Below are 49,921 nucleotides of genomic sequence, written 5' to 3' on the forward strand. Positions count from 1 at the left end.
GTCGGGGACATGCGTCGAGCGTACCGCGAAAAGCTTGAAGCTCCCAACCTTTGACATCCACCAGCTCTTATTGTTTGATGTCCTCAAGCATCGAGTACCTCAATGGTCTCCCCCCTCGACCATCGATGCATCCATCCTTCGGGCACCCCCTTCCACCGGAAAGAAGACCGTGAAGTCCTCCCTTGCCACCGCTCCGGAGCGCCGCACCGGCAGCCTCAGCCTCGTCCTGGTACTGGGCCTCGCCGCCATGGTCGTGTCGATGATGCAGACCCTGGTCATCCCGATCCTCGGCATCATCCAGAACGACCTCGGCGCCACCACGGCTCAGGTCAGCTGGGTCACCACCGCCACGCTGCTGTCGGCCGCGGTCTTCACACCGCTCCTCGGGCGCCTCGGTGACCAGCACGGCACCAAGCCGACGCTGCTCGGAGTGCTGGTGGTGATGGTCGCCGGATCCGTGCTCGCCGCGACCACGAGTTCGATGCTGTGGCTCATCGTGGCCCGCGTGATGCAGGGCGCCGCCACCGCGATCTTCCCGCTCGCGCTGTCCGTACTGCGCGCAGAGGTCCAGCCCGCGCGGCTGCCCGGCGCCATGGCCCTGGTCAGCGGAACCCTCGGGTTCGGCAGCGGCCTCGCCCTGGTGAGCGCCGGACTCCTCTCCCAGGGTGCCAACCCCGACTACCACCAGGTCTTCTGGCTGGCCGCCGCACTGGCCACCGCCGCCCTCATCGCGGTCGCGGTCGCCGTGCCCGCGCCTCGCACCCGGACCGGCGGGCGCACCGACTGGCTCGGCGCCGCCGGCCTCGCCCTCGTGCTCGTCCTGCTCCTGCTGCCCATCTCGCAGGGCCACACCTGGGGCTGGACCTCGGCCCGCACACTCGGCCTCTTCGCCGGCGCTGCCGTCATGACAGTCATCTGGGTCGTGATCGAGCGCAAGGTCCGCGAGCCCCTGGTGGACATGAAGATGTTCGTCCACCGGCCGGTGCTGTTCACCAACGTCGCCGGGCTGCTCGTCGGGTTCGCCATGTTCGCGCAGTTCATCGGCGTCTCCTACCTGGTCCAGACACCCTCCGAGATAGCCGGTTACGGCTTCGGCGCCTCCGTCCTGCGCGCCTCCGTCGTCTACCTGCTGCCCTCCGCCCTCGTCTCGCTGGTCGCCGCCCAGTTCGGAGGCGTGCTGGTCCGCCGCATCGGCGCGCGTCTCACCCTCGCCGTCGGTGCCGCCTTCGGGGTCATCGGTTTCGCCTGGCTGACCCTCGCCCACGACACCACCGCGTCGGTGATCCTGGCCGGCATGGTCGTCGGTATCGCCATCAGCTTCGGCTACGCCGCGATGCCCGCCCTGATCGTGGCCGGCGTGCCGCACCACCAGACCGGCATCGCCAACGGCATCAACTCCATCTCCCGTTCAGCCGGCAGCGCGATCGGCAGCGCGGTCGTCACCTCGCTTCTCGCCTCCAAGACGCTCGACAACCTGCCCGCCGGAGTCCCCGCACTGCCCGCCGAGAGCCAGTACACCTTGACCTTCGCCCTCGCCGGTATGGCGTTCCTGCTGGTCATCGGCGTGGCCATGGTCGGCCTGGCGGTCCGCCGCAGGTCCCTCTCGCCGGCCATCGACACGCTCGCCGCGTCGAGCGATGACGAGACCACTCCCCCCGCGTCGAGCGACGCCGAGACCGCGCCGGCCCGCACGGCCGTCACTGCCTGACCGAGCCACCTGCACGGCGGCGATTCTCCTTCGCCCGGATACCGACCGGCTTTCCCCCTCACCGAACAGGACACGACTGTGACTGACACCAAGGCAGCCTTCACGCTCGACGACACTTTCACCGCCGTCGAAGCCACCGCGCTGGTGGACCGGCTGCGCGCCACCTTCCGCACCGGCCGGACCAAGCCCCTGACCTGGCGTCGGCAGCAGCTGACCCGCCTGCGCGACCTGCTCAACGACAACCGCGCGGCGATAGCCGACGCCCTCTACGCCGACCTGCGCAAGAACCGCGCCGAGGCCGACGCCATGGAGATCGATCTCACGATCGCCGAGATCGACGACTACCTGGAGCGCCTGGAGGAGTGGACCGCCCCTCAGCCCGCCCCCGTGACAATGCCCGGGTTCCCCGGCAGCACCGCCCGCACGGTCTTCGACCCCCTGGGTGTCGCCCTGGTGATCTCGGCGTGGAACTACCCGGTCAACCTGCTGCTCGTGCCCGTCGCGGGCGCGCTCGCCGCCGGCAACGCGGTCGTCATCAAGCCCGCCGACTACGCCGCCCGCACCTCGGCGCTGCTGGCCGAGCTGCTGCCCGCGTACCTCGACACCGACGCGATCGCGGTCGTCGAGGGCGGCGCCCCGGAGACAGGCGCACTGCTGGAGCAGCACTTCGACCACATCTTCTACACCGGCAACGGCACCGTCGGCCGCATCGTGATGACCGCCGCCGCGAAGAACCTCACCCCCGTCGTCCTCGAACTCGGCGGCAAATCACCGGTGTTCGTGGACCAGGACGCCGACATCACCACGGTCGCGCAGCGCCTGGCGCAGACGAAGTTCGCCAACGCCGGACAGACCTGCGTCGCCCCCGACTACGTCCTGACCGACCCGGACACCGCGACCGAACTCCAGGCCGCCCTCGCCGTCACGCTCAAGGGGCTGTTCGGCGAGGACCCGCAAACCTCCGACGCCTACGGACGGGTCATCAACGAGCGGCACTTCGACCGGCTGTCCGCGCTGCTGGGCTCCGGCCGTACCGTCACGGGCGGGCAGACCGACCGCGCGGACAGGTACATCGCCCCGACCGTGCTGGCCGATGTCCGGCCCGACGAGCCCGTGATGCAGGAGGAGATCTTCGGCCCCGTCCTGCCGATCCTGACCGTGGCGGACCTGGACGAGGCGATCGCGTTCATCAACGAGCGCGACAAGCCGCTCGCCCTGTACGCCTTCACCGAGAACAACACCACCAAGCGCCGCCTCGCCGCCGAGACCTCCTCCGGCGGCCTCAACTTCGGCCTGCCGATGCGCCACCTCGCCGTGCCGACCCTCCCCTTCGGCGGCGTCGGCCAGAGCGGCATGGGCAACTACCACGGCCGCTACTCCATCGAGACCTTCAGCCACCGCAAGGCCGTCCTCGACGTCCCGCTGAGCTGAACCGTCCCGGCCCCGGGCGGGCGGTACGCAATCCGGCCCCCCCAACCTCGAACGCAAGAGCAAGGAGCACGAACGCATCATGGACGACACGCTGGAGCAGCTCGGCGCCGGCAAGTACATGCTCGTCACCAGCTACCGCAAGAACGGCACCCCGGTCGCCAGCCCCGTGTGGGTGGTACGCGACGGCGACACGCTGGGCATACGGACCCCAGCCGACTCCTGGAAGGTCAAGAGGATCCGGGCACGCGACGACATCCTCGTCGGCCCGTGCGACCTGCGCGGCAATCCGACGGGTGACCAGGTCCCCGCCACCGCCGAGATCACCGACGAGGCGACCGGGGCCCGCTACCGCAAACTCATCGCCCGCAAGTACGGCATCCTCGGCCGACTCATGATCCTCCAGAGCCGGCTCCAGGGAAGGGACAGCACGCTGGGCATCCGTGTGCGGCTCACTCCCGTTGCGGGATGACGCACCGTCAACTTCCGTATCAGGGGCGTCTTGTCGGACGGCCTCGGTGACTGCCATCAGACCATCACGGCACACAAGAGCGAGCGATCAAGGGGGTCGGATCATGGAGTCAGCGGAGAGTCAGCAGCAGGCGGCACCCGGCACCTTCACCGCCTTCGCCCGCTTCGTACTCTTCGGCGGCGGAGTGGGGCTCGCCTCCAGCTTCGCCGTGGCGGCCCTCGCCTCCTGGATGTACTGGGGCCTGGCCAACGCCCTGATCACCGTGGTTTCCACGCTCCTCGCCACCGAGTTGCATGCCCGCTTCACCTTCGGCGCAGGCGGGCGCGCGACCCGGCGCCAGCATGCGCAGTCGGCCGGGTCCGCGGCGGCCGCGTATGCGGTCACCTCCGTGGCGATGCTCGTCCTTCAGCAACTGGCGGCGGCACCCGGTGTGATGCTTGAACAGGCCGTCTACCTGTCCGCCTCCGCACTCGCCGGAATCGCGCGGTTCGCGGTGCTGCGCCTCGTCGTCTTCACGCGAAGCCGCTCGCAGGTCGCGGCCACAGTCCGCACCGCCCGTCCCGTGCACGCGATCGTGGGCCGCACCGCGGTACCCGCCGGCCCTGTGATGCTGAGCCACGCCGCCTGACCCTTCCGCCGGCGGCCCGCCACACGGAACGGGCGGCCTCGCCGTGGACCGGCGTCCACATCACGCCCCAGCGCGGGACCAGTTCGCCTAGTAGTCGATGTTGAGAGCAGAGATGAGTCCGCTCGGGCCCACGGCACTTCCGGCGCCGGCGTTGCGGGAAGTGGGGTGGGTGAGGGCTGCCTTGTGCCCGGGGCTGTTGAACCAGGCCTCCATCATCTGCTCCGGTGTGGCGGGGGTACTAGGGGACCAGTAGAGGACTTCGTAACCGCAGTGCTCGCTGGGGCCGGGCTGCCGGGCGGCGTTCTTGTCCGCGCACGCCTGGGCGGCTTGCACCTGTTGGGCACTCTCCTTGACGTCGGGCAGTCCCAGCGCACGGCGACGTTCATTGAGCTAGGCGATCAGCTGGGAGGTCAGTGACGGAGCGGTCGGAGTCGTCTTGATGGTCGGTTTCGGGGCTGCGGCACGCGTGGGCGGCGTCGCCTGCCTCGTGGGTTTCACACCGGTCGGCGGCGGACTGGTAGCCGGCGGGGACGACGGCGAGGCCGTGGATTCGGCCGTGGCTGACCTCGTGGGGGATGCGGTCGGCGACGGCGTCGAGGATCGGGAGGCGGACTTGGGCTCCCCCTCGGGGGTGGTGATCGCCCACACCGGCTGGTGCCCGGTGTCCGGTGTCGGTGTCCGGCGACAGGATGGCCATGGCCGCGCCGGCGCCTCCGGCGGTGATCAGTGTGACAGCGGCGGCCACGGCGGCACGACGCCGCTTCGGTATGCGGCGTTGTATGCGCAGGCTCCGGCGCCCGGGCGGATTACCGCTCCCCGCCGCGCCAAGGACGATGGTGTCCGCCCCGACGGCGGGGTACCGGCCGTCGACACCCGGGGCGGCCTCCCCGCTGAGCTGCGCCACCTCGGTAGGGCTGCCCTGATCTGTGTGCACGGCCGGGTCCAAGGGACCGCCTGTACCCGTTCGCATGCCGGTCTCGAAGGCCGCGTTCTGGGTTGGCGAAACCGTCGTCCCCGACGGGCGCGAGCCCCGCGAGGCCGGACAGCGTCCCGGCCGATGCCACCAGCCCCAGACCCACCGGCAACTTCTCGGCGGGCAGCAGGTCGGCCTGCAGGCGCGAGCAAAGCGGACAGTCGCGGGCGTGCCGCGCGATCCGCTTGAGCCACAGCGCCGACGGGACGCCGTCCCAGAGCCCGGTGCCGTCCTCGAGCACCACACAGCGGGGCACCGCGGCCAGCGCCCGCACCACCAGGCGGGCCGTCTCCAACGGGGCCTTCATCCGCTGCACCCGCACCGCGGTGTGCTGCGGCGACAACTGAAGCGCCGTGGCCACCTCGCCCCGGGTCAGCTCGCCCGCGGCCTCCAGCCACCACAGCGCCAGAAGCTCCCGGTCGGCTTCATCCAACCAACGGGTGGCTTCGGCCACCTCCCGCCGCTGTCCCTGAAGCCCCAGCTGGACGATCGTCAGGTTCACGAAGTCCGCGCCGGGGTCGGCCACGTCGTGGAGGTCCTGCAGCCCGGCAACGGCCGGCGCCGCCTGGCTGGTCTGCCAGTGGCTGCGGATCCGGTTCATCGTGATGGCCACCAGCCAGGACCGGAACTGTTCTGGATCGCGCAACGAGCCGAGCCCGCCGAGCGCACGGAGCATGGTCTCCTGCACCACGTCGTCGACGTCGGCGTCCCCGTTCAGTGCCCGGCCCACGATGTTGTACACCAACGGCAGATACGCGGCGACCAGCTCATCCTGTGCCCACAGGGCCCCCTGTCGGGCCGCCTCGACCAACGCGGCGTCGCGTTCCCCACTCGCCACCACGGCTGACCACTTCCTTTCCCGATGCTCGAAGTGCCTTGCCCGTCATAGGGGAGACCTCGGCCCGAGGAGTGGGACAACAACAACGCGCCGCAATCCTGATCCCCGGGCTTGAAGCAGCGGACCGGCCGCTACCCGGGCCGTGCTGTGAACTGCTGGGCATGGCCACTCAGCCAACTTGTATCGAGCTATTGACACAAGATTCCGCCACGGGCATCTTGTACTTACTGCTCGATACAAGTTGGCCCTGCGGCAGGCGGCGTCCGCTGCCACCGATACAGGCCGCGCAGCCGCCACCACCCACTGGGGTCTTCACATGCTCGACACCCACCAGCCCGAATCCCGCCCCCGAGCCCACGCCGACCGCTACGCCCGCTGGGCCGGTCTGGCTGTCGGCGTCGTGGCCGCACCGCTATGGGCCACCGTAGACATCACCAAGTACCCGCTCAGCGCCTTCGATGCCGGCGTGCCCCTGGTGAGCTTCGCGACCGCTTTCGGCCTGTGCGCGGTGGGCGGCGTCCTGCTCGGCGACGCCCTCACCCCCCTCCCTCGGGAGGCGGTACGCACCGCCAGTCTGACCCCACGCCGGATCCGAGACCACGTGCCGCCCCGGATCACTCTCCTGCTTCTCCTCCAGGCGGTCATCCTTGTCGCGGTGGTGGGTGCGGGGGACGCCTTGGGCACCCAAGACGCCATGCACCGGGCGATCGGGGCCAGGGGCGACGGCTGTGACGGGACCGAACCACCCGTCATCCTCTGGCCCGGCATTCTCGACGGCCGCCAGATCCTCGGCTCTCTCGCCATCGGCACGGTCGCCTGCGCCTTGGCCCTGCGCCGTGTCGCCCGCCGTGCGGGCGACGACCAGCAGCGCCGCGACCGCTCCTCGGCCATCATCGCAGCCTGGGGGGTGCTGGTCTCGATCCAGCTGTCGCTCGTCGTTCTGACGATCCACACGGATCTGATGGGCAGTAACTGCGCCGACATGATGGGCATCTCATCCTTGGCGATCTATCCCCTGGGCCTGCTGTCCCTGATCACCCTGGCATGGTCCCTGTTCGCCGTGGTGGCGCCCCGGGCTGCCCGACGATGACCGCATTCACCGTCCGCGTCGACACCACCAGCCCGGTGCCGCCGTACGACCAGATCCGCGCCCAGCTCGCCGCCCTGATCGTCACCGGCCGACTGACCGAGGACGAGCGTCTGCCGACGGTACGTCAGCTCGCCACCGACCTCGGTCTGGCACCGAGCACCGTGGCCCGCGCCTACCGTGAGCTGGAAGCCGCGAAACTGATCCGTACCCGCCGTGGGGCAGGCACCCGGGTCGCGACACCCCCCTCCAAACCAACCCGCCCCGGTCCGGACCAACTCGCCACATTGGCCCGGGACTTCACCTCAGCCGCCCGCGCGCTCGGCGCCGACACCGAGGCCGTCCTGACCGCCGTCCGCGAGGCCCTGAACTGACGACGGCCGGCCCGCCACCCGCGGCGGCACCACCAGCCCGATCCTCTCCAGCCGGAGAAGCCGTCCGCCCACCGACAGCGCCCCCGGCCCGATGATGTGCTCACCGCACACCGTCATACCGGGGGCCGCCGAGGTCCGAGCACTCAGACGTTCACCAGTCCCTGCTCCTCACCCGGACCCGCACCCTTCACATCGCCCGAGCCGGGCGAGCCCGACGAGCGGGCCCAGTCAGCCTGCGTCCGCAGCGCCTCCCCCTCGACATCCACGTTCGGCAGCACCCGGTCCAGCCACTTCGGCAGCCACCACGCCTTCTTGCCGAGCAGAGCCAGCACGGCCGGGACGATCGCCATCCGCACGATGAACGCGTCGAAGAAGACCGCGATCGCCAGTCCGAAGCCGATCATCTTGACCATCGCCTCGCTGGAGCCGACGAATCCCGCGAACACCGCGATCATGATCACCGCCGCGGCCGTCACGACCCGTGCCCCGTGGTTGAAGCCGGTCACCACGGCCTGGCTCGGCTTCTCGCCATGGATGTACGCCTCTCGCATCCGGGTCACGAGGAACACCTCGTAATCCATCGCGAGGCCGAAGACCACACCGATCAGGAAGATCGGCATGATCGCCACGATGGGGCGGGTCTCGTCGACGCCCACGAGGTCGGCCATCCAGCCCCACTGGAAGACCGCGACCACGGCACCGAGGGCCGCCATCACGCTCAGCAGGAAGCCGAGGGCTGCCTTCAGCGGGACGAGGATCGAGCGGAAGACCACGATCAGCAGCAGGAACGCCAGGCCCACGACCAGGGCCAGGTACGGCATCAGCGCGTCGTTCAGCTTCTGCGCGACGTCGATGTTCATGGCTGTGGTACCGGTGACCAGTACCTCCGCGTCCGTGTCGGCCTTGATGTCCGTGCCCGCGTCCCGGATCGCGTACACCAGGTCCTCGGTGGTGATCGCCGACGGCTCGGAGTCCGGGATCACCGTGATCGTGGCCGTGTCGCCCGCCTTGTTGGGGGCGGCCGGCGTCACGGTCGCGACGTTCTCAAGGCCCTTGATGTCGTCGCCGACCTGCTTGAAGGCCGCGTCCGGGTCGTCGCTGGCCTTCGCGTCGACGACGACCACCAGGGGGCCGTTGAAGCCCGGGCCGAAGCCGTCGGACAGCAGGTCGTACGCCCGGCGCTGCGTCGTCGAGGTCGGCAGCGAGCTGTCGTCCCCGATGCCCAGATCCATGGAGGTGGTGGGGATGGCGGCGGCGCCGAGGCCGACGATGCCGAGGAGCAGTACGGCGATCGGACGGCGTACGACGAACCTCGCCCAGCGCGTGCCCATGTTGGGCTTGGGCTCGGCCTTGGACGAAGCGGCCTTGCGCGCGGCTCGGGCGCCGCCCAGGAACCTGCTCTTCTCGCCCGCCGGCCTGACCCTCCGACCCGCGTAACCGAGCAGCGCGGGGATCATCGTCAGTGCGATGAGGACGGCGATGGCGACCGTGCCCGCGGCCGCGACACCCATCTTCGTCAGCATCGGCATGTTGACGACGGACAGGCCCACCAGCGCGATCACGACCGTGAGACCGGCGAACACCACCGCCGAGCCCGCGGTGCCGACGGCCCGGCCGGCCGCCTCCTCGCGCTCGCGGCCCTCGGCCAGTTCGGTCCGATAGCGGGAGAGGACGAACAGGGCGTAGTCGACGCCGACCGCCAAGCCGATCATCGAGGCCAGCGTCGACGTCGTCGAACCCAGGTCGAGGGCGCTGGCGAGGGCGGTGATCGCCGAGACTCCGATGCCGACGCCGATGAGGGCCGTCAGCAGTGGCAGGCCGGCCGCGAGCAGTGAGCCGAAGGTGATGACCAGGACCACAGCGGCGACCGCGATACCGATGATCTCGCCGGCGCCGGTCTCCGGCTGCGCCTGGAGTGCGTCTCCGCCGACCTCCACGGTCAGCCCGGCGTCCCGCGCGTGCTGCGCGGCATCCTCCAGGGCTTCCCGGGTGCCGTCCTGCAGTTCCATGCCGGGGACCTTGTACTTGACCGACGCGTAGGCGATCATGCCGTCCTTGCTGACGGCGTCGGCCTTGTACGGGTCGGCGACGGAGGCGACCTCGGAGCCTTCGCCCAACTCGTCGACGGTCTTCTGCGCGGCGTCCCTGTTGGCGGCGTCCGTCATCTTCTCGCCGGCGGGTGCCTTGAAGACGACGCGGGCGTTGCCGCCGTCGGCGCTCATCCCGGGGAAGCGCTGTTCCAGCAGGTCGAAGGCCTTCTGGGCCTCGGTGCCGGGGACGGAGAAGGACGTGTTGCTCGCCGCGGGGGCGCTGGCCGCGGCGAAGCCCGCGAGCGTCAGCAGTGCCACCCATATGAGGGCGACGAAATGCCGTCGCCTGAAGGCGAGTCGGCCGAGTCTGTAGAGAAACGTGGCCACGAGGGCGTACTCCCGGTCATGTCGTGGGTCGTGGGTTCTTCGGGGCAGCGGTGATCAGCCCGGCGGGGAGGCAGGGTTGATCGGCCCTACGACGTGGGCGGTTCACGTCAGGGCTGAGTGCGGGCCTTGTCAGGCGGTGGTTGAGCCGAGGGTTCGGGGAGGACCACGGCGTCGATATGCGTAGGGAGGAAGTCCTGCGTCGGCGGCTGTTCGTCGATCAGCGTGCGGGCGGCGATCGCAGAGGGAGGCGCGCAGCCCACAAGACTCTGTCTGAGGTGATCAGGCTGATCCGGTCAGGCAGCCGGCTTCGACGGAGGCTCGTGTGAGACCTGCCACCACGACGACGGGTAAGTCTGCCCTGGAGCGGATTGGTGTCATGGAAGTTCTTCATCCCTGTTCGACGTGCACCGGCGCTTCGCGAGAGTCCTACAGCTGGAGGCGGACCCGCCCGGACAGCCCAGAGGGCCATCCCTGCAGAAAGACCGGTCGTTCTACTATGTGACCATAGCCTCCCTGGGATCCTCGCGCCACACACATCGACCCAATTGAGGCGTTCCTCACCCCCCACCACTGACACAGAGAGGTAGCCTCACCGCATGCTCCACGGGCGGCAAAAGGAACTCCACGCACTGAGCCGGCTTGTCGCGGAGGCCAGTGCTGGCCAGGGCGGAGCGCTGATCGTGGAGGGGGACGCCGGGGTCGGCAAGACCGCGTTGCTACGGCGCACTGTTGCCGCCGCCGGCAGCGGCACGCACGTACTGACCTGCTCGGGCGTCCAGGCCGAAGTCGCCCTGGCCTTCGGCGGATTACAGCGGCTGGTGACACCGCTGCTCGACCGGCTGCCGGAGCTGCCGGACGATCAAGTCGCCGCGCTGCGCAGCGCGTTGGGCCTGTCCACCGCGCCCGCCACGGATCTGATGGTCCGTACGGCCGTGCTGTCCCTGTTGGACCGGGCCGCGGCGCGCACCCCCCTGCTGCTTGTCGCGGACGATCTGCACTGGCTCGACCCGGCCACCGCCGGTGTGCTGCTCTACGCCGCCCGCCGCCTCGAAGGCCGCCCCATCGCCTTCCTCGCCGCCGTCCGCGAAGCCGGAGAGGCCATTCGGGACCTGCCGCGGCTCACGCTCCGCGGGCTCACCCCGGACGCCGCGTCCGCCCTCCTCGACGAGCACGGCTGGGGGACTCCGGGTCCGGCCAGGCGCGCCGTCGCCGACGCCGTGGGAGGCAACCCGCTGGCGTTGCAGGAACTGGTACGGCTCGGCAGTCCGGCGGAGGTCGCGGAGAAGGTCGTACTCACCGGAACTGCCCCGCTCAGCCTGCGTCTTCGCGAGGTCTTCGCCGAACGCACCCGCGAACTGCCCGAATCGGCCCGCACCCTCCTGCTGGTGGCGGCAGCGGAGGACAGCGGCCGCACCGGCATCGTGCTCGCCGCAGCCCGGCGGCTGGCGGTCGACGAGCAGGCACTGGACGTCGTGGAGGCCGCGGGGCACCTGGAGGAAGTGTCGGGCGGCCGACTGAGGTTCCCGCATCCGCTCGTACGGGCCGCGGTGTATGCCGACGCCTCTGCTCGCCGGCGTGCGCTCGCGCATCGCGCCCTCGCCGACGAGTTGGCGACGCGACACCCGGAGGGCGGGCAGCACGAACGGGCCGTGTGGCATCGCGCGCTGGCGGCCACCGGCCCCGACGAGCAACTGGCCGAAGCACTGGAAGCCGGCGCGGCCACCGTGCGCCGCAGGGGCGGACTCGCCGCGGCCGCGGCCGTACTGCACCGGGCCGCGCTGCTGAGCCCCACGGAACAACAGCACACCAGGCGACTCGCCGCCGCGGCCGAAGCAGCCTGGAAGTCGGGCAACCCTCAGCTGGCCCACCCGCTGCTGAGGGAGGCGCTGTCCCAGCCCGCCGATGCCGGAACTCAGCTGGAACTGGACCGGCTGCGGGGCATGATGGAGCTCTGGGGTGGCGATCAGCAGGCGGCGACGGCCCGGCTGCTGGACAGTGCGGCCGCGCTCATCAACCACTCCCCCGGGCAGGCGGTGACCCTGGCTTTCATGGCGGTGGACGGGGCGCTGCGCGCCGACCGGACGGACGAGGCCCTGCGGGCCGCGCGGCTCATCGAGGCCGCCGGCGGCGAGGACCCCGGGTATGCCCGGTACGGGAGTTGGCTGGCGGACGCGGTCGTCGGCCGTCCCCGGGACGGGCTGACTCCCTGGCAGATCCTCCAGGCCCCGCCGGAGGGCCTCAGCCGCAACGACGCCCACCGCCACGTGTGGCCTGCCGCGCTGAGCAACCTCGGGCCCTCCCCTCGGACGGCCAGGTCCTTCATCCTCGAAGCCTGCGACCGTTTCGCGACGTCCGGGATGCTCGCGGTCCGCGGCCTGCTTCTGTCGTGGCTTGCGGATCTGGAGTACCGGATCGGGCTGTGGCCCGAGTGCGAGGCGCACGCGCAGGAGGGGTTGCGGATGGCCCGGGACGTCGGGCAGCCCGTCCTGGAGGCGGATCTGCTCGCGGTGCTGGCCCTGCTGTCCGCCGGGCGCGGCGAGGCGGCGGATTGCCGCGCGTACGCCGAACGCGCCCAAGCTCTGGCGGTGCCGCAGGGCAACAGGTCGGCGGCGGGCACCGCGCAGTGGGCGCTGGGGCGGCTGTCCCTGGGCGCCGGCGACTACGCGGAAGCCTGTGAACAGCTCGCGGCGCTCGGCGAGTTGGGCTCACCGTTCGCCCACCGCCAGGTGGCCCGGCAGGCCGTCCTCGACGTGGTGGAGGCGCAGGTGCGCGCGGACCGCGGGGAAGCCGCCGAGCAGCCGGCGCGGGCGTTCGAGGAGTGGTCGGAGCGGACCACTCTGGCCTGGCCCGAGCTGTCCCGGCACGCTATCCGCGCCCTGCTCGCGGAGGGCGACGCGGCCGACAAGCACTTCCAGTCGGCCCTTTCGGCTCCGGGCGCGGCGGACGCTCCGCTCGCCCGGGGGCATACGGCACTGCTGTACGGGGAGTGGCTGCGTCGGAACCGGCGTGAGGGCGAGGCCAGAACACAGCTGCGCTCGGCACTGGAGACGCTGGCGGGCCTCGGGGCGCGGGACGAGGCGGACCGCGCCCGCGCCCAGCTGCGCGCTGCGGGAGGTGCGCCACGTCGGCGGGGCGGCGATCCGTCGGCTCGGCTGACGGTCCAGGAACTGCAGGTCGCCCGGCTGGCGGCGGAGGGGCTGAGCAACCGGGAGATCGGCGCGCGGCTCTCCTTGAGCCCGCGCACCGTCGGCTACCACCTGTACAAGGTGTTCCCCAAGCTGGGCATCAGCAGCCGCTCCCAACTGCGCGACGCGGACCTGGATGCCGTTGGCTGACCCGTACGGCGACGAGCTGGGCCGCGATCGCCGTGGCGACCTCGGCCGGGGAGCGGCCGCCGAGGGGCAGGCCGATCGGCGAGTGGATCGCCGCGAGTCCCGCCTCGTCGAGTCCGGCGTCGCGCAACCGTCCGCTCCGGTCCCGGACCGTCGCCGCCGAACCGGTCGCGCCCAGGTATCCGACGCCCGCCTCGGCGGCTTCCAGCAGCGCCGGCACGTCGACCCGCGCGTCGTGCGTGAGCACCACGACGGCGGAGCGGCCGTCGAGCCTGCCTTCGCCGCGCAGGGTGCGCAGTCCCGTCTGCGGCAGCCCGGGCAGCACCTCCACACCGGCGTGCCGTGCCTGCGCCGCGAACACCGGGCGGTGCTCCAGAACGACCGGCCGGTAGCCGAGCTCGGCGCCGATCCGGGCCAGGGGCCCGGCCACCGGCGTCCAGGTGACGATCGCCAGCAGCGGCGGCGCGGGGTGTGCGGCGACGAAGACGTCCGGATGTGGACCGGTGCTGAGAACCGCGGTACCGCCTTCCGGTAGCAGAAGCCGCGCCGTCGCCTCGGCATCGCGGTCCGCCTCGCCCGTGCCGAGGCTGCCCTCCCAGCCGCCGTCGGGCAGCACGACCAGGTGCGAGGAGCCGGTGTCGTACAGCCGTACGGCGTGCGCGACGGGGCGCCCGGCCCGGACGGCTTCGGCCAGGGCGGGCAGCCACCGAGCGCCGTCCGCCGGCACCGGCTCGGTCCAGACCGTGACCGTGCCCCCGCAGGTCAGGCCGACGTCGAACGGTCCGCTGTCGGGGCCGGCGGGACCGTAGCGGCGCAGCACCGGGCGGCCGTCGCCCAGCACTTCCTGCGCGGTCGCGGCGACATCGGAGTCGACGCAGCCGCCGCTGATCGCGCCGAGGACCGTGCCTTCGCCGTCGACGGCCATCGCCGTGCCGACCGGGAACGGTGTGCTGCCGGCCGCGTCGACGAGGGTGGCCAGGGCGAACGGCCGGGACTCGCGCCACCACCCCGCCAGCTGCGGCAGTATGTCGAGCACTACGTCACCCCACCAGCTTGTCGGGGGTGATGGGCAGGTCGGTGATCCGTTTGCCGGTGGCGTGGTGAACGGCGTTGGCGATGGCCGCGGCGACGCCCACCGAGACCACCTCGCCCATGCCCTTGCTACCGTGCGGGTGCGCGATGGTGTCGGGCTCGTCGATGAACAGCACCTCGATGTCGGGGACATCGGCGTTGACCGGGATGTGGTAGTCGGTGAGCGCGGAGTCGATGTACCGGCCGGAGACCGGATCGGGCGTCAGCTTCTCCATCAGCGCCCAGCCCATGCCGAACACGATGCCGCCCTGGGCCTGGTTCCTGGCCGCCTTGTGGTTGGTGATCCGGCCGACGTCGAAGACCGCCACGTGCCGGGTGACACGGACCCTCGGCAGGTCCGGCTCGATCCGCACCTCGGTGAAGTGCGCGCCGAAGGTGGCCACGGAGTGGGTGGTCCGGGGGGTGTAGCTGGCTTCGGCCACCACCGGCTTGCCGCCGTGGCGGGCCAGCAGGGCACGGTAAGTCTCCCCGCGCCTGGTGTCGTCCCGGTGGAACAGCCTCCCGTCGGCCGCCTCGACCTCGCCGTCCGCCAGCCCGTGCAGGGGCGAGTCCGGGTCGGTGACGGCCATCCGTACCGCGTCCTTGCGGGCCTTCCCGGCGGCGAGGTGGACGGCGGAGCCGGTGTAGCCCGTGGTGCGCGAGCCTGCGTTGCCCGCGGTCCTGGGCAGGTTGGTGTCGCCCGCGCGGACCGACACCCTGCCCAGGGGCACGCCGGTGCCCGCCGCCGTGATCTGGGCGACGAGGGTGAGGGCACCGGTGCCGATCTCCTGCGTGGCGGTGCGCACTTGAGCCGTTCCGTCGGCGCGGATCTCCACCTCGGCCCGCGCCTGGTCGGGGATTTCGCCGCGTACGGCGGTGGCCATGCCGTAGCCCACCAGTTCGCCGCCGTCGCGCATCGAGCGGGGTTCGGTCGTGCGCCGGGACCATCCGAAGCGCTCGGCTCCCAACTCGTAGGCCTGGAGGAGGTGTTTGGCGCTCCACGGCTTGCCGGTCAGCGGATCCGAGGTGAGGTGGTTGCGGCGGCGCAGCTCCAGTGGATCCATGCCGAGGCGGTAGGACAGTTCGTCCATGGCGCTCTCCAGGGCGAAGGAGCCGGGGGCGTCGCCCGGGGAGCGGAGGCTGATGGAGGGGCCGATGTTCACCTTGGCGATCTTCGCGTCCATGGCCAGGACCGGCGCGGCGTACGAGCCCGCGGTGGAGACGATGGCGGGCTCGGGCCGGTCGCCGCGCACCTCGGTAGCGTTCACCGTGTCGTGGAGGATCACGGCGAGTTTGCCCTCGCTGCTGGCTCCGAGCCGGATGCGCTGAACGATCGGCGGCTGGTGGCCCGACGAAGTGAACACCTGCTTGCGGCTGAGCACGAGTTTGACGGGGCGTCGGACCACGTTGGCCGCGTGCGCCGCGAGCAGGGAGTGCCCCCACACGTCGGTCTTGTTGCCGAACGCCCCGCCGACCAGCGGGGACAGCACCCGGACGCGTTCCGGCGGCAGCCCGAACACGGCGGCCACGACCTCCCGGTGGCCGTGCACGTCCTGGCTGCAGTCGTTCAGCGTGAGCGTGCCACCCGACCACTCGGCGACCACGGCGCCCGGCTCCAGCGGCACGTGGCTGAAGTGCGGCACCCGATAGGTGGCGTCGGTACGCACATCCGCACCGGCCAGTGCCGCCTGCGGGTCGGCGCCCGGCGGGAGCACCAGGTGCTGTGGCCACGGCGGGCGGACGAGGCGCCCGCTCGCGGTGTAGGCGTCGGGCAACGCCTCGTCGATCGTGGGCACGGGCTTGTGCTCTTCGTAGTCGATGTCCACGAGTGACGCCGCGTGCTGGGCCTGCTCCAGGCTCTTGGCGACGACGATCGCGAGGTGCTGCCCGTAGTAGGTGATCTTGTCGTCGGCGAGCGGGAAGCGATTTTCGAGATAGCCACTATCGGCGGGGGTGCCCCGCCAGGGCATCCGGTCGCGGTGGGTGATGACGGTGAGCACGCCGGGCGCGGACAGGGCCCGTCCGGTGTCGATACGGCGCACCCGGCCCGCGGAGATCGTGCTCGTGATGACGATGGCGTGCACCATGCCCCGCAGGCGCACGTCCGCGGTGTATCGGGCCGAGCCCGTGACCTTGTCGCGCGCCTCGACGCGGTTGACCGGCGCGCCGAGCCCGGATTCGGGAACCTCGGTCCTGAATGTCATCGCGCACCTCCGAGTTCGGTGAGGGCCCGCCGCACGACCGCTTGGGCCAGGTTCACCTTGTACTTGTTGTCGGGGCGCGGGGCCGCGCCACTGGTCGCCGCGCGGGCGGCCGCGTCGATGGCGTCCTTGCCGAAGGGCCGGCCGAGCAGGGCGTGCTCCGCCGCCCTCGCACGCCAGGGCTTGGGCGCGACGCCACCCAGCGCGATCCGGGCCGAGCGGACCGTGCCGCCGCGCACCTCCACAGCGACGGCGGCGGACGCCAACGCGAAGGCGTACGAGGCGCGTTCGCGGAACTTGACGTAGTGGGAGTGTGCCGAGGAGGCACGGCCCGGCAGCTCGACCGCGAGGATGATCTCGTCGTCGCGCAGCATGACTTCGCGCTCGGGTGTGCGGCCCGGCAACCGGTGGAAGTCGTCGATCGGGACACGCCGCTGTCCACGGGGGCCCCGGACGACGATCTCGGCGTCGAGTGCCTGGAGCGCCACGGCGCAGTCGGACGGATGGACGGCGATGCAGGAGCCGCTGGTGCCCAGGATGGCATGTCGGCTGCTGTCACCCTCCAGCGCCGCGCAGCCGGAGTCCGGCTCGCGGCGGTTGCAGGCGAACTCCGGCTGCCGGTAGTAGGGGCAGCGCACCCGCTGCAGGAGGTTGCCGCCGAAGGTGGCACGGTTGCGGATCTGCGGGGACGCGCCCGAGCGCAACGCCTCGACAAGGACGGGGAAACCCCGCACGATCCGCGGGTCGTCAATGGCATTGCGGCACAGTGCGCCGATGCGCAGTCCACCGTTCGCCAGGTCGGTGATCTCGTCGAGGGCGAGCCCGTTGAGGTCGATGAGGTGGCTCGGCCGCCGGATGCCGTCGCGCATCAGCGTGGTCAGATCGGTGGCGCCGGCGATCACCTCGGCCTCGGGGTGACGGGCGAGAAGACCGACCGCCTCGCCGACGCTGCGTGCGCGAACGTACTTGAAGGGCTCCACGGCTACCGCCCCTTCGCCATCGTTGCCGAGGCCGACGTGATCGCGTCCCTGATGTTGCAGTAGGCCGCGCACCGGCACAGGTTGCCGCTCATGGCTTCGGGGATACGGTCCTTGGTGATCCCCGGCTCCTCGCCCTCAAGCAGCGCGACAGCCGACATGATCTGCCCGGAGGTGCAGAAGCCGCACTGGAACGCGTCGTGGTCCATGAAGGCCTGCTGCACGGGGTGCAGGCGGTCGCCGTCGGCGATGCCTTCGACGGTGGTGACCTCCTGCCCGTCGTGCAGGACCGCGAAGGTGAGGCACGACAGGACGCGCTGTCCGTCGAGGTGCACGGTGCACGCCCCGCACGCCCCCTGGTTGCAGCCCTTCTTGGGGCCGGTGACGCCGACCTCGTCCCGCAGGGTGTCGAGGAGGCTGCTGCGCGGGTCGACGGCGAGCTTCAGGCGCTCGCCGTTGACGGTGAGGGAGACCTGTCGCATCGCTTCGGCGGCAGCGGGCGTGCCCTCCGCCGGTGCCGCAGACAGATACGAACCGGCCGCGACAGCGGCTCCGACGGCCAGCCCACCGCCGACCACGACGCGGCGACTGGGATGAGAGGACACCTCGTCCGGCATGGAGTGCCCTGCCTTTCTGTTCGGGTCTTCAGCCTCCGTCCCGGTGGTTCCGGTTACATCTGTCACTTCGACTGGTCTCGTGGCCCCGCCGCCCCTTGAGGTGGGCGAGGTCAAGAGAGGGTCCATTTCTGGCTGGCCTGGCCCTTGCACTGCCACCGGATCAGCTGGGTGCCGTTGGCGGTTGCCGCACCAGAGGCATCCAGGCACTTGCCGTTGAGGTCGGTGATGGTGCCGTCCGAGTGGACGGTCCACTTCTGGTTGGTGCCGCCGTGGCAGTCCCAGATGACCACCTTGTCGTCCTCGTTGTCGTCTACGGCGTCGAGGCACTTGTCGCCGTAGACGACGAGTTCGCCGCGCGAGGTCTGCTGGAAGGTCTGGTTGCGTCCGCCGGAGCAGTCCCACAACTGTGGCTTGGTGCCGTTGATGTGGGCGTTCCTATCGATGTCCACACAGCGGTCGGATACGGCGCCGACGAGGGCCGCGCCATCGGTGCCGGGGATGCCCTGGACGCGGAGGGCGTCGATGTCGGGGGTAGTGCTGCCGGAGACCGCCGCGAATCTGACTGTGTTCGCCCCCTTGGCCAGGTGCGCGAGCAGGGAGACGGTCCGATAGGTGGTGGCCGAGCCGGTGGGCGGGAAGGCCACGACGTACTTGTACTGGTTGTTGACCTGGATGGTGGCCTTGCGGGCGGTGCTGCCGCCGTTGGCATAGGTGATGTCGACGAGCTTGGTGCCCGCCGTGGAGGCGGTGACATTACTGAAGGTCGGAGTGGTGGCGGTGGTGGTGTCCTCGTAGGTGCTGCCTGAGGCCTCGGTGCCGGAAACGGTCAGCAGAACCGCGTCGTTCGCCGGGACCGAGGTGGTGTAGCTGGTCGCGAACGATCCGGCGTCGGTGCGGGTCCAGGCGTTGCGCACGGTGGCGGAGTCCGGGTTCAGGCCAAGGTCGGCCCAGCGGACGGTGATGTTCGCGGCGGAGCCGGTGCGGTTGAACAGCATGACCGCGCGCTTGCCGGTGCCGGAGAGCACCTTGCCGTAGGCCTGCAGGCCCCTGGTGTCCTCGGCGACCTTGACGCCCTGCAGGCCGCGCGGGTCCTGGTTGACGGCGAGAACCTCGGGGTTGGTGAGAATGTCGCGGGTCTCCGCGCTCATGGTGGCGACGTTGTTGCCGGCCAGCAGCGGGGCGCCGGCGATCGACCACAGGCTCATGTGCAGCCGGTTGCGGGCGGCGGTCATTCCGTTCAGGCCGACCATCAGCATGTCGGGGTCGTCGTAGTACCCGGTGTGCTGGGCCGCGGGCTGGAGGGCCTCGTCGAAGTTGTAGTACATCTTGGTCAGCTGCGGGGTCTCGTCCTTCTGCAGGATGTCGACGCTGGTGCGCCACAGGTCGCCGTATCCCGGCGCCCAGTTCCACGGCCGTCCGGAGCCCCACTCGCAGAACGACAGCACCAGCTTGCGACCGGTCACGGCCGAGGCGGCCTCGTTGGCGGCGGCGATCTGCTTGTACGTCGTCTCCTGGTCCAGGCCCTCCACACGGCCGCCGCAGAAGTCGATCTTCACGTAGTCGAAGCCCCAGCGCTGGAAGGTCTCCAGGTCCTGCTGGTAGTGGCCCTCCATACCGGTGTTGGGCGCCTTGGGCCGGGTGGTGGGGTAGTAGTAGCCGCAGCCGTTCTTGCCCGCATCGGTGTAGATGCCGGCCTTGAGGCCCTTGCTGTGGATGTAGTCGGCGATCGCCTTCATGCCGCCAGGCCACATGTTCTCGTCGACGACGATGTTGCCGTTCGCGTCACGCTGGCCCTGCCACCAGCCGTCGTCGAGGTTGACGTACTTGTAGCCGGCGGCGGCCATGCCGGAGGAGACCAGGGCATCGGCCTGCTGCTTGATCACGTTGTGGTCGATGCTGCTGAAGAAGCTGTTCCACGACGCCCAGCCCATCGGCGGCGGCGTGACACCTGTCTGATGGGTGCTCACGGCGGCTGGTTGGGCGGACAGAGGCGCCGAAGGCTCCGGCCGGTCGAGCGCGGCCAGGCCGGCGACGGCGACTACGGCGGCGAGGACCCGGACGGTGATGCGTCTGGTCCAACTTCGTGCGGGGGTGCGGGACATGCGGCTCTCCAGGGCAGGAAGGGGGAAGGAACGCTGACCTACGGCGTGAGCAGGGCGAGGTTCACGGCGTTGGCCATCGCCTGATAGCCGGCGTCGTTGGGGTGCAGTTTGTCGGGGCTGGCGTAGGCGGGATTGAGGGCCTGAGGGTTGCGGGGATCCTGCATGGCCTTGTCGAAGTCGATGACGCCGTCGAAGGCACCGCTGGTGCGGATCCATTGGTTGACGGCTTGGCGGACCTGCTCGCCCTCGGGCGTGTAGTACTGGGCCCCCGCGTAAGGCAGGATCGTGCCGCCGATGATCTTCACGCCGACGGCGTGGGCTTGGTCGATCACGGTCTTCATACCGTTCTGGAGATCCGCGGCGGTCACAGGGCTGGATCCGTTCGGGCCGGTGTTGCTGCCGATGTCGTTGATGCCCTCCAGCAGGATCACGCTTTTGACGTTGGGCTGGCCAAGCACGTCCCGGCCGAACCGGCTCTTGAGGCTTGGGTTGGTCGACCAGGCGTCGGTCAGTACCCGGTTGGAGCCGATGCCGGCGTTCACGACGCCGAGGGCGGGGCCGCCGGAAGCGGAGTTCATGCGCCGGGCGAGGTAGTCGGGCCAGCGGCGGTTGGCACCCCAAGTGGAACCGACGCCGTCGGTGATGGAGTCCCCGACGCACACCACGGTTCCGGTGGCGGTCGAGGAGATGACGTCCAGGCCTTCGAGGAAGTACCAGGACGACTTGTTCGTCGGGTAGTTGCCGAGGCCGTCGTCGGCGACGTGGTTGCCGGAGGCGACCCAGGCCTGCTGCTGTGCCTCATGGTGCCAAGTGGCGGCGGGGGACGTGCCCGACACGTGGAGGCTCACGAGCTGGTTCGTGTCCGCGGCCACGGCCATCGGGATCGGGTCGCTGGCGATGTCCTGCCCGGCGGGGATGGTGACGGAGGCCCTCTTGTCGAAGAGGACGGTGCGATGGGTGCCGGGGACGGCGGTGCCGGGGGCACTGCCTTCCTTGGCAAGGTCGACGGCGTCGATGGTCAGCGGTCCGGTGCCATAGCGGTTGCTGAGTCGGACGCGGAGCTGGGACCCTGCGACGGTGGTGTGTGCGACCATGCGGATGCTTTTGTCGGTGAACGATTCACCGTTTTTCATCAGGCCGGCGGTGTAATTGCCGACCCGTGTGAGCGGGGCGGAGACCGGGGTGAGGGTCCAGCGCTGGTTGTCGCCTCCATTGGACGTCCACTGGATGATCTCGTTTTCGTCTTTGTCCGACGACTGCTTGTTGTCGACGACCAGGCCATTGGCGGCGTTGACAAGGTTGTAGGCGTCGCCGGCGGGCTGGAGCTTCCATTGCTGGTCGCTGGCGCCGTCGCAGGTGTTCTGGACGAGCTGCGGAGTTTCGCTCTGCGGGGCAGGGGTGTCCAGACACAGGCCGCTGTTGGCGCTCCTGATGGTGTAGGCGCCGGAGCTGGTCCGGGTCAGCAACCATTGCTGGTTGGCCCCGTTGTTCGACGTGTATTGGATGACGGGTGCGCCGGGGGCGGTCGAGGCGAGTTTGACGTCCATCAGCTTTTTGCTCGCGCCGTTCGTCAGGGTGTAGACGGTGCCGGAGACGGGGGCTTGTGCCGAGACCGCGTGGGCCGTAGCGCCGGTCCCGGTCAGGGCGCATGCCGCGAGACCCAGGCCGACCGGGACCGCGAGACGTCTTGTTATTCGCATGAGAACCTCTTTCTTGGGTCTTTGCGTGGTGAGGGGCGCGGTGCGGGGCATCCGAAGGTCCGGCAGTCCACCTCGTGCACTGGGACCACGGAGCTCGAAAGAGCGGGGTTCAGTGGGCAGGGCGGGGCTGGCGAACCAAACGGACTTGCCCTCGGCGGGGATTGAGTGGAGGCGGGTGGGGTGGGGTGCGCCGGTCAGGTCCCCAACGGTCGTGTGCCGCTCGTCCATCCGGTCAGCAGGGTCGGCTGTGCGGGGCGGGTCGGTGACGGAGTCGGGGGCGCTGACCACCATGCCGCCTTCGGTGCGTGGCCGCGGACGACCGTCAGCCGCAGACCGAAGGTGTCGATGAGACGGGGGCGTTCCTCGGCCAGGTTCCGGGCAGCGGCAGGGGCGGATGCCGCTGTTGGAGGTGTCGAGGTGGGGCGGAGATCTCCTGGATGACATGGGATCTCCGCCAGCTTCCTAGACGGGGAGCTTCCATTTCTGGTTGTTACCGCCGTTGCAGGTGTAGATCTCAACCTCGACAGGGCTGGTGGCGAACGCCGGGACGTCCAAGCATCGGCCGGACTGTGTGGCGCGGAGGCTGCCGTCGGCCAGCTGCGTCCACTTCTGGTTGTATCCACCGTTGCAGGTGTAGATCTCGACCTTGGTGCCGTTCGTCGTGGCCTTCCTGGGGACATCCAGACAGAAGGTGCCGCCGATCCTGATCGTGTCGTCGGCCGGGTGGTAGGTCCAGGTCTGCGCGAAACTGTTGTTGCACCGGTAGGTCTTCACCCGAGTTGCGTCCTTGAGCTTGCCTTCGGGGAGATCCAGGCACATGTCGGCGATGCCCGAAGGGATGGCGCCGACACGCTTGGGGGTCGGATCGGTCCCGGGCGCGACCGAGAAGGCGTCGAACTGCTGTGTCTCGTATCCGCTCACCGCCGTCGCGTCGACGGAGTCGACCGTGCCCAGGCCGGCGCGGCCGTGAGCGTAGGTCGAGTCGGTGACGCTGCCCAGGACTGTGCCGTCGACCTTGGCGGTGATGGTTGATCCCTGCATGGTCAGGGCGACGGAGTGCCAGCGGTTGGTGCCGAGGGCCGCTGTGGTGCCGCTCTTCAGGGTGGTGAAGTTCGACTCCTTGTCGCTCTTGAGGATCGACCAGGCACCCGTGTCGCTCACCCGCAGACGGTACGCCTCCAGGCCGTTGTTGTTCCTGCCCTGCATGCCCACGCGGCCGAGGAGTTCCACTGCTCCGGGTTGTTCCAGCATGGCGTCCGCGCTGACGGTGTAGTTGCTCCACGCGTCGTCGCCCATGAAGGTGTACGGCGCGTAGTACTTCTCCCCGGTCCAGCGGATCGGCTTTGCCGTGGCCATCTGACGCAGACACGTGCCCCCGCGTCCGCCACCGCAGGTCACGGTCTCGAAGGCGCCGTTCATGTCCGTGAAGTACTTCGGAGACTCGGTGATGCCCGGCGTCTCGAAGTCGTTGTACTGCGGCAGGCTCAGCGAGCCGACCGCCGGCGCCGTCGTCGAGGCCTTGCCTCCCCCGGCCTTCGTGGTCAGCGTGTAGACGCGACCGGGCTGCAGTGTCACGGTGTACTTGCCGTCGGAGGGGGTGACATCGGTGGTGTGCGTGAAGTTGTCATCACCGTACGAACTGTCCGAGTTCGTGTCGACGTTCGTGGCCCACACGTGAACCTGACCCGTTGACAGCCCGCCGGTGACCTGGACATCCAGCGTCTGCGGGGCGGTGGCCTGCGTCGTCTCGATGATCGTGCTGTAGTTGCCACCCTCGGGTGCTCGCAGCGTCACATAGCTGCCGTTGGAACGGTCACCACCCAGATAGCCACTGGCGGAATCCTGGTACCTCCATCCGACCTCTGTGAACTGTGTCGTGTGGCCCATGACCCAGGCGGTCTTGCCGACCCGGTAGTGGCCCGACCAGGGCTGGTTGGCCGAGACGTGCCCATTGAAGGCGAAGTAGGTGTTCGGGTAGAGCGCACCCATCAGCGGCCAGTTGTAGTACGAGGTCATCCGACCGTCGATGTAGTCCCGGTTGAGGGCCCGCGCCACGTTCGCGGCGCCCGCCTCCGTGTCCTGTGATCCGTTCTCGCTGGCCCACAGTCGCTTTCCCATGTTCTGGGCCTTCTGGTTGCGGTTCCAGTCGGACAAGGGATCTGTTGTGTTGTACTCGGGGCAGGCGGTGGTCGCGTGGTTGTTGCCGATGGCTGCCCCGCCCGAGTAGCCGCACGGGTAGTGCACGCCGATGGCGTCCACCGCCTCCCGGAACGCCGCGTTTCTCTCCATCTCGTCGACGACATCCCAGTTGTGCTCAGCTGCCACGACCTTGGTCGCGTAGCCCTTCGACCTGAGGGCGTTCTTGAGGTCGACGAACCACCAGGCCTTCCACCCCCGCTCGTTCCAGCCGCCGAGATAGTCGATCTCCAGGTTGTTCTGCTTTGCGCAGTCCATCCAGCGCATCAGGTAGTCGATCGTGTCCTTGGTCCAGAAGTCCCCGCCGCCGACCCAGCCCGGTGCGCCCCAAGCCAGGGCGGAGAACGTGATGTTCGGGTTTCGGGCCTGGGCCTCGCGGGCCAGCCACCACTCATAGCCGGCGTCGCAGTCCGCCTTGCCCCTGGTGTGCTCGTGGCTGGGTTCGGCGCCGTCGGTGGAGTTGGTGTCCCCTCCGATCTCAAGCTTGAGTGATTGCAGCGAGGCGCCGACGCCGGGCTTGAACAAGTAGTCGAGGATTTCGTTGCGCTGCCGTTCGGGATAGTCGATCAGCAGTCGAGTGTTTCCTCCACCTCCGCTGATCGCGCCGGCTCCGTCGAACACCCGGCCTGGCTTGGTGCCGTCGACGGTGATCGATGTCGAGACTGCGGCGTACGCGCGGGGGGTAGCCACCCCGGATATCACGCTCAGTATCATCGCCATGACTGCGAACAGGGCATAACGGCCCCGGGATATTCGAAGCACGCTGGCTCCTTACGACTTCGAGGGGTTGGGATGCGCATCCGCCCCGATGCCCTGGCCCCCGGCAGCGACGCGGCGCCGTGATGGCAGTCGTCCACTGACGGCAAGGGGGATGAGCGAGGGTTCGGGCCGGGGCGGTGCAGCCATCTGTGGCAGGACTGGCACTCGTACGGCTCGCGGTGTTGGGTCCGGATTTACCTGGGCGTCTTGCATGGCCAGAGGCATGAGCAGGCCCACGGGCTCGACCATCGACAGACCGAAGCCGTACATGGACATTCGCAAGGCGCGATGCAGGCGGGGGCGGCCGACGCGGGGGCCGGTGCGGGGTCGGCCCGGCCCCCGCGTCGGGCGGTGTGCACAACCGCGTCGGTTCAGGCGGTCAAGCGGTGAGCCGCTTGAACTGCTGGTTGGTGCCGGTTCCGCACTTGTACTGGATGAGGCGGACATCCTCGGCGGAGCCCTCTGTGACGTCCAAGCAGAGTCCGCTGTGCCGGGCTACCAGGCGGTAGTAGCCGTTGCCCTGGTCCTCGAACTTCCATTGCTGGTTCTGGCCGCTGCCGCACTTGTACTGGTTGACGAAGGCCTTTGCAGTAGAACCACCTTCGACATCCAGGCACTTGCCGCTGTGCTGGGCGAGGATGCGGTAGTAGCCGCCGCCCGCGTCCTCCAGACGCCACTGCTGGTTGAGGCCGCCGTTGCAGGTGTATTGGACGACGTGGCCGTTGTCGGCGGCGGAGTTGTCCTGGACGTCGACGCACTTGTCGCTGTGCCGGGCCACGAGGTTGTAGTAGGGGCCGCCGCCCACGCCCTTGACCGTCCCCGCCGCCGCGTCGATCTCGACCTTGGGGTACCAGGGCAGGTTCATGGTGGTCCTGGTCGGGAAGGTCAACGGCAGCCAGACGTACGTGGAGTCGTTGACCGGGCCCTTCCCGTTCATATCGGCGCCGGCCCACCGGTCGCCCATGTACAGGAACGAGGTGTTGCCCGATGTGCCCTCGATGGGCAGGACGAACGTCGTCTGGGAGTTGTAGCCGATGCCGTCGCCGACCTCCTTCATCTCCGACCAGGGGCCGCCGATGCCGGCGGCGGTGGCGTACATCTGCTGGTTGGGATTCCAGCCGCTGAGGCCGGAGGTCAGCATGAAGTAGACACCGTCACGTTTGAACAGCGCCGGGGCCTCCCGCTTCTGGCCCGGCCAGGGGTTGGCGACCAACGGATGGTCGGCGTACCCGGTGAAGTCGGCGTTGAGCTTGTAGATGCGCAGGTCGGCGTTGTCCTTGGTGGCCGTCACGTGGTAGGCGGTCTCACTTCCGTCCGGGTTCTTGTCCACGTACAGCGTCATGTCCCGGGACTCAGTGGTCTGGGTGGTGTCGTTGCCACTCGGCGGCTGGAAGCTGCTCAGATAGTCATAGGGACCCTCGATCTTGTCGGCGACGGCGACGGCGGCCCTCGACTCGACGTAGTCCGTGGCGTTCTCCTTGTGCATCCACATGACGAACTTCTTGGTGGTGCTGTTGTAGATCACCTTGGGACGCTCGATCTTGGCGGACTTCAGCTCGGGATCGCTCGCCTGGTTGAGGGCATCGCCTACCCACTCCCACGTCTTCAGGTCGGACGACTTGTAGACGGAGACGGCCTTGAAGGTGTTGTTCGGGTGACGGTTCTCCCCGAACCAGTAGTAGTAGCCATCGGTGTGCTTGATCATCCCGCCGCCGTGTGCGTCGACGGGGTCGCCATTGGTCCCTATGAAGTCGTGCGGGTTGTCCAGGGTGACCGGGGCGGCCTGGGCGGGCGGCGCGACCACCAGTAGTGCGAGCACGCTGGCGCAGGCAGCCAGCAACGGCGTGAGAACACGTCTGAGCATCGTTGCTCCTTCGTGAACGGGAGGGCGGCTTCGGGAAGGAGAGTCGAACCCACCCTCTGGCGGCTCTTGGTCCCATTCGTCGATCTGTGCTGGGCTTGATCGGGAATGAGGGTTGACCCCACCCTGGTCAGGGGCTGACATGCCGTGCGGGGTGGGGCCAAGATCGAGGGATTGGAAGTGGGGTGCGTCCGCTGTCGGCCTTCGGCCGAGTCCCGTTCAGCGGACTTCCCCGAGGTGTTCGACGGCAGCCCGGCAGGAGTCTGGCGAGGCCGTCGTCACCGCAGTCGGCGACGCCGTCATCGGCGCCCAGTCCCCGGTGGCTGGTGCGGAGCGGATGGGGTCAGTGGGCTGTGAGAGGGGCTCAGATCAAACGAGGGACGCAGTCCGGGCACACGGAGAGCGTCCGGTCGGGGGCGCTCGACCGCTGGATGAGGCCCACGGAAATGGGGGCGTCCGTCCAGCGGCTGCACCTGCAGCAGAGGTCGGCATTCATCTGTCCGGAGTCTCCTGCTGTTGATCGGGATGGGTGTCGTGAGGCGTGGGCACTCGTGCTGGGGAGGGACGGCTGCCGCTGCGTGCTCAATGCCGACTCCAGGATGATGGGGGTGGGAAGGGCGGAACGGGGGCAGCGCGGGCCGACGATCAGCCCTTGTTGGCGCCGAGGGTGAGCCCGCTGACGAACTGGCGCTGGAGCACGAAGTACACGATCAGCGTGGGGATCGCAGTGAGCAGGGCGCCGGCGGCGATCAGGTTGGGGTCGGTGAAGTACTGGCCGGAGAGGTTGTTGAGCGCCGAGGTGATCGGCATGTTCTCGCCGGTCGAGATCAGGACGATGGCCCAGAAGAAGTCGTTGTAGATCCAGATGGACAGCAGCGTGGCCAGGGCCGCCATCGCCGGGCGGCACAGCGGCAGAGTGATCTGCCAGTACTGCCGCCACACCGAGGCGCCGTCCACCAGCGCGGCCTCGGTCAGTTCGTGCGGCAGGGAGCGCATGTAGTTGCTGAGCACGAAGGCGCAGAAGCCGGACTGGAACGCCACATGGATCAGCACCAGGCCGAGGGCGGAGTCGTACAGCTTGCCGCTCATGGTGATGCCGGGCAGGTCGATCAGGAGGTACAGCCGGTACAGCGGGGTGATGATGACCTGCTGCGGAAGCAGGTTGCCCGCCGTGAAGACCAGCAGCAGCGCGAGGTTGAGCCGGAAGTCGAAGCGGCTGACGTAGAACGCGACCATCGAGGACAGGAACAGCGTCAGCAGCACCGCCGGCACGGCGATCAGCAGTGTGGTGCCGAAGTAGTGCAGCATGTCCGACTGTTGGAAGGCGTTGGTGAAGTTGTCGAGGCTCAGTGTGTCGGGCCAGGACACGTAGCCCTCGGTGCTGGTCTCTGCGTACGGACGCAGGGCCGCGAGGATCGCCCAGAGCAGCGGGGCGAGCCAGGCCAGTGCGGTGCCGGCGAGGAAGACGTGCAGCAGGATCCGGGCCGGGCGCAGGGGGGTGCGCTGCTTGCTGAGCGCGGTGGTGAAGGCGCTCACGATCGCCGCTCCTTCCGAAAGGTGGCCACCAGGTACGGGATGATCACGGCGAGCGAGATCAGCAGCAGGACGACCGCGATCGCGGAGCCGTAGCCGATGCGGCTGGACTCGCCGATGATGTTGTTGGTCACGAGGATCGAGAGCAACTCGGTGCCTTCGGCGCCCTTGTTGAAGACGAAGACCAGGTCGAAGGCGCGCAGGGCCTCGATGACGGTGACGACGAGGACGATGGTGTTGGTGGACCGCAGGGTGGGGAAGATGACGTTCTTGAACGTCTGCCATTCGTTCGCGCCGTCGAGCGCGGAGGCTTCCCGCAGCGCGGGGTCGACGCCCTTCAGGCCGGCCAGGTAAAGGATCATGAGGTAGCCGGTGTGCCGCCAGGAGGCGGCAACCAGCACGGCCCAGAGGTTCAGGTCGGGGTCGCCGATCCAGTCGATGTAGTGGCCGGGCTTGTTGGCTCCGATGAGGCTGTTGATCAGGCCGGTGTCGGGGTTGTAGACGAGCTGCCAGACGAAGCCGATGACGGCGAACGACATGACGACGGGCAGGAAGAAGGCCGTCTGGTAGACCCTGCTGAACCGGATCTGCTTGTCCAGCTGTACCGCCAGGAACATCCCCAGCGGCATGGGTACGAGGATCAGAACGGCGAGCCAGATGACGTTGTGCTGGACGGCGGGCCAGAACTGCGGGTTGGTGGTGAACAGTTCCCTGAAGTTGTCCAGCCCGACCCACTGGATCGAGTCGAGGCCGATGCCGTCCCAGGTGGTGAAGGCCAGCGCGATCGAAGCCAGCGCGGTGACCCACACCAAGGCGATGTGCAAGGCGGTGGGCACGCCGGCCATGAGACAGAGAGTGAGCCGGTCGCGTCGGGTCAGCAGCCGTCGGTGGCCCTGTCGCACCCGCCCGCTCCTCCCCTTTGCCAACGGCGTGTCCGGGGGACCCGGGGGCGGGGTGTTCGTCTCCCCCGGGGTGTTCGTGATTTCGGTCCCGGTACCGGTGTTCCGTGTGAAAGTCATGAGGCGGCAAAGATCGTCTTCTTCTGGCGCTCGATCGACGAGAGCATGCTGTCGATCCCCTTGGGATCGCGGATGAACTTCTGCAGCGCGGGCTGCATCACCGTGGAGGTGAAGTCCGGGCGGCTGTCACGGTCCATGAACTGCGTCAGGTGCTTGGCGCCGGAGATCATCTCGTACGCCTTCTTCTGGAGCGGCGTGTAGGAAGAGGTGTCGGCCTTGGTGGAGGCGGCCACCACGCTCGAATCGGCTTTGAGGTAGATCGCCTCGGCCGCCGGGCTGCCCAGGTACTCCAGCAGCTTCACGGCGCCGGCCTTGTTCTTCGGCACCTTGGAGAGCATGAAGCCGTCCGTCGGCGCCTCGACGGTGTCCTGGCCGAACTCGGCAGTGATCTCGGGGAAGGCGAAGAAGTCCAGGTCGTCCAGGTCGGCCTTGTCGGTGAACTGCTGGCCGACGAAGGTGCCCAGCAGGTACAGGCCCGCCTTCTTCGACACCAGGGTCTGCGCCGCGTCCTGCCAGGTGCGGCCCACCGCGCCGTCCTGGTGGTACGGGAGGAGTTCGGCCCACAGGTCGAAGACCTTGCGCACCTTGGCGTCGGTCCAGGAGGCCTTGCCGGCCATCAGCTCGACGTGGAAGTCGTAGCCGTTGGTACGGAAGTTGATCTGGTCGAAGGTGCCCAGCGCGGGCCAGGCGTCCTTGTCGCCGAACGCGATCGGGACCAGCCCGTCCTGCTTCATCTGCTTGCACAGGGCGACCAGCTGGTCCCAGGTGGTGGGAACCTCGTACCCCTTCTCCTTGAAGACGCTCTTGCGGTAAAAGAGCGCCCACGGGTAGGTGTACAGCGGCACGAAGTAGTGGTTGCCGTCCTCGCCCTTGCTCAGCGCCTTCATCGCGTCGGGGAAGTTGCCCCCGATCTTCTGCCACACGTCGTCGATCGGCGTGGCCAGCCCCTTGGCCGCGAAGAACTGCATGCGATACCCGGCGAACCAGTTGAACACGTCGTCCGGCGTGCCCTGCAGATACGAGTTGATCTGCTCCTGGAAGGTGTTGTGGTCCTTGGTGTTCACGTCGACCGTGATCCCGGACTGCTTCCTGAAGGCCGCGTAGATCTCGGCGAACGCCTTCTTCGGCACCGCGTCCGACGCGTTGGACCCGAGCGAGACGGTCTTCGGGTCGCTCGCCGCGCTGCTGCCGCCGCAGGCGCTCAGCAGCGGGATCCCGGCGCCAAGCGCAACCGCCCCGCCCACCCCCCGCAGCAGCGTGCGGCGAGCGGGGCCGGGAGAGGAGAGACCAGAGGAAGAGAGTTGCATGACGACTCCTGGGGCAGAGCGGCGGTCATCGGAATCCAGACCGCACGGCACACGATCGACCAGAAACAAACGAGATCGAACAGTGAGCCCATGAGAGCGGTTCGATCCATCGAACGTCAAGAGGTGCGCAGCCTCTTTCTGTAACCCCTACGAAAAGCGATGACCTGGGGAAATCGCTTTCCCTGGGCGCCAGTTGGAGGATTCCCGCAGGCCGACGCGATGGGCGCGCTCCCATGGCAAAGAAGCCTGCATCGCACATCAAGCAAACAAAGTCGCAAGCGCGGCAGCGCCACTCCGGAAAGTATTCAGACACCGATGATCAACGGCGGCCGCGCTCGGTAGTCATCACGAAAGCGCGGCCGCAAGAGGACGGCGCCGGGCTTGGAACACGGCCGCACCCCGCTCAGCAACGAGAAGAGCCCTCAACCTCTGCCTGACGACTCGTCAGCAAAGTCGGCATCAGGTCAGCAAAAGCTCTGCCACAGCTGCCCAGAAACGGCCACACGGTCGAATCGCCCGTCGCTCGGGCTCAGGCCCGCAACCCACTCAGCCACCCTCTCGCCAGTGACCGAAGAGCGAGAGACGGCACCCGACCACCTCCCGCTCATTCCCCACCAGCCTTCAAGTATTTCCGCAGGTCAACGGAGCCTTCCACGCGGCTTCAGCGGAACCGGCGGCAGCTCGGAGGCAGAGAGCGGAGCTCCGTCGTAGCCCTTAACCTCCCCGAACCGGGAGCCTTCCGATCCTCTTGCAGCACGAAGGACGCTTCTGGGAGGACAGCGACGGAGCCCCCGCCTTCAAACTGAACTTGCCCACCACCACCCTGGCGGCAGCCGTCGCCGCCGCGGCCCTGACCGGAGCTGCCAGCTAAGACGAGGCCGCCCACGTCATCAGCACCATCCCCGACCTACCCGCCGACAAGGCCGTACGCACCGCGACCTGGCTGGCCAGGCTGTACCCGGCCGAACCCGACCGTTACTGGGGCTCCCTCCAACCCGACCGCATCGCCGAATACCACGCCTCCCGCACTCTCACCCACGGCAGCATCCTGCTGCCCGCCCTGCTCGCCACAGCGGCACCCGGACAACAAGCCCAGCTCATCACCATCCTGGCCCGAGCCGCCATCGCTCACTACAACGCCGGCCGCACCAACGACAGCGAATATCTCCTCCACACCATGGACACGGCCCTCGACACCGCCCCCCTCGCCCACCAAGCCATCCAGACCACAACAGCCGCACTCCCCTACCCATCCCGTGTCATCTGCCCCCTTGCCATTCGCCTCACCACCACCCTCGCCCACACCAACCAGCAACTCGCGGCCGCCAACCCCGCCGCGCACCAATCCGAACTCGCCCGCTCCCTATCCAACCTCGGCAACCGGCTATCGGAAGCGGGATGCAGAGACGAAGCCCTCACCGCCACCGAAATGGCGGTGAAGATCTATCGTCGGCTCGCGGACAGAAACCCAGCCGCGTACGAACCCGAACTCGCCCGCTCCCTGTCCAACCTCGGCAACCGGCTATCGGAAGCGGGATACAGGGACGAAGCCCTCACCGCCACCGAAGAGGCGGTGAAGATCCGACGTCAACTCGCGGCTGACAATCCAGCCGCATACGAACCCGAACTCGCCGCCTCACTGTCCAACCTCGGCGTCGATCTGTCGCAGGCGGGACGCAGGAGCGAAGCCCTCACTGCCGAACAACAGGCGGTGGAAATCTGGCGTCGGCTCGCGGCCGACAGCCCAGCTACGTACGAACCCGAACTCGCCCATTCGGGCATTTGACCATCTGTGAGAGCTCTGGGAGGGGCCGGGAAGCGGGCTATTCCCTCAGGCGGCCACTAACAAGAGGCTCCTCAAGACCTCCCGCTGCCGTCTCACTGCCACCACGGTTGGTTCCACACGCTTCGAGGAGCGAGGGACTGGAGCGGTCACTGGGTCGAGGAAATGCGACGTTCCTGAGACTGAACCACTGTGCCAACGGTCCGAGACAGCGGAAGAAGCACTGGTCAGCATCCCCTGCCTGTGTCACGAGCCGCGAGATCCTACAACAGCGAAGTTAGTCGCGCCGAAGTCGCTGACCTGCGCGAACTAACTTCGCTGTCAACGCAGTCGCGTGACGCTTCCTTCGGCCCGGACCCCCTGGCCGCCTGCGCCGACTGGGTTGGATGGCAAGGAAGTGCGCCACGAAGTACCGCGTAATCGAGTGGAGGTGAAAGGCCGACACCGCCGGGCCGTCGCAGCGGCCTGGTGAAGCTGGGGGCAGCCTGATCCGGGGAACGCCGGGGATGGTGGCAAGCGGCCCCGACAACGGCGGGACGTGCCGGGACTACCGGACGGTGCGGGTCCGTCTAGCAAGGTCAGAAGGTGTAGCGAGAGCGAACCAGTGGTTGAAGCTCCGTAAGCATCCAGCCGGCTCAAACCTGGTGGATATGGGCCGGTATGCAGCGCGTGATCCGCCCGTCTTCGGACGGACGGGTCAACTCCGAAGCCGGACTTTCCTTTTCCGGTGGGGAGGCCACGCTGAAAGCCTGCGGCGTAGGCGTGGCGATGCTGCCGGAGTAGAGCTGGGCACCTCCCTGACCGATCGATTGTGTGGTGAACGTGGGAACCATCCGCGGTCGCCCGAGCTGCCGGACAGCCAGTTCGGTGGTGGGCAGGTCCGTTGCCGACTGAGGGCCGTGGGTGGGGCGGAGGCTCCGTAGTAGTCGCGGGAGTAACGACCCGTCGTGGAGACCGGGAAAGCCGGTCGCAGGGCGAAGGGGGCCAGCAAGTCAGTGGCTGAAGTACTGGAATGTCGGGAGGGTCGCCGGTGAATACCGACGAGCTGGAGCGCGCCTTGCATGAGGCGGAGCGCCGGGTACTGAAGATCCAGACCAAGCTGCACCGTTGGGCTCGCGATGATCCTCATCGCAGGTTCGACGACCTGTTCAATCTCGTTGCCGATCCCGGCTTCCTGCTGGTGGCCTGGGATCGGGTGCGGGGCAACAAGGGTGCACGCACGGCCGGGGTGGACGGACGCACCGCGTCGTCCATCGCGCTGTGGGTCGGGGTCGAGGAGTTCCTCGACGCGCTGCGGTCGCAGATCAAGGACCGCAGCTTCCAGCCCATGCCGGTGCGGGAGCGGATGATCCCCAAGTCGGGTGGCAAGCTGCGCCGTCTGGGGATCGCGACGATCACCGACCGGGTGGTGCAGGCATCCTTGAAGCTGGTGCTGGAGCCGATTTTCGAGGCGGATTTCCTCCCGTGTTCTTACGGGTTCCGCCCGAATCGTCGGGCTCATGACGCGGTGGCCGAGGTGCGTCTACTCACGTCCATGAAGTACGAGTGGATCGTGGAAGGCGACATCAAAGCCTGCTTCGACGAGATCTCGCACACCGCCCTGATGGAGCGGGTGCGGGCACGCGTCGGGGACAGACGTGTCCTGGCTCTGGTGAAGGCGTTCCTCAAGGCGGGCATCCTCAGTGAGGACGGCCTGCTGCGGGACAACGACACTGGCACCCCTCAGGGTTCGATCCTCTCGCCGTTGCTCAGCAACGTCGCGCTCTCGGTCCTGGACGAGCACATCGCCCAGGCGTCGGGAGGCCCCGGCCCTGATGCCAACGAGCGCCGGAGGCGTCGACGCCGCAGTCTGCCCAACTATCGGCTGGTCCGGTACGCGGACGACTGGTGTCTGATGGTGCACGGCACCAAGGCAGACGTCGAAACGCTGCGCGAAGAGATCGCGGAAGTCCTCTCCACGATGGGCCTGCGTCTGTCCCCGGAGAAGACTCTGATCACCCACATCGAGCAGGGCCTGGACTTCCTCGGTTGGCGCATCCAGCTCCACCGGAAACCAGGCACCAACCGGTACTACGTCTACACCTACCCGGCCAAGAAGGCCCTGCGGGCCATCATGGCCAAGGTCAAGACACTGTGCCGACAGGTCGGCACGAACCAGCCGCTCGACGCCCTGCTCGCCCGGATCAACCCGGCAGTGCGGGGCTGGTGCGCCTACTTCCGGCCTGGAGTGTCTTACGCGACCTTCTCCTACCTGCGTAACTACATGTGGCACACGGTTTGGAGATGGGTGCAGCGCAAGCACCCCAAGACCGGGCGGAGGAAGATCTACCGGCAGTACTGCGGCCGTAGATCATGGTGGACCAGCGAGAACAGGGAGTTGTTCGACCCGATCACGGTAGGCACCACTCGCTACCGATACCGAGGTCTGACAATTCCCTCTCCCTGGGACGCCACGGGATGAGGACTACCGCCGCGGGTCCCTCGGGGCTTGTGGAGAGCCGGGTGCGGTGCCAAGTCGCATGCCCGGTTCGGGAAGCGGCTCCGGGGAAACGGGCCGGTCGAAAGACCGGAACCGCGCCCCGGGCCGACTTCACCGTCATGTGGAAGGCCAACCTCTTGCAGTGAACCTGCGTCGGCCGCCCGCGGGCCGGTGTGGGCCTTCCCCTTTTGTCGGGGCGACGTACCTCCCGGCAGCGGTAGTTCCGCGCGATAGCAGGCTCACGCGGCGCTACGAGGTTCACGGCGCCGGTACGACACCGATCTGCTGCATCACCCCGAGGAGATCGGGCTGACCCCGTTCGCCGACGATCCGGCCGTCGGCCAGGTAGTAGAAGTTCATGGCCTGCACCGAGATCTTGTTGCCGCTCGCCGGGATCCCGAAGAATTCACCGTCGTGGGTTCCCCGCATGGTGAACCGCGCGGCCACGGTGTCGCCTTCGGTGACCCTCTCCTCCAGCGTCCACTGGACGTCGGGGAAGGCGCTGCGCATCATCCCGATGACTTCCATGTACCCATCGGGCCCCCGCAGTGGTTCCGGGTGGCTTGGCGCGTGGAACACCGCGTCCGGAGAAATGACCTCGCGGGCGAGATCCTCGTTGCCCGTGTTGATGAACTCGACGAAACGGTTCATCACTGACTCGGTGGACTGCGATGGCATCTTGCTGTGCCCCTCCAGAGACGTTTGGGCGGGTACCTGCGAGCGTAACATCGAATCGATGTTCACATCGATTCGATGTTCGCGTGCGAAGATGGACTCATGCTGGAACTCGCGATACTCGGCTTCCTCGCCGAGGGACCCCTGCCTGGACACGAGCTGCGCCGCCGCGTCTCACAGCTGACCGGCTATACGCGGCCGGTCAGTGACGGCAGCCTGTATCCGGCGATCAATCGCCTGACCAGGGCGGGCTTGATCGAGCGGCGCGCCGACCCGGCCGCCGGGGCGGCCCGGTACGTAGTCAGCCTGACCGCGGCCGGGCGGGCCGACATGCTTCAGCGACTGCGCAAGCCCGCCGACCACGAGATCACCGACTTCACCCGGTTCTACGTCGTCCTGGCATTCCTCTCCCACCTGCCCGACGTGGCCGAACAGCACGCGGTGCTGCGCAGACGGCTGGAGTTCCTGGAGGAACCGGCGAGTTTCTTCTACGACAACGAGCGGCCCCTGCGTGCCGAGGAGATCGCCGACCCCTACCGGCGGGGCATGCTGCTCACCGCCCGCGCCACCAGCCGCGCCGAACGGACCTGGCTGCGCGAGACCCTCGGGGAGGAACCGCCCGTATTCGACACCGGATACACCGACGGCGATCCGCATGCGCCTGCTGCTCCCGCGAGCTGACTGTCCACGGAGGTACCCCCATGCTTGCATCCTGGTACGACGACCAGGGACCCGCCGCCGATGTCCTGCACGTCGGTGAACTCCCTGATCCCGTCCCCGGCCCCGGCGAGGTCCGCGTCCGCGTCACCGTCTCGGGCGTCAACCCCGGCGACACCAAGAAACGGCGCGGCTGGCTCGGCTCGTCCATGCCCTTCCCACGGGTGATCCCGCACAGCGACGCCGCCGGAGTCATCGACGCCGTGGGCGACGGGGGCGACGTCCACCGCGTCGGACAACGGGTCTGGGTACACGGCGCCCAGTCCTACCGCCCCTTCGGCACCGCCGCCCAGTACACCGTCGTACCCGACCACCAAGCCCCACCCCTGCCCGACCACCTCAGTGACGAGCTGGGCGCGAGCCTCGGCATCCCCGGCATCACCGCCCACCGCACCGTCTTCGCCGACGGCCCGGTCGACGGCCAACTGGTCCTGGTCCACGGAGTCCTTGGCGGCGTCGGCTCCCTGGCCGCCCAGCTCGCCCACTGGGCCGGCGCCACCGTGATCGCCACCGTCCGCCGCACCGCGGACCTCGACCACGTCGACCCGGCCGTCGCCCACGCCATCGCCCTGGACACTGGCGAGCCCGCCGCTGCCATCCGCTCGTACGCGCCGCGGGGCGTCGACCGGATCATCGAGGTCGCGCTGTCCGACAACGCCGATCTCGACAACGCCGTCGCCGCCAACAACGCCGTCATCGCCGCCTATGCCACCCGCTCAAACGTCACCCTGCGGCTGCTCGGCAGCGACGACTTCCCCGCCGAGGCCAAGCGCCAGGCCGCCCGCGACCTCACCTCCGCCGCGGCCGTCGGCGCCCTCACCGTCGACGTCCGCGACCGCTACCCGCTGGACCAAATCACCAAGGCCCACGACCACGTCGACACCGGCGGTGTCCACGGCCGCATCCTGCTCACCATCCCCCAATAGCCCAGACTCGGAACACCGGCCCGTCACCAGCAACCCCCGTCTCATTGACGGCCACTGGATCGCTCACCTCACACGACTAAGACCGTGTCCTACGTGGTGAGGGCACTGAGGGCCGGCCGTCCGGTGGCCTGCCCTCGGGTGCCACAACGGCCGCAGGAGTGCCCACGCTGCCGTTCCAGGCGTGGCGGAACAGCCCACAGCCGTGCACAGGCGCACCGGCTCGCCGCCGGTTACCGCCTCGTACGGGCGAACGCTCGCATGGGCAAGGACCGTGGCCGCACGGACCTCCGCTCCGGGCACCGGTTCCAGTTGCCACCGGTCGACGATCGTAGCCAACGCCAGCACCGCCTCGGTGAGTCCGAACTCCTCCCCGATGCACTTGCGCGCCCCGTCGCCGAACGGGATGAACGCGTGACGGTCCGGTTGCTCGCACACCTCGGGGTTCCACCGCTCTGGGTCGAATCGGTCCGGAGCGTCGAAGACGTCCCCGCGGCGGTGAAGCACATACGGGCTGCATGCGATCGCCGTACCCGCAGGCAGCACATGGCCGCCGAGCGTGACCTGGCGCGTCACCCCTCGCAACAGCGTCCACCCCGGCGGATACAGCCGCATGGCTTCCATCACCACCCGCGTTGTCATCACCAGCTGCGGCAGATGCTTCAGCTCCGCAGACGCTCCGTTCAGTACCGTGTCGACTTCCTCCCACAGTCGCGCCGAGACCGTCGGATGTCCGCCCAGCAGGTGCAATGACCACGCGAGCACACTGGCCGTGGTCTCTGCTCCCGCGCCGAGGAACTCCATCGCCAAAATGGCTACCTCACGATCCGTCAGGCCGCGGAGCGCCTCATGCTCCGTCAGGCCGTCGTCCGCCTCGCTGGAGGCCACCAGCGCTGACAGCAGGTCCGGCCGCCGCGCGCCCGATGCCCGCGTGTCCGCGACCGATGCGTCCACGGTCCGCTGCAGCCGGACCATCGCCTTGTCAAAGCGCCGCTTCCGGGGCCTGGGCACCCGAAACAGCAACGGCGGGAGAAGAATACGGCGGTAAGCGCCCTCCATGATCGTGCCGAAGTCCGCCTTGGCCTGCCGCTGGATGGCGTCGTCGGCAGAGCCGCTGAACAGTGTCTCCACGGCCACCGCGGTGGTCATCCCCAGCATCTCCGTCATCACGTCGAAGGTCTGGCCGTCCCGCCACCCGGCAGTCGTCACCGACGCTTGGGCGGTCATCGTCCGCGCGTACCCCGGCAGCCGGGAGCGATGGAATACCGGCTGCGTCAAGCGCCGTCGGTGCCGGTGCGTGGCGCGCGTCGCCGTGATCAGACCGCCCTCCCCCACCACCTGGGAAACCCGTTTCGCGAGGACGCCTTCCCTGTCGAACGTCCGGTTGTCCAGCAGCACCTGCCGTGTCAGCTCCGCCGAACACACCACCACCAGGTCCAACGGCCCCAGTTGCAGCCTCGCCAGATCACCGCACTCCGCCAGCGATCCCAAAACGGCCAACGGATCCTGCAGCCAACGCAGCCCATGCCCCACCACAGGCAAACGCCCAGGCGGCGTCCCGACCCTAGCCAGATCACTCACGACAGCTCCCAACTTTCGATCGTCCCACTCAGCCGCGCAACCATGAGCCACCTCGACAACGAACCCGCGCCCCACAGGTGTGGGCGCGCTCGTCGAGGGCTTCGCCGAGTGCGACGGTGACGCCGTAACCGCTCGGCCCGACCAGCTTCAATCCGGACACGAGTCGGATCGGTTCCTCCGTCTCCCTGTCCGGACGCGGCTCTCCCCGTCGCTCCTGTGTCTCGTCGAGCAGACCGGGCTGCCCTTGCCGTCCGGCTAGCGGCACGGGAAAGGCGTCGGTGGGTTCGCCGACCGTGGTCATGTGCTCGTCTCCGCCCCGGTCGGTTCCCCCTCAAGATCTTCGATGAGTGGGACAGCTTCTTCCAGCAAGGTGTCGACGATCGCGGCGCTGCCATGGCGTCGTTGGCGTCGGCTGTATTCGGTGATGGCCTGCCACAGGTCACGCCGGTCGACGTCGGGCCAGTAGCCGGGGGTGAAGTACAGCTCAGCGTAGATGGTGTGCCAGGGAAGGAAGTTGGAGGTGCGCTGTTCGTTGCCGGTGCGCCACAGCAGGTCGACGTCCGGCATGTCGGGGTGGGGCAGGTGGCGGGCGAAGTCGTCTTCACCGATGAGGTGGGGGTCGATGTCGCCTGCGTGGGCTGCCTGGGCGAGGGCTGCGGCTGTCCGTGTGATCTCGTCGCGGCCGCCGTAGTTGATGCAGACGGTGAGGGTCAGGCCGGTGCGGTTGCGGGTGCGGTGCTCCTCGCGCAGGAGAGCCTGGACGAGTTCCTCGGGCAGTTTGTCGGGGCGGCCCAACCAGCGCTGGCGTACGTCGAGGTCACGGATGGGTCCCTCGTCGAGGTCGCGTCGGATCGCTTCCAGGATAGTGGTGATCTCCTCGGTGTCGCGTTTCCAGTTCTCGGTGGAGAACGCGTAAAGGGTCAGGTGGCGCAGGCCGATCTCCAGGGCGCCGTAGACCATCTCGTGGGCGGCGGCGGTGCCGGCGCGGTGGCCTTCCGGGCGGGGCAGGCCGCGCTGCTCGGCCCAGCGGCCGTTGCCGTCCATGATGACCGCCACGTGGGCGGGCATCCGGTCGGCCGCGATCTGCGGGGGCCGGGCATCGTCGGGGTGCGGTGACGGGGGCCGAAGGGTGGTGCTTTCGGCTTCAGGGCTCGGACCGCTCACGGTCACCGCTGGTCGTCGGGGTCCGGGCACGGTCAGGGGCGTCAGGCTCCAGGCCAGTTTCGAGCGGATGCGGGCGGGGGCGAGGATGCGGGTGCGGGCCGCTAGAGACGGGCGCGGGGCGCGCTTGAGCAGGGTGTGGCCAGCCGCGTCGACGGCATCGAGCTGGGCGCGCATCAGGCAGGCGGCCGTGTTGAGCACGGTGGCAGTGCCTGGGTGCATGCCTGTGGTCATTGCGGGCCTGGTCACCCATTGACGGGCCAGAGCCGTCAGCTCCCGGATCAAAGCCGCTGTGGCCTGGCTCCAGCTTCCTTGCTGCAGGTCGTCCTCGGCGCCGGGGAAGGCGTCCAGGGCCTCCTGCGGCAGGAGCAGGTCGCCCTGGGCCAGGTCTGCGCTCAGGTCGGTGAGGATGTCGGTGAGCTGGGCGCCGTCGATGAACCGCTGGTAGTCCTGCTGCCCGCCCAGCCGAAGGGTCATCGGCGCTCCGGCCCGTTCGAACAGGTGCCGTACCTGGTCGACCCAGGGCACGAGTCCCTCGCTGCACCAGGACCGCCATGCGGCCCAGTCGGCGAAGTGCCGGCTGCGGGTGTCATCGCGTGTGCTGTTCATGGCGCCTCGCAGGCTGGACAGGTCCAGGCGCCATCGCAGGGCGGTGTCCACCAGAGCGTGCCGGACCGGATCCCTGCTCGTGCCGGCCGCCAGGTCGAATTGAAGGGCTTGGGTCCACGCTTCGACGCGGGCCGCACGTTCGGCTGGCTGCGCATCCCGCTGGTCGGCCAAGTCGTCCAGGACAGTCGCTGCCGCCCACAAGGCCCACCCGGCCGGGCGCAGCACGGTCGGCATCAGCTGGATGAGGGCGTAGATCCCGGGATCGTTCACTCGTGTGGTGCGCCGGCACAGCCGGTACGCCGCCCGCAGAGACGGGTCTTCGCCGGTGGGCGGCCGGTGAGTGGGTCGCCCTCGTTGTGTCGGCAGAGCGGCGTCGAGGTCTGCCGTAGTGGAGTGCGTGGTGGTGCGCATGTCGGGAGCCGGGACCTCAGTGTGCTTTCGTGTCGGACGCCGTGGCCGATGGACTGGCAGTGTGGCGCAGTGCGGGAAGGTCGGCCTTGCTGCTTCCCGGCCCAGGCGGCGGAGTGGGGGCGGTCGACAGGCAGTTGCGGGTGCTGCGGTGGAAGCCCAGCAGGGCTACAAGGGCGGCCAGCCCGAACCAGGTGAGCTGGATGGCCAGATGCCCGGGGACCGGGCTGGTGGAGAAGCCGGCCGCCGTGCTGGTCTGCATGCCCCCGTAGGAGGGCAGGTAGCGCATGACCGGGTGGTCGGCCCCGGAACTCGTGATGGGGTTCTGCAGGGCGAGGTCGATGATGCTGGTCATCACGATGGCGAACATCCCCTCGGCTTCCCAGCGCAGCAGGGAGCCAAAGCCGACACCGAGCGCGCCGTAGGTCAGTCCGGCGCAGAACAGGGAGGCGGCGAGCAAGAGAGGCTGGCGGGGGGTCCATGCCAGGCAGGTGATGGCGGTGGCGTAGGCGGCGACCGCGGCCGAGACCAGAGCCAGGGCGGTGACCTTGGCCAGGACCAGATGGGCGCGCGGGTAGCCGGCCATGGCCAGCCGGCGGTCGAAGCCGCTGCCGGAGAATGTAGCGGCGAACATCATGAAACCGGTGATCAGGGTGACGGCATTGAGCGCGCCGCTGATCGCGGTCAGCTCATTGCCGTGCGGGGTCAGCGCTTCCCCGGTGGCACGAAGCCGCATCCGGGCCGGGGTGTCGGGCATCGCCAGGTACGCCAGGATCGTCCACACCGGGACGAAAAGGATCACCAGGACCATCGCGAAGCGATTGCGACCGTGTTCGAGGAGCGTGAACCGGGTGGCGACAGCGAAGCGGGTCAAGTGAAACCTCACGCGGCGGCCCCCGCCTTGTCCGCGCGCAGCGTTCCGCTGTCCAGGCGCCACAGCTCGTCCAGGCGCTCGGTGTCGTACGCCAGGTGAGAGACGACCAGGACCGAGCGTCCCGCATCCCGCAGCCGCGCGGCTAGATCCCAGAACCGCTGGTAGGTGTCCCAGTCGAAGCCCTGATACGGCTCGTCCAGCAACAGGACCTGCGGATCGTGCATGAGCGCCAGCGTCACGTTTAACTTCTGCCGCGTGCCGCCGCTGAGAACCCCAGCCCGCTCATCGGCGTACCCGGTGAAGCCCAGCACGTCCATGATCTCTTCGGCGTAGCGCACATCAGTGAGGCGGTAGGCCGTCTGGAAGAACGTCAGGTGCTGCCGGACGGTCAGCGCGTCGTTGAGGACCACGTGCTGCGGGCAGTAGCCGAACCGGCCGCTATGACGGACCGATCCATGCGTGGGCGCCAGTTCGCCGGACAAAATTTTCAGCAGCGTGGACTTGCCGGCGCCGTTCTCCCCGACGATCCCGCACAGAGTTCCGGCCCGAAGCCGCAAGTCAACGCCCCGCAGGACCACACGCCGACGGTAGGCATGATGCACATCCCTGATCTCCACGCCCATTTCCTCCCCCCTCACAATCTGGACGGACCACGACCGGATGGCCTAACGCTCGCGACGCGTCGCAGACACGCCGCCCATGCCGCTGGGCCTCGGCGCTAGGAGTTGTCGTCAAATCTCACGCCCACATCAGCAGGGATGCGAGGGTGACGGCTGCCTGGTAGGACTCGGCCGTCTTGTCGTAGCGGGTGGCGATCCCGCGCCACTGTTTCAGCCGGTTGAAGCACCGTTCCACCACTTTGCGCCGCTTGTAGAGCTGCTTGTCGAAGGCCGGGGGCCGGCCGCCCGGGCTGCCTCGCTTCAGGCGGTTGCGGATCTGGTCTCGGGGATCGTGTGGGCGATGCCCTGCCGGCGGAGCCAGGTGCGGATCGCCCTGGAGCTGTAGCCCTTGTCGCCGATGACGTGGGCGGGCCGGACCCGCGGCCGACCGGGGCCGATGCGGGGCACCCGGATCGCCTCCATCACCGTGGTGAACTGGGTGCAGTCGTTGGTGTTGCCGCCGGTGACCACCAGCACGAGCGGGCAGCCGAACCCGTCGCAGGCCAGATGGATCTTGCTGGTCAGGCCGCCTCGCGGCCGCCCGAGTGCCCGGAGCCCCCTTTTTCGGGCTCCGGCGGCGTGGTGGTGGGCCCGCACGATCGTGGAGTCGACCGACACCAGCCAGTCGATGTCTCCGGCCGCGTCCGCCTGGGCCTGCGCCGCCTGGAGCATCCGCTCGGGCACGTCCCGCCAGGCCACCCGGGTACGGAACTTCCATACGATCCCGTTGAGGACCGTGCGATCGTCCAGCCGCTTCCTTCCCCGTAACGACTCGGGCAGCAGTGGCCGGACGAACTCCCACTCCACATCGGACAGTTCATGGCGACGTATCACCCGACCATGATCCACTACCGAAGATCATTTGACGACAGGCTCTAGGTGGTCAGCGCTGCCGGTGCGTCGTCCGTCTCCCTGAGGGAGGCCGACAGGGCGCGGGCCTCGTGTTCGGTCATCCGGGGAGTCTCGTACGGCACGGCGTTGACCCAACGCTGAGTCAGCCGGGCGATCCGCTCGCCGTACCGCTCGGCGGTGATCAGGTCGCCGCGCGATCCGGCGTGCTCCGGCCCCTGGTCGGCGTGGCTCTGGCTCATCAGACCCAGCCACGAGCCCAGCCGGTTCACATCGTCGCGGGAGCCACCGCTCCAGTTGTTGCCCGGCATGTCGCCCACACCGATCCACTGCATGCCCATCTGCGCGCCGAAGACCGCCAGCTGCTCCAGGACCGACAGCTTGTCGCCGCTCTGCGAAGCGGACATGGTGAACGCTCCGGCCAGCTTGTCCTTCCACGCCTGCGTCGTGAACGGCGTGAACGCCGCCTCCATGAACGCCTTGAACACCGCCGACACACTGCCCATCAGCGTCGGGCAGCCGAAGACGATCGCATCGGAGCGCTCGAGCAGCGCCAGCACCTCCGCATCGTGCCAACGGCCCGCAGTGACGTTCTCGGGCCGGATCTCGACGAGATGCACCCGGGCGCCCGGCACCAGCCGCGCCCCGTCGGCGAGGTGCTCGGCCAGGACCCGGGTGTGCCCGTGCACCGAGTGGTAGACCACCGTCACCGTGGCCATCGGCGCATCGTGCTCACGGACAAGGTCATTGACTGTCATCTGCTCTTCACTACTTCCGGTTGTGGGGAAATCCCTGCTCGCCCAGCCATCACAACCTGCGTACGGCACAGCATCAACGCCGAACTTCGGCACGCAGCGATCGGTCACACCGATCGATCGCGTTAGCCTGGTCCCGTGGACAGGATGGAACTGGAAGCATTCGTCGCGGTCGCGGAAGAGCTGCACTTCGGCCGCGCCGCCGCGCGCCTGCACCGGGGGCAGCCCACCGTCAGCGACGCCGTAAGGCGGCTGGAGAGCACCCTGGGCGGGCGGCTGTTCCACCGCACCAGCCGCCGGGTGTCACTGACCGATCTCGGCGAAGCGCTGCTGCCCGACGCTCACGCCGCCCTGGCCCAGCTGCGCCGCTTCCAGCAGCGCGGACGCTCCCTGGCCGCCGGCGACCGGACCCGCACCACCCTCGTCGTTGCCCACGCCGAATACACCGGCCACCAGCTGCTGTTGCGCTGCCTGCCGCAACTGCGCGACCGTTTCCCCGACGTGACGATCGTGCCGGAGGCCATGCCGACCACAGCCCAGCTCACCGCCCTGCGTGCGGAGACGATCGGGCTGGGCATCGGCTGGGCGACCGGCGACGTCACCGGCGTACGCGCGAGGGTGCTGTCCACCGAAAGGTTCATGGCGCTCGTACCCTCGGGCCACCCCCTCGCCGGGCACGCCGAGCTGAGCGCGTCCGAACTGTCCACCACCGGCCTGCTCACCTGGCCCCACCAGATCAACAGCGGTCTCTGCGACCGTCTCCTGTCCGCCTTCCACATCGGCGGAGCCGACCTGCGCATCATCAGAACCGCCGACAGCGTGCACGCCATCGCCGCTCATGTCGCCGCGGGAACGGGCATCGGCATCACCGTCGAATCCGCACTCGACCACCAGCCACCCGGCCTGCGCATCATCCCCCTCACCGGCCCTTCGACCACCGCCGACCAGGTCGTCCTCACCCCCACCAAGCCGTCGGACACCGCCACGGCACTGCGCGACCTGCTGCTGCACGCCTCGGCAGAGGCGCCCTCCACCGATCACTGAACGCTCATTGGAACGTGCGGTGTGGCTCAGCGGTGGGTGAGTTCCGCCGCGTAGGCGGCTCCATAGCCCTGGTTGTCTCGTTGCCACTGGTCCGCGGTGGTCTGGTGGACGAGCAGGCGGCTGATGACGTAGGCGGGTAGTTCCGAGGCGATCTCGATCAGGGCGGAGCGACGTGCCACTCGGCAGCGGATGCCGAGGTCTTTCAGGCGTGCGGCCAGGGAGTAGGGGGGCAGGGGCTGGCCTGGGTAGGCGCCGGGGAAGAGCCAGGGGACTCGTCGAGTGGGGCGGTGACCGCGCGGCCTTGGCGGCGGCGTACGAGTTGGCGGATGAAATCGTGCAGGGGCGGTGGCATGGTAACCGGCTCGCTGCCGAGTTGGAGGGTCACTGTGCTGTCCCGGTCGGTGACCTGGTGGGTGGTGAGCTGGGTGATGCGGCTGGTGGGCTGGGCGAGGAACAGCAGCAGCAGGCCAGCAGCCCGGTCGACGGTGTCCAGGGTGTCGTCGTGGATGAGGCGTCGGACCAGGCTCCAGCGGTGATCCTGTGCGATGACGTCCTGTCCGAAGTCGGTGGTGTAAGCAGGTGCTTCCAACGGGCGGGTGTGTCCGCGTCGGCTGGTCCAGAGTAGGAAGCTGCGGATGAGTGTCCCGTGGTGAGCGCCCTCGTCCAGCCAGGCATCGAGATGGTCCTGGGTGCACGCGGCCAGAGTGCTGCCCTGCTGGTGCAGCCAGTGCACAAAGCGCACCGCGGTCTTGATCTCGTGCCGGACGCCGACGATCTGTCCGTAGGTGACCGCCTTGGTGGCAGAGTGTTGGCGCAGGCGGCGGAGCGGGCCCCACGTGACGTAGGTCCGCAGGATCTGCCGCTCGTCGGGGGCTTCGACGCGGGCGAGGATCTTCGGCAGCCATGCCTCGAGTTGGGCGGGTTGTTCGTCCCGGCGCGGCACGGCGCCGCCAGCGACCAGGGCTGCGCGCAGATGCCGAAGGGTCACGGTGGGCTGGAAGGTGTCCAGGGTGTCGTGGGTAATCGGTCCGCTCCCCTCGGCCAGGGTCGTGAGGATCGCGTGGCGGGCAGAGTCGGGGCGAATCCACCGGAGCAGGGCGTGGGGCTGGGTTCGCAGCAGCGCGGCGAAGACCGGCTCGATCTCCGGCCGCATCCTGTGGCGAGGCCCGGTCAGGGCACTGCGCAGGCGCTCGCGGGCCACGCAGGCGATGCACCGGCCGCGCTCGTACGGCCGGTCCACGGTGCCGCACTCGGTGCAAGGTCTGCGGGCCGCGGGGTGTTTGCTCCAGCAGTGGCGGCACAGTGGCTCGCCGTCCGGGCTGCGGCCGTTGACGCGGCGGAGCTTGCCGCAGCCTGAGCACGGCACCGGCTCTTGTCCGCAGTGGCCGCACAGCGGACGGCCGTCTGCCGTGCGGGGTGGACAGGCACAGCCGGATCTCGGTCCGCACCAACTGCTACTCGGTGCCGGTCCGCTACATCGGCCGCCGGGTGCGGGCCGTGCTGCACGCAAACGAACTGGTCGTCTACGACGGAGCCACGGAGATCGCCCGGCACGAACGGCTGATCGCCAAAGGCGGGGAACGGCTGGTCCTGGACCACTACCTGGAAGCCCTCGTGCGCAAGCCCGGCGCCCTGCCCGGGGCGACCGCTCTCGAACAGGCCAAAGCCGCAGGGAAGTTCACCCCGGTTCACGAAGCGTGGTGGGCCGCGGCCTGCAAGGCACGCGGCGACCGGGACGGCACCCGGGCCCTGATCGACGTGCTCCTGCTCGGCCGACGCATCCCGCACGAGCACTTGGTGGCCGGGCTCGCCGCCACCCCGCGCGTGGGCGCGCTGACCGCGGACGCCGTCGCCTTGGAGGCCCGCAAGGCCCAGGAAGCCGACGACGCCGACATGGCACCGCCCGAGCTGGAACCGCCGCGGCGACGGGAGTCGACGGTGACCTTCCTGACCGCGCGGCGGCTTGCCCATCTGCCGCCGGACACCCGGCCGCTGCCCTCACCGGCCCCCTACGACCAGCTCCTTGGCCGCCGCACCCGCGGCACCACCACTGCCAGCAAGGGAGAGCAGATGCCATGAACGCCACCAGCGAGGCCCAGGCACCAATCATCCGGACCAGCGCAGAACCGCGCCACATCTGATTGCGATCAGTCACCGGATTCTCGTGTCACTCCGCGTCGCGGTGGGCCTGACCGCGGCGGCGGAGCAGCAGGAGGCCGCCGGCGACCGCGGTAACGCCGGTCGCGGCCGTCCACAGAGCGAGGTCCGAGGCGCCGGTGGCAGCCAGATCCTCGCCGTCCTTCCCGCCCTGGGCGCTGACGTCCCCGGAGGGCTGCCCGGCCGAGGACTTGGACGAACCGGACGACCCTGAGGCACTGGGCTTGGCGGCCGTCGACTTCGGCGGGGACGGCGAGGCCGCCGCCTCGGCCGCGGTGGCTTTGTCCCGGGTGAACGCCAGTGTGCCGAAGCCGAGTTCGTCGTAGCCGCCGCTGTTCGGGCCGTAGTCGCCGCCGCCTCCCTCGGGCCCGCTGCGGGCCATCATCTCGCGGGTGTTCGGCATGGCCATGCCGCGCCTGTTCACGTAGTGGTTGTAGACCCGGTCCCAGACCGGGCGCGCACCGCCACGGCCGCCTTCGCCGATGACGGTCTGCTTCGTTTCCACGCAGTGGGGGCCGTTTGTCCAGGTGTAGGTGGTGTAGGGCACGTCATGGCCGAGGTTGTACCGGGCGACGTACTCGCACGCCTTGCGGAACCTGGAGTCGTCCGCGCCGTAGAGGTCGACGCCCTGGTTCCAGGCCATCTCGCAGATGGTGCCCATCAGGCCGATGCCCATCATGCTGTGGGCCTGGTCGCGCCCGCTCTCCTGCCACTGGGCCAGGCCAACGTCGTTGTAGACGTAGGGGATCGCCTTGGCCAGCGAGCCGTTGCCTGCGCCGTTGTGGAAGTAGTCCACCGTCTCGTTGAACTTGGCCCGGTCGTCGCAGAGGATCCCGATGGCCATGATCGAGGCCATGGAGCACAGTTCCCAGTTCGCCCAGTAGTGGCCGATGCAATTGGTCTCGCGGTTGATGAACCAGTGGTTCATCGGATAGAAGTGCTTGACCAGCATGTCCTGGAAACGGGCCAGGTCGAAGCCGGGGTAGCCGCGTATGAGCTCGCCGGCGTTGGCGAACTGGTACCCGTAGATGCCCGCCAGGAGCACGACTTCGGAGCCTCCGGCGATCCCCTTCAGCGTCCCCGACCAGGCGTTGCAGATGTCCCGCGCGGCGTCGGCGTGTGCGGTGTCGCCGGTGATCTTCCAGCGCAGCGCGTTCTGGTAGGCGGCGTGGATGTCGTTGTAGAGGGCCCCGTAGTTCTGGGGGCCGCCCCCGCCCCGGGTCGGGGTCGCCAGCGGGTTGGGCCGCCATGTGCTCTGCGAGTGGCGGTTGGCGGTGAGCTTGGCGAAACCCTCCGTGTAGCGGGGTGCGCCCGCCTTCACCTTGGCGGCCATGCGCTCGAGATCGGCCCGGGTGTGGAGCATCCCGGGGTGTGCGAAGGACGTGCTCGCCGCCGTCGCGGGGGAGGCGGCCACGCCCGTGCCGATACCGATACCGACCGCGCCGGTCGCCGCTCCCGCGGCCTTGAGCATGCTGCGTCGGCTGATCCGAAGTGTCACTGTGTCGTTCCTCGGGCTCTCGTGGGGGGACGGTGCCTACGTAGAGGAGACGTGATACGGAGCGGGAGATAACACAAAAGTGGGTGCCACCGATGAAAGGCAAATGGTCCTGCGTCCCGGGCCGTACCCTCCCGCGCGGCGCGGGCCGTCTCCAGGCGACGGCCACGTTGAACGGCGTCAGCGCGATGAGCGAGCAGATCCACATCATGGTGGCGGGGTCGGCGGAGGTGCCGCCGGACACGGTGTCGGATGGGGAGGGCAGGCGGCTTCAGGATCTGTCCGCCGGTTCTCCGAGCGCTCGGGTACCACCCTACGAAGGCGTTTTCTCCTGATGTTTCGTCCCGATACGCGGTTTTGACGATGTATCAGAGTCCTCGCAAGGTTGGGGTGGATTCTCTGGTGAGGCGGCGTGCCATCAGGCCGATCATCGCGAGGTAGATCATGGCGGTGGAGCGGGCCGGGAGGGCCTCGTAGTCGCGGGCCAGGCGGCGGTGGTGCATCAGCCAGCCGAGCGTTCTTTCCACCGCCCACCTGCGCGGAAGCACCGTGAAGCCGCGGGCGCCCGGTTCACGGCGCACGATTTCGAGGTCGATGCCGAGGCGGGCGGCGTGGTCGACGAGGTACTCGCGATAGCCGCGGTCCGCCCAGCCCTTGCAGATGGTGGGGTGGGTCGCGGCGATCCGGTCGAGCAGGGCCTCGCCGGCCGTGGAGTCCTGAACGCTCGCGGCGGTGACCAGCACGGTCAGCAGCAGGCTGGTCGTGTCGATCACGACGCTGCGCTTGCGGCCCACGATTTTCTTGGCGGCATCGACGCCCTGGCCCACGGCGGGGACGTTGGCGGAGGTCTTGATGCTCTGCGCGTCGATCACCATCGCGGTCGGCTCCGGGGTGCGGCCCTCGTCCTCGCGCACCCGGCGCCGCAGCAGGGCGTTGAGCTGCTCGAAGATGCCGTCCCTCTCCCAGCGGCCGAAGTAGTGGTAGACCGTGTTCCAGTGCGGGTAGTCGTGCGGCAACCGGTTTGTTCTGGTTCTCCAGAACAAACACCACGGGTCGGGGGGGGGGGGGGGGGGGGGGGGGGGGGGGGGGGGGGGGGGCGGCCCCCCCCCCCCCCCCCCCCCCGCCCCCCCCCCCCCCCCCCCCCCCCCCCCC

Annotated in this window: 37 protein-coding genes and 2 pseudogenes; 13 read left to right on the forward strand and 26 right to left on the reverse strand. The window is 68.9% G+C overall.

What is annotated here, in order from left to right; all coding sequences use genetic code 11:
• Window positions 1-169 precede the first annotated feature (169 nt).
• From POF73_RS40245 to POF73_RS40260, 4 genes are all read left to right on the forward strand, one after another.
• Window positions 170-1,708, forward strand: coding sequence for an MFS transporter (locus POF73_RS40245; protein WP_272124361.1), 1,539 nt, complete (start codon window positions 170-172; stop codon window positions 1,706-1,708).
• Window positions 1,709-1,786: 78 nt separating this feature from the next.
• Window positions 1,787-3,139 carry an aldehyde dehydrogenase family protein gene (locus tag POF73_RS40250; RefSeq protein WP_272124362.1) on the forward strand — a complete coding sequence of 451 codons (1,353 nt, stop codon included), beginning with the start codon at window positions 1,787-1,789 and terminating at the stop codon, window positions 3,137-3,139.
• Window positions 3,140-3,218: 79 nt separating this feature from the next.
• On the forward strand, window positions 3,219-3,608 hold the full coding sequence (locus POF73_RS40255; protein WP_272124363.1) for a PPOX class F420-dependent oxidoreductase: 390 nt from the start codon (window positions 3,219-3,221) through the stop codon (window positions 3,606-3,608).
• A gap of 103 nt (window positions 3,609-3,711) precedes the next feature.
• The gene (locus POF73_RS40260) at window positions 3,712-4,236 is read left to right on the forward strand and encodes a hypothetical protein (protein ID WP_272124364.1); all 525 of its coding nucleotides are present in this window, start codon (window positions 3,712-3,714) and stop codon (window positions 4,234-4,236) included.
• A gap of 87 nt (window positions 4,237-4,323) precedes the next feature.
• Here the strand turns inward: POF73_RS40260 and POF73_RS40265 are convergent, their stop codons facing one another.
• The 3 genes from POF73_RS40265 to POF73_RS40275 form a co-directional block, all read right to left on the reverse strand.
• A complete protein-coding gene (locus POF73_RS40265; protein WP_272124365.1) occupies window positions 4,324-4,569 on the reverse strand; it encodes a CAP domain-containing protein in 246 nt (81 codons plus the stop codon).
• A 49-nt stretch (window positions 4,570-4,618) separates the two neighbouring features.
• Window positions 4,619-4,981, reverse strand: a complete 363-nt coding sequence (locus POF73_RS40270) for a hypothetical protein (protein WP_272124366.1) — start codon at window positions 4,979-4,981, stop codon at window positions 4,619-4,621.
• Between the two features lie 61 nt (window positions 4,982-5,042).
• Window positions 5,043-6,050 (reverse strand): RNA polymerase sigma factor, encoded by a 1,008-nt coding sequence (locus POF73_RS40275; RefSeq protein WP_272124367.1) that lies wholly within the window; start codon window positions 6,048-6,050, stop codon window positions 5,043-5,045.
• Window positions 6,051-6,363: 313 nt separating this feature from the next.
• Here POF73_RS40275 and POF73_RS40280 point away from each other — a divergent pair, with 313 nt between their 5' ends.
• Both POF73_RS40280 and POF73_RS40285 read left to right on the forward strand, forming a co-directional pair.
• Window positions 6,364-7,137 (forward strand): hypothetical protein, encoded by a 774-nt coding sequence (locus POF73_RS40280; protein WP_272124368.1) that lies wholly within the window; start codon window positions 6,364-6,366, stop codon window positions 7,135-7,137.
• Window positions 7,134-7,508 carry a GntR family transcriptional regulator gene (locus POF73_RS40285; protein ID WP_272124369.1) on the forward strand — a complete coding sequence of 125 codons (375 nt, stop codon included), beginning with the start codon at window positions 7,134-7,136 and terminating at the stop codon, window positions 7,506-7,508. The genes POF73_RS40280 and POF73_RS40285 overlap by 4 nt, the downstream gene beginning before the upstream one ends.
• 143 nt (window positions 7,509-7,651) lie before the next feature.
• Here the strand turns inward: POF73_RS40285 and POF73_RS40290 are convergent, their stop codons facing one another.
• Complete coding sequence (locus tag POF73_RS40290; protein WP_272124370.1) at window positions 7,652-9,925, reverse strand: MMPL family transporter; 2,274 nt, start codon at window positions 9,923-9,925, stop codon at window positions 7,652-7,654.
• 596 nt (window positions 9,926-10,521) lie between these two features.
• Here POF73_RS40290 and POF73_RS40295 point away from each other — a divergent pair.
• The gene (locus tag POF73_RS40295) at window positions 10,522-13,260 is read left to right on the forward strand and encodes a helix-turn-helix transcriptional regulator (protein WP_272124371.1); all 2,739 of its coding nucleotides are present in this window, start codon (window positions 10,522-10,524) and stop codon (window positions 13,258-13,260) included.
• Here the strand turns inward: POF73_RS40295 and POF73_RS40300 are convergent.
• The 11 genes from POF73_RS40300 to POF73_RS40350 all read right to left on the reverse strand — a co-directional run bounded on the left by POF73_RS40300 (window position 13,211) and on the right by POF73_RS40350 (window position 30,600).
• On the reverse strand, window positions 13,211-14,293 hold the full coding sequence (locus tag POF73_RS40300) for an XdhC family protein (protein WP_272124372.1): 1,083 nt from the start codon (window positions 14,291-14,293) through the stop codon (window positions 13,211-13,213). The two genes, POF73_RS40295 and POF73_RS40300, sit on opposite strands and share 50 nt — an antisense overlap.
• A gap of 4 nt (window positions 14,294-14,297) precedes the next feature.
• On the reverse strand, window positions 14,298-16,532 hold the full coding sequence (locus POF73_RS40305) for a xanthine dehydrogenase family protein molybdopterin-binding subunit (RefSeq protein ID WP_272124373.1): 2,235 nt from the start codon (window positions 16,530-16,532) through the stop codon (window positions 14,298-14,300).
• Complete coding sequence (locus tag POF73_RS40310) at window positions 16,529-17,509, reverse strand: FAD binding domain-containing protein (RefSeq protein WP_272124374.1); 981 nt, start codon at window positions 17,507-17,509, stop codon at window positions 16,529-16,531. The genes POF73_RS40305 and POF73_RS40310 overlap by 4 nt, the downstream gene beginning before the upstream one ends.
• A gap of 2 nt (window positions 17,510-17,511) precedes the next feature.
• Entirely contained in the window at window positions 17,512-18,123 is a 612-nt protein-coding gene (locus tag POF73_RS40315; protein ID WP_272124375.1) for a (2Fe-2S)-binding protein, read from the reverse strand.
• Window positions 18,124-18,233: 110 nt separating this feature from the next.
• Window positions 18,234-20,225: a ricin-type beta-trefoil lectin domain protein gene (locus POF73_RS40320; RefSeq protein ID WP_272124376.1), complete on the reverse strand. Its 1,992-nt coding sequence runs from the start codon at window positions 20,223-20,225 to the stop codon at window positions 18,234-18,236.
• Window positions 20,226-20,263: 38 nt separating this feature from the next.
• On the reverse strand, window positions 20,264-21,976 hold the full coding sequence (locus POF73_RS40325) for an RICIN domain-containing protein (RefSeq protein WP_272124377.1): 1,713 nt from the start codon (window positions 21,974-21,976) through the stop codon (window positions 20,264-20,266).
• 411 nt (window positions 21,977-22,387) lie between these two features.
• Window positions 22,388-24,811: a ricin-type beta-trefoil lectin domain protein gene (locus POF73_RS40330; RefSeq protein WP_272124378.1), complete on the reverse strand. Its 2,424-nt coding sequence runs from the start codon at window positions 24,809-24,811 to the stop codon at window positions 22,388-22,390.
• Between the two features lie 448 nt (window positions 24,812-25,259).
• The gene (locus tag POF73_RS40335; RefSeq protein WP_272124379.1) at window positions 25,260-26,744 is read right to left on the reverse strand and encodes an RICIN domain-containing protein; all 1,485 of its coding nucleotides are present in this window, start codon (window positions 26,742-26,744) and stop codon (window positions 25,260-25,262) included.
• 642 nt (window positions 26,745-27,386) lie between these two features.
• Window positions 27,387-28,277, reverse strand: coding sequence for a carbohydrate ABC transporter permease (locus POF73_RS40340; RefSeq protein ID WP_272124380.1), 891 nt, complete (start codon window positions 28,275-28,277; stop codon window positions 27,387-27,389).
• Complete coding sequence (locus tag POF73_RS40345; protein ID WP_272124381.1) at window positions 28,274-29,293, reverse strand: carbohydrate ABC transporter permease; 1,020 nt, start codon at window positions 29,291-29,293, stop codon at window positions 28,274-28,276. Before POF73_RS40345 ends, POF73_RS40340 begins: the two co-directional genes overlap by 4 nt.
• Complete coding sequence (locus POF73_RS40350) at window positions 29,290-30,600, reverse strand: ABC transporter substrate-binding protein (RefSeq protein ID WP_272124382.1); 1,311 nt, start codon at window positions 30,598-30,600, stop codon at window positions 29,290-29,292. Before POF73_RS40350 ends, POF73_RS40345 begins: the two co-directional genes overlap by 4 nt.
• 1,177 nt (window positions 30,601-31,777) lie before the next feature.
• Here POF73_RS40350 and POF73_RS40355 point away from each other — a divergent pair.
• A complete protein-coding gene (locus POF73_RS40355) occupies window positions 31,778-32,386 on the forward strand; it encodes a tetratricopeptide repeat protein (protein WP_272124383.1) in 609 nt (202 codons plus the stop codon).
• A gap of 1,027 nt (window positions 32,387-33,413) precedes the next feature.
• Window positions 33,414-34,844: a group II intron reverse transcriptase/maturase gene (ltrA, locus tag POF73_RS40360; RefSeq protein WP_272124384.1), complete on the forward strand. Its 1,431-nt coding sequence runs from the start codon at window positions 33,414-33,416 to the stop codon at window positions 34,842-34,844.
• 276 nt (window positions 34,845-35,120) lie between these two features.
• Here ltrA and POF73_RS40365 read toward each other — a convergent pair whose 3' ends face one another.
• The gene (locus tag POF73_RS40365; RefSeq protein WP_272124385.1) at window positions 35,121-35,606 is read right to left on the reverse strand and encodes an ester cyclase; all 486 of its coding nucleotides are present in this window, start codon (window positions 35,604-35,606) and stop codon (window positions 35,121-35,123) included.
• A gap of 33 nt (window positions 35,607-35,639) precedes the next feature.
• On the opposite strand from POF73_RS40365, the gene POF73_RS40370 reads away from it, so the two are divergent.
• The gene (locus POF73_RS40370; RefSeq protein ID WP_272124386.1) at window positions 35,640-36,218 is read left to right on the forward strand and encodes a PadR family transcriptional regulator; all 579 of its coding nucleotides are present in this window, start codon (window positions 35,640-35,642) and stop codon (window positions 36,216-36,218) included.
• A 20-nt stretch (window positions 36,219-36,238) separates the two neighbouring features.
• Complete coding sequence (locus POF73_RS40375) at window positions 36,239-37,180, forward strand: NADPH:quinone reductase (protein WP_272124387.1); 942 nt, start codon at window positions 36,239-36,241, stop codon at window positions 37,178-37,180.
• A 63-nt stretch (window positions 37,181-37,243) separates the two neighbouring features.
• Here the strand turns inward: POF73_RS40375 and POF73_RS40380 are convergent, their stop codons facing one another.
• From POF73_RS40380 to POF73_RS40405, 6 genes and pseudogenes are all read right to left on the reverse strand, one after another.
• Window positions 37,244-38,758 (reverse strand): cytochrome P450, encoded by a 1,515-nt coding sequence (locus POF73_RS40380; RefSeq protein ID WP_272124388.1) that lies wholly within the window; start codon window positions 38,756-38,758, stop codon window positions 37,244-37,246.
• Between the two features lie 297 nt (window positions 38,759-39,055).
• Complete coding sequence (uppS, locus tag POF73_RS40385) at window positions 39,056-40,939, reverse strand: polyprenyl diphosphate synthase (protein ID WP_272124389.1); 1,884 nt, start codon at window positions 40,937-40,939, stop codon at window positions 39,056-39,058.
• 16 nt (window positions 40,940-40,955) lie between these two features.
• A complete protein-coding gene (locus POF73_RS40390) occupies window positions 40,956-41,822 on the reverse strand; it encodes an ABC transporter permease (RefSeq protein ID WP_272124390.1) in 867 nt (288 codons plus the stop codon).
• Complete coding sequence (locus POF73_RS40395; RefSeq protein WP_272124391.1) at window positions 41,819-42,427, reverse strand: ABC transporter ATP-binding protein; 609 nt, start codon at window positions 42,425-42,427, stop codon at window positions 41,819-41,821. Before POF73_RS40395 ends, POF73_RS40390 begins: the two co-directional genes overlap by 4 nt.
• A gap of 121 nt (window positions 42,428-42,548) precedes the next feature.
• A pseudogene (locus POF73_RS40400) lies at window positions 42,549-43,300 on the reverse strand (IS5 family transposase).
• 44 nt (window positions 43,301-43,344) lie between these two features.
• Complete coding sequence (locus POF73_RS40405; RefSeq protein WP_272124392.1) at window positions 43,345-44,037, reverse strand: flavodoxin family protein; 693 nt, start codon at window positions 44,035-44,037, stop codon at window positions 43,345-43,347.
• 183 nt (window positions 44,038-44,220) lie between these two features.
• Here POF73_RS40405 and POF73_RS40410 point away from each other — a divergent pair, with 183 nt between their 5' ends.
• Window positions 44,221-45,117, forward strand: coding sequence for a LysR family transcriptional regulator (locus tag POF73_RS40410; RefSeq protein ID WP_272124393.1), 897 nt, complete (start codon window positions 44,221-44,223; stop codon window positions 45,115-45,117).
• A gap of 26 nt (window positions 45,118-45,143) precedes the next feature.
• On the opposite strand, the gene POF73_RS40415 is transcribed toward POF73_RS40410, so the two are convergent.
• Together POF73_RS40415 and POF73_RS40420 are read right to left on the reverse strand one after the other, a co-directional pair.
• A complete protein-coding gene (locus POF73_RS40415) occupies window positions 45,144-45,296 on the reverse strand; it encodes a hypothetical protein (protein ID WP_272124394.1) in 153 nt (50 codons plus the stop codon).
• A gap of 23 nt (window positions 45,297-45,319) precedes the next feature.
• The gene (locus POF73_RS40420) at window positions 45,320-46,483 is read right to left on the reverse strand and encodes a hypothetical protein (protein ID WP_272124395.1); all 1,164 of its coding nucleotides are present in this window, start codon (window positions 46,481-46,483) and stop codon (window positions 45,320-45,322) included.
• Window positions 46,484-46,533: 50 nt separating this feature from the next.
• Between POF73_RS40420 and POF73_RS40425 the strand changes: the two genes are divergently transcribed.
• Window positions 46,534-47,196 carry a Mu transposase domain-containing protein gene (locus tag POF73_RS40425; RefSeq protein ID WP_272124396.1) on the forward strand — a complete coding sequence of 221 codons (663 nt, stop codon included), beginning with the start codon at window positions 46,534-46,536 and terminating at the stop codon, window positions 47,194-47,196.
• A gap of 88 nt (window positions 47,197-47,284) precedes the next feature.
• On the opposite strand, the gene POF73_RS40430 is transcribed toward POF73_RS40425, so the two are convergent.
• Together POF73_RS40430 and POF73_RS40440 are read right to left on the reverse strand one after the other, a co-directional pair.
• Entirely contained in the window at window positions 47,285-48,772 is a 1,488-nt protein-coding gene (locus POF73_RS40430; RefSeq protein WP_334313664.1) for an alginate lyase family protein, read from the reverse strand.
• Between the two features lie 365 nt (window positions 48,773-49,137).
• Window positions 49,138-49,785 (reverse strand): annotated as a pseudogene (locus POF73_RS40440) (IS5 family transposase); the annotation flags it as partial.
• Between the last annotated feature and the right edge of the window lie 136 nt (window positions 49,786-49,921).

Source organism: Streptomyces sp. HD (assembly GCF_028369295.1).
Taxonomy (GTDB): domain Bacteria; phylum Actinomycetota; class Actinomycetes; order Streptomycetales; family Streptomycetaceae; genus Streptomyces.

Bases quoted from the DNA above. Each gene is read 5' to 3' on its own strand.
- POF73_RS40320 (WP_272124376.1), bottom strand. From the start codon at position 20,225: ATGTCCCGCACCCCCGCACGAAGTTGGACCAGACGCATCACCGTCCGG.
- POF73_RS40375 (WP_272124387.1), top strand. From the start codon at position 36,239: ATGCTTGCATCCTGGTACGACGACCAGGGACCCGCCGCCGATGTCCTG.
- uppS (WP_272124389.1), bottom strand. From the start codon at position 40,939: ATGCGCACCACCACGCACTCCACTACGGCAGACCTCGACGCCGCTCTG.
- POF73_RS40305 (WP_272124373.1), bottom strand. From the start codon at position 16,532: ATGACATTCAGGACCGAGGTTCCCGAATCCGGGCTCGGCGCGCCGGTC.
- POF73_RS40325 (WP_272124377.1), bottom strand. From the start codon at position 21,976: ATGCCCCGCACCGCGCCCCTCACCACGCAAAGACCCAAGAAAGAGGTT.
- POF73_RS40355 (WP_272124383.1), top strand. From the start codon at position 31,778: ATGGACACGGCCCTCGACACCGCCCCCCTCGCCCACCAAGCCATCCAG.
- POF73_RS40315 (WP_272124375.1), bottom strand. From the start codon at position 18,123: ATGCCGGACGAGGTGTCCTCTCATCCCAGTCGCCGCGTCGTGGTCGGC.
- POF73_RS40345 (WP_272124381.1), bottom strand. From the start codon at position 29,293: ATGACTTTCACACGGAACACCGGTACCGGGACCGAAATCACGAACACC.
- POF73_RS40410 (WP_272124393.1), top strand. From the start codon at position 44,221: ATGGAACTGGAAGCATTCGTCGCGGTCGCGGAAGAGCTGCACTTCGGC.
- POF73_RS40260 (WP_272124364.1), top strand. From the start codon at position 3,712: ATGGAGTCAGCGGAGAGTCAGCAGCAGGCGGCACCCGGCACCTTCACC.
- POF73_RS40285 (WP_272124369.1), top strand. From the start codon at position 7,134: ATGACCGCATTCACCGTCCGCGTCGACACCACCAGCCCGGTGCCGCCG.
- POF73_RS40295 (WP_272124371.1), top strand. From the start codon at position 10,522: ATGCTCCACGGGCGGCAAAAGGAACTCCACGCACTGAGCCGGCTTGTC.
- POF73_RS40350 (WP_272124382.1), bottom strand. From the start codon at position 30,600: ATGCAACTCTCTTCCTCTGGTCTCTCCTCTCCCGGCCCCGCTCGCCGC.
- POF73_RS40280 (WP_272124368.1), top strand. From the start codon at position 6,364: ATGCTCGACACCCACCAGCCCGAATCCCGCCCCCGAGCCCACGCCGAC.
- POF73_RS40335 (WP_272124379.1), bottom strand. From the start codon at position 26,744: ATGCTCAGACGTGTTCTCACGCCGTTGCTGGCTGCCTGCGCCAGCGTG.
- POF73_RS40370 (WP_272124386.1), top strand. From the start codon at position 35,640: ATGCTGGAACTCGCGATACTCGGCTTCCTCGCCGAGGGACCCCTGCCT.
- POF73_RS40405 (WP_272124392.1), bottom strand. From the start codon at position 44,037: ATGGCCACGGTGACGGTGGTCTACCACTCGGTGCACGGGCACACCCGG.
- POF73_RS40255 (WP_272124363.1), top strand. From the start codon at position 3,219: ATGGACGACACGCTGGAGCAGCTCGGCGCCGGCAAGTACATGCTCGTC.